Raw genomic sequence first — 57671 nt, 5'->3', positions numbered from 1 at the left:
CAGGGATTGCGGATGCTATGAGCGATAGCGTTCCCCTTTTGGTCTTTACAGGTCAGGTGGCGCGAGCTGGGATTGGGAAGGATGCCTTTCAGGAGGCAGACATCGTGGGAATTACCATGCCAATCACTAAGTACAATTACCAAGTTCGTGAGACAGCCGATATTCCGCGTATCATTACGGAAGCTGTCCATATTGCAACTACAGGTCGACCAGGCCCAGTAGTAATTGACCTACCTAAAGATGTATCTGCTTTGGAAACAGACTTCATTTATTCACCAGAAGTGAACCTACCAAGCTATCAACCGACTCTTGAGCCAAATGATATGCAAATTAAGAAAATCTTGAAGCAATTATCCAAGGCTAAAAAGCCAGTCTTGCTAGCTGGTGGTGGGATTAGTTATGCTGAAGCTGCTGCAGAATTAAATGAATTTGCAGAGCGCTATCAAATTCCAGTGGTAACCAGCCTTTTAGGGCAAGGTACGATTGCAACGAGTCATCCATTATTCCTTGGAATGGGGGGGATGCACGGATCATTTGCAGCTAATATTGCCATGACGGAAGCGGACTTTATGATTAGTATTGGTTGCCGTTTTGATGACCGCTTGACAGGAAATCCTAAGACCTTCGCTAAGAATGCCAAGGTTGCTCACATTGATATTGATCCAGCTGAGATTGGGAAGATTATCAGTGCAGATATTCCTGTAGTTGGAGATGCTAAGAAGGCCTTGCAAATGTTATTGACGGAACCAACAGTTCATAACAATACTGAGAAATGGATTGAGAAAGTTACTAAAGATAAGAACCGTGTTCGTTCTTATGATAAGAAAGAACGCGTGGTTCAACCTCAGGCCGTTATTGAACGCATCGGTGAGTTGACAAATGGTGATGCCATTGTGGTAACAGACGTTGGTCAACACCAAATGTGGACAGCCCAGTATTATCCCTATCAAAATGAACGTCAGTTAGTGACTTCAGGTGGTTTGGGAACGATGGGATTTGGAATTCCAGCTGCAATTGGTGCTAAAATTGCTAACCCAGATAAGGAAGTAGTCTTGTTTGTTGGGGATGGTGGTTTCCAAATGACCAACCAAGAATTGGCTATTTTGAATATTTACAAAGTGCCAATCAAGGTGGTTATGCTGAACAATCACTCACTTGGAATGGTTCGCCAGTGGCAGGAATCTTTCTATGAAGGTAGAACATCAGAGTCAGTCTTTGATACCCTTCCTGATTTCCAATTGATGGCACAGGCTTATGGCATTAAAAACTATAAGTTTGACAATCCTGATACCTTGGTTCAAGACCTTGAAGTGATCACTGAGGATGTTCCTATGCTAATCGAGGTAGATATTTCTCGTAAGGAACAGGTGTTACCAATGGTACCGGCTGGTAAGAGCAATCATGAGATGTTGGGGGTGAAGTTCCATGCGTAGAATGTTAACGGCAAAACTACAAAATCGTTCAGGAGTCCTCAATCGTTTTACAGGTGTCCTATCTCGTCGTCAGGTTAATATTGAAAGCATCTCTGTTGGAGCAACAGAAGATCCGAATGTATCGCGTATCACTATTATTATTGATGTTACTTCTCATGATGAAGTGGAGCAAATCATCAAGCAACTTAATCGTCAGATTGATGTGATTCGCATTCGTGATATTACAGACAAGCCTCATTTGGAGCGCGAGGTAATTTTGGTTAAGATGTCAGCGCCAGCTGAGAAGCGTGCTGAGATTCTAGCGATTATTCAACCTTTCCGTGCAACAGTGGTGGACGTAGCGCCAAGCTCGATTACCATTCAGATGACAGGCAATGCTGAAAAGAGTGAAGCTCTATTGCGAGTCATTCGACCATATGGCATTCGTAATATTGCTCGAACGGGTGCAACTGGATTTACCCGTGATTAAAAATCCAACTTAAATTTGTTAAACGAGCCTAAAAGGTAATAAATAATAGAAAAGAGAGAAAAAACTATGGCAGTTCAAATGGAATACGAAAAAGATGTTAAAGTAGCAGCACTTGATGGTAAAAAAATCGCCGTTATCGGTTATGGTTCGCAAGGACATGCGCATGCTCAGAACTTGCGTGATTCAGGTCATGATGTCATTATCGGTGTACGTCCAGGTAAATCTTTTGATAAAGCAAAAGAAGATGGATTTGACACTTACACAGTAGCAGAAGCAACTAAATTGGCTGATGTTATCATGATTTTGGCACCAGACGAAATCCAACAAGAATTGTACGAAGCAGAAATCGCTCCAAACTTGGAAGCTGGAAACGCAGTTGGATTTGCTCATGGTTTTAACATCCACTTTGAATTTATCAAAGTTCCTGCGGATGTAGATGTTTTCATGTGTGCACCTAAAGGACCAGGACACTTGGTACGCCGTACTTATGAAGAAGGATTTGGTGTACCAGCTCTTTACGCAGTATATCAAGATGCAACAGGAAATGCGAAAAACATTGCTATGGACTGGTGTAAAGGTGTTGGAGCAGCTCGTGTAGGTCTTCTTGAAACAACATACAAAGAAGAAACTGAAGAAGATTTGTTTGGTGAACAAGCTGTACTTTGTGGTGGTTTGACTGCCCTTATCGAAGCAGGTTTCGAAGTCTTGACAGAAGCAGGTTACGCTCCAGAATTGGCATATTTTGAAGTTCTTCACGAAATGAAATTGATCGTTGACTTGATCTATGAAGGTGGATTTAAGAAAATGCGTCAATCTATTTCAAATACTGCTGAGTACGGTGACTATGTATCAGGTCCACGTGTGATTACTGAGCAAGTTAAAGAAAATATGAAAGCTGTCTTGGCAGACATCCAAAATGGTAAATTTGCAAACGACTTTGTAAATGACTATAAAGCTGGACGTCCAAAATTGACTGCTTACCGTGAACAAGCAGCTAACCTTGAAATTGAAAAAGTTGGTGCAGAATTGCGTAAAGCAATGCCTTTCGTTGGTAAAAATGACGACGATGCATTCAAAATCTATAACTAATTGATAGAAATTAAGGTGAAGGCGAGTTGGGGGACTAACTCGCTTTTATAATCAATTCATCTCTTTTTTAAGAGGATGGATTGTGATAGTATGAAATAGTCTAGGAGAAAAAGATGTTAAGTTCAAAAGATATAATCAAGGCTCATAAGGTCTTGAACGGTGTGGTTGTGAATACCCCACTGGATTACGACCATTATTTATCGGAGAAGTATGGCGCTAAGATTTATTTGAAAAAGGAAAATGCCCAGCGTGTTCGTTCCTTTAAAATTCGTGGTGCCTATTATGCCATTTCGCAGCTCAGCAAGGAAGAGCGTGAGCGTGGGGTAGTCTGTGCTTCTGCGGGAAATCATGCGCAGGGAGTTGCCTATACTTGTAATGAGATGAAAATTCCTGCTACTATCTTTATGCCCATTACTACTCCGCAACAAAAGATTGGTCAAGTTCGCTTTTTTGGTGGGGACTTCGTGACTATTAAATTAGTTGGTGATACCTTTGATGCCTCAGCCAAAGCAGCTCAAGAATTTACAGTTTCTGAAAATCGTACCTTTATTGATCCTTTTGATGATGCCCATGTTCAGGCAGGTCAAGGAACAGTTGCTTATGAGATTTTAGAAGAAGCTCGAAAAGAATCGATTGATTTTGATGCTGTCTTGGTTCCTGTTGGTGGTGGCGGTCTCATTGCTGGGGTTTCTACCTATATCAAGGAAACAAGTCCAGAGATTGAAGTCATTGGGGTAGAGGCTAATGGAGCGCGTTCCATGAAGGCAGCCTTTGAAGCTGGTGGGCCTGTCAAACTCACAGAAATTGACAAATTTGCGGATGGGATTGCTGTACAAAAGGTAGGTCAATTGACCTATGAAGCAACTCGTCAACATGTTCAAACCTTAGTAGGTGTCGATGAGGGATTGATTTCTGAAACCTTGATTGACCTCTACTCTAAGCAAGGGATTGTTGCAGAACCTGCTGGAGCAGCTAGTATCGCTTCTTTAGAGGTTTTGGCTGAATATATCAAGGGGAAAACCATTTGTTGTATCATTTCTGGAGGAAATAATGATATTAACCGTATGCCGGAAATGGAAGAGCGTGCCTTGATTTATGATGGGATCAAGCATTACTTTGTAGTGAATTTTCCACAGCGTCCAGGAGCCTTGCGTGAGTTTGTAAATGATATATTGGGGCCAAATGATGATATAACACGTTTTGAGTATATCAAACGAGCTAGCAAGGGGACAGGCCCGGTATTGATTGGGATTGCCTTGGCAGATAAGCATGATTATGCAGGTTTGATTCGTCGGATGGAAGGTTTTGATCCATCTTATATTAACTTGAATGGTAATGAAACGCTCTATAATATGCTAGTCTGAGGAATAATAAAAAAATATCATATTATTTGCACAACTGATGTATAGGTGCTATAATGAGGGTGAAGAAAGGGGGCGATTCCTATGAACTTAGGAAAACTATCCTACTATTTCTATTACAACTTATTATAGTACCTATTATTTTTGTTTCAGTTTATAATAATAAAAAAGAATCACTTGCTATATATAAGGGTACTATTTAGAATACAATATTTTATATATAACTAATTTAAAAATCGTCTAAATATAATAGCAAATAGAGAAAATAATCAGTATTCATGAGACAGATTTGGTGATTTAATTGATAAAATTGATCTGATACTTGTAAAATGAGAGTAGTAGAAAAGTTTGTGACATTAGTAAGTCATATTCTAGATGTTGACTATGAGATGGTGTTTGAAAAGAATATGTAAAATTTGATGAAACAAGTTCATTGTACCAGTTGAAAAAGAAAATAAGATTTAAATAATGACAGGAAGGGACCTCAGACAAAGAGAAAGGAAAGAGATAGTTAAGAGATGATCAGAGGAAAATATTATCTTTGCTAGCTTTAATAATTTAAAAGGAATGTATAGAATTACTTGAATATGACTCCTGTCTATCCTATAGAGCAGCTGGTATGTGGTTTATATGAATATTATTACACATTATAGGTTTAATGATGCAATTATTTTTTAGGTGCTTACTAATGATTTATAGTAAGCAAAAACCTATATATTATCGGCTTTAATAAGATAGTAACAAAAAAACAAATCATTAATTTTATTGAATATATGTTTTTTTATTGACAAAACATATAAAAACGTATACAATTAAATATCGTAAAGAAGAAAATAGGAGAAGGACATGGCTAAGTCAAACTTTGAAAAAGTAGAATCAGTTGTTGGCTGGGTTCGTGATAAGAAAATCACAGGCTACCGTATCTCTAAAGAAACGAATGCGCGTGAAATGTCTATCATTGCTCTAGCGCAGGGTCGTGCAAAAGTAAAAAATATTTCATTTGAAACAGCTCTAGGTTTAATTGATTTCTATGAAAAAAATTATGAAAAATTTGAAGATTAATCTTTGGATAGTGGCGGATTCTTGAATAGGGTCTGCCTTTTCATTTTTAGGACAGCAAAAAGACTGCACGGTTGATGCAGCCTTTTCTTTTTATTTGAGATAACGTTGAAGGAATTCTTTTGTTCGGTCTTCTTTAGGATTGGTGAAGAGGTCTTCTGGTTTACCTTCTTCGGCAATCACACCCTTATCCATAAAGATAACACGGTGAGAGACATCACGAGCGAATTCCATCTCGTGAGTCACTACAATCATAGTCAAGCCTTCTTGGGCCAGTTCCTGCATGATTTTGAGGACTTCTCCAACCATTTCTGGATCGAGAGCTGATGTTGGTTCATCAAAGAGAATAGCGTCAGGATTCATGGAGAGGGCACGAGCGATGGCCACACGTTGTTTTTGACCCCCTGAGAGTTGTTTTGGTTTGGCTTGCCAGTAGCGTTCTCCCATGCCGACCTTTTCTAGGTTTTCTTTGGCAATCTTTTCAGCTTCTGTACGTTCGCGTTTAAGGACTGTTGTCTGAGCGACAATTGTGTTTTCAAGTACGTTAAGATTTTCAAAGAGGTTAAAGGATTGGAACACCATCCCCAACTTTTCACGGTATTGCGTTAGGTCATAGCCTTTTTCGAGGACGTTTTGTCCATGATAAAGAATTTGTCCATCAGTTGGCGTTTCAAGGAGGTTAATGGAGCGTAGGAAGGTTGATTTTCCGCTTCCAGAGCTTCCGATGATAGAGATAACTTCACCCTTGTGGACGGTGAGAGAAATGTCTTTTAACACTTCGTTTTGGCCATAGGATTTTTTGAGGTGTTTAATTTCAAGGATTGCTTGTGTCATTATTTCAAATCCTCCGTTTGCATTTGGTTAGCACCTGTAGTATAGGTATCCATATCCATTCGGCGTTCGATGAAGCGTAGGATACGTGTTACTGTGAAGGTGAGGACAAAGTAAATCACGGCGATGATTGTAAATGTCTGGAAGTATTGATAGGTTTGAGTTGCCACGGTATTTCCTGAGAAATAAAGTTCGACAACAGAGATAACGTTCAATACAGATGTATCTTTGATATTGATGACAAATTCATTACCAGTTGCTGGTAGGATGTTACGGACTACTTGAGGGAGGACAATCTTACGCATGGTTTGGTTATGAGTCATACCAAGAGCAGTCGCAGCTTCAAATTGTCCCTTGTCAACTGCCAGGATACCACCACGGACGATTTCAGTCATGTAGGCACCAGTGTTAATCGAAACGATGAAGATAGCAGCCAGTGTGCGGTCAAGGTTGATACCGAAAGCTTGGGCAGTTCCATAATAGATAACCATCGATTGAACAATCATTGGCGTACCACGGAAAATTTCAATATAGACATTGAGGATCCAGCCGATTAATTTTTGTAGGCTGTAAATGGCTTTATTCTCAGAGAGAGGAGCAGTACGGAAAACACCAATGGCAAGGCCGATAATGAGACCTGTGATGGTTCCGATGATAGAGATTAAAAGAGTGATACCAGCACCACGCAAGAGTTGTTGCCAGTTTTCAGAAAGAATTTTAGCAACTTGGCTAAAGAAACTACTGCTAGTCTCTTCAGATGTTGTAGCTTCGGCAGGTTGTTCCTTGATCATACGATCCATCAAGGCAACTTGATCGTCTTTTGAAATGGTTTCAATGCTGGCATTGATTTGGCTAATACGATTGTCATCTTTACGAAGTCCAATGGCAATAGCTGTATCTTCTTCTCCAGTTTTGAAACCTGGTTCTACTTGAACCATTTTAAACTTAGAGTTAGCGGCTTCGGCAGTCAGAGCTTCTGGACGTTCAGAAACATAAGCATCGATAACACCAGCCTCAAGAGCTTGGCGCATTTGAGCGAAGTCTCCCATGGCTGTTTCTTTTTTAGCACCCGGGATTTGTGCAATCAAGTCGTAGAGGTAGACACCTTGTTGAGAAGTGATTTTTGCACCGTTAAAGTCATCCAAAGATTTAGCACTTGCGTAGGCAGAATCTTTTTTGACTAGTAGAACTGGTTCGCTAGTGTAGTAACTGCTTGAAAAAGCAATTTCTTTTTTACGTTCAGCGGTTGGGCTCATACCTGCAATAATCATATCGATTTTTCCAGAAGTAAGAGCTGGGACGAGACCTTCCCATTTAGTTTTGACTACTAATGGTTCTTTCCCTAAATCTTTGGCAATTTTTTTTGCGATTTGAACATCGTAGCCGTTGGCATATTGGTTAGTTCCATCGATTTTGACAGCTCCATTGCTATCATCGTCCTGGGTCCAGTTAAAGGGAGCATATGCTGCTTCCATCCCGATGCGTAAATATTCATCGGCTTGAGCAACATTGACAAATCCTAGCATCAGCAAGAGACTTGTGAAAATAGATAAGTATATTTTTCTCATGATTTCTCCTATTTCTAATCTATTAAAAAATAACTGTCTCCTATTTTATCGAAAAAAACTCTATTTTTCAATATAGGTAAGCCCTTACTTATGAAAAAATGATATAATGATAGCAAAGATAAAAAGGGGGCTTAGTTGATGAAAAAAACTTTTTTCTTATTTGTTTTAGGCTTATTTTGCCTTCTGCCATTCTCTGTTTTTGCCATTGATTTCAAGATAAACTCTTATCAAGGGGATTTGTATATTCATGCAGACAATACAGCAGAATTTAGACAGAAGATAGTTTACCAGTTTGAGGAGGACTTTAAGGGCCAAATCGTGGGACTTGGACGTGCTGGCAAGATGCCTAGCGGATTTGACATTGATTCCCATCCAAAGGTTCAGGCCGCGAAAAATGGTGCTGAACTGACAGATGTTACTAGCGAAGTGACAGAAGAAGCAAATGGTTATACTGTGAAAGTCTACAATTCAGGTCAGGGGGGCGACATAGTTGAAGTTGACCTCACATGGAATTTAAAAAATTTGCTTTTTCTATATGATGACATCGCTGAATTAAATTGGCAACCTTTAACAGATAGTTCAGGGGCTATTGGAAAGTTTGAATTTCATGTAAGGGGAGAGAAGGGGGCTGAAAAACTCTTTTTCCATACAGGCAAACTTTTTAGAGAGGGAACGATTGAAAAGAGTAGCTTTGATTATACTATTCGTTTGGACAATCTTCCAGCTAAGCGTGGAGTTGAATTGCATGCCTACTGGCCTCGAAACGATTTTGCTAGTGCTAGGGATCAGGGCTTGAAAGGGAATCGTTTAGAAGAGTTTAATAAGATAGAAGACTCGATTGTTAAAGAAAAAGAGCAAAGTAAACAACTCCTTACTTGGGGCTTACCTTCCATACTTTCTATCTCCTTGTTATTGAGTATTTGCTTTTATTTTATTTATAGAAGAAAGACCACTCCTTCAGTCAAATATGCTAAAAATCATCGTCTCTACGAACCACCCATGGAATTAGAACCTATGGTTTTATCGGAGGCTGTCTACTCGACCTCCTTGGAGGAAGTGAGTCCTCTAACAAAAGGAGCAGGTAAATTTACCTTTGACCAACTTATTCAAGCTACCTTGTTAGATGTGATAGATCGTGGAAATGTCTCTATCATTTCAGAAGGAGATGCAGTTGGCTTGAGGCTGGTAAAAGAAGATGGTTTGTCAAGTTTTGAGAAAGACTGCCTAAATCTGGCCTTTTCAGGCAAAAAAGAAGAAACTCTTTCCAATTTGTTTGCGGATTACAAGGTATCTGATAGTCTTTATCGTGGGGCAAAAGTCTCTGATGAAAAACGGATTCAAGCAAGGGGGCTTCAGCTCAAATCTTCTTTCGAAGCAGTATTGAAAGAGATGCAAGAAGGAGTGAGAAATAGGGTTACCTTCTGGGGTCTCCCAGCTTACTATCGTCCTTTAACTGGTGGGGAAAAGGCCTTGCAAGTGGGGATGGGACTTTCTACTGTCCTGCCTCTATTTATTGGATTTGGTTTGTTCTTGTACAGTTTAGACGTTCATGGCTATCTTTACATCCCCTTGGCAATACTTGGTTTTCTAGGTTTGGTTTTGGCTGTTTTCTATTATTGGAAGCTTCGACTAGATAATCGTGATGGCGTCCTAAATGAAGCAGGGGCAGAAGTCTATTATCTCTGGACCAGTTTTGAAAATATGTTGCGTGAGATTGCACGATTGGATCAGGCTGAGCTGGAAAGTATTGTGGTCTGGAATCGCCTCTTGGTCTATGCGACCTTATTTGGCTATGCGGACAAGGTCAGTCATTTGATGAAGGTTCATCACATCCAAGTAGAAAATCCAGATATCAATCTTTATGTAGCTTATGGCTGGCATAGTATGTTTTATCATTCAAGCGCGCAAATGAGCCATTATGCTAGTGTCGCAAATACAGCAAGTACCTATTCCGTATCTTCTGGAAGTGGAAGTTCTGGAGGTGGCTTCTCTGGAGGCGGAGGTGGCGGCAGTATCGGAGCCTTTTAAAGAGAACTGCCATAGACTGAAAAAGTATGCTATAATGGAAGATAGAAAAAAGGAGTAATCTATGTATCTTATTGAAATTTTAAAATCTATCTTCTTTGGTATTGTCGAAGGAATTACGGAATGGTTGCCCATTTCCAGTACGGGTCACTTGATTTTAGCAGAGGAATTTATCCAATATCAAAATCAAAACGAAGCCTTTATGTCCATGTTTAATGTCGTGATTCAGCTGGGTGCTATTTTGGCGGTCATGGTTATTTACTTTAACAAGCTCAATCCTTTCAAACCGACTAAGGACAAGCAGGAAGTTCGTAAGACTTGGAGACTATGGTTGAAGGTCTTGATTGCTACGTTACCTTTGCTTGCCGTATTTAAGTTTGATGATTGGTTTGATACCCACTTCCATAATATGGTTTCTGTTGCTCTCATGTTGATTATCTATGGGATTGCCTTTATCTATTTGGAAAAGCGCAATAAAGCGCGTGCTATCGAGCCAAGTGTAACAGAGTTGGACAAGCTTCCTTATACGACAGCTTTCTATATCGGACTCTTCCAAGTTCTTGCCCTTTTACCAGGAACCAGCCGTTCTGGAGCCACAATCGTCGGTGGTTTGTTAAATGGAACCAGTCGTTCTGTTGTGACAGAATTTACCTTCTATCTTGGAATTCCTGTTATGTTTGGAGCTAGCGCATTAAAGATTTTCAAATTTGTAAAAGCAGGACAACTCTTGAACTTTGGGCAATTGTTCTTGCTCTTGGTTGCGATGGGAGTCGCTTTTGCAGTCAGCATGGTTGCTATTCGCTTCTTGACCAGCTATGTGAAAAAACACGACTTTACCCTTTTCGGTAAATACCGCATCGTGCTTGGTAGTGTTTTGCTACTTTACAGTTTTGTCCGTTTATTTGTATAAGAAAAAACCTTGAAGGGTCCACTCTTCAAGGTTTTAAAATCCAGTCACGGTAATCCCCAACAGGCGGACACCTCTTTCTTTCTCGCTTAACTCTTCATAGAGTTGCAGAGCTATTTGGCTTATCTGGCTAGCATCCTGTGTTTTTTGGGCCAGACTTTTTCGTTTAGTAAGAGTTGAAAAGTCCTCGTAGCGGATTTTCAAAATGACAATTTTTCCAGCTTTTTCTTGTTGACTGAGATTGAGAGCGACTCTTTCTGATAGAAGAGTCAGCTCTTTTTTGATGTCTTCCTCGGCACGGAGAATCTTTCCATAGGTTTTCTCCTTCCCGATGGATTTACGGATACGATTGGATTTGACTGGAGAGTTGTGAATGCCACGAGCCTTTCGATAAAGGTCATAACCCAGTCTACCAAAACGGTCTATCAGAGTCACTTCAGGAACTTCAAGTAGGTCAGCGCCAGTAAAAATACCCATTTGATGAAGTCGTTCCACCGTCTTTTTTCCTACTCCATGAAACTTGGAAATATCCATTTGTTTGAGAAAGTCCTCAGCCTGGTTAGGTAGAATCACTGTCAGACCATGTGGCTTTTGATAATCACTGGCCATTTTAGCTAAGAATTTGTTGTAGGAAACGCCAGCAGAAGCAGTCAGGTGCAGTTCTTGCCAGATATCTTTTTGAATGAGGCGAGCGATTTTGACAGCTGACTTGATACCGAGTTTATTTTCTGTTACATCCAAATAGGCTTCATCAATGCTCATGGGTTCTATCAAATCTGTATAACGTTTAAAGATTGCTCGAATCTGGAGGCCCACAGTCTTGTATTTCTCATAATTCCCTGAGATAAAGACGGCCTGGGGACAACGCTCATAGGCTTCCTTGGAACTCATAGCAGAATGGACACCAAAAGCTCGAGCCTCATAGCTACAAGTGGAAACGACACCACGCCCACCTGTTTGTCTGGGGTCACTTCCAATAATAACAGGTTTGCCCTTTAACTTGGGATTATCTCTGATTTCCACCGCAGCAAAAAAAGCATCCATGTCAATATGGATGATTTTTCTTGATAAATCATTCAATAAGGGGAAAATCAACATGCCTAGCACCTTTTTTACTGCTTATTTTCTTTTATTATACCCTTTTTTCTGAAAAAAAGAAAAAAGGACTTTGTTTTTTCAAAAATATAATACAGTTTGGGATAAAATATAGACTGTTTTAGAAAAGAAAGTGTAAAAATAGGGATTTTCCACTTGTTGAAATCGGTTACTGTGTGGTATACTTGTCTCATGAATGTAACAGATGGTTGTTACTAGAAAGAAAAAAGAGGACATTAACATGGTTGTTAAGACAGTTGTTGAAGCACAAGATATTTTTGACAAAGCTTGGGAAGGCTTCAAAGGCGTAGATTGGAAAGAGAAAGCAAGTGTATCACGCTTCGTACAAGCTAACTACACACCTTATGATGGAGACGAAAGCTTCCTTGCAGGACCAACAGAACGTTCACTTCACATCAAAAAAATTGTAGAAGAAACTAAAGCACACTACGAAGAAACTCGTTTCCCAATGGACACTCGTCCAACATCTATCGCTGATATCCCAGCAGGATTTATCGATAAAGAAAACGAAGTTATCTTCGGTATCCAAAACGATGAACTTTTCAAATTGAACTTCATGCCAAAAGGTGGTATCCGTATGGCTGAAACTACTTTGAAAGAAAATGGATACGAACCAGACCCAGCTGTTCACGAAATCTTTACCAAATACGTAACAACAGTTAACGACGGTATCTTCCGTGCCTATACTTCAAACATCCGTCGTGCTCGTCACGCACACACTGTAACTGGTCTTCCAGATGCATACTCACGCGGACGTATCATCGGTGTTTACGCACGTCTTGCTCTTTACGGTGCAGACTACTTGATGCAAGAAAAAGTAAACGACTGGAATGCAATCGAAGAAATCGATGAAGAAACAATCCGTCTTCGTGAAGAAATCAATCTTCAATACCAAGCATTGCAACAAGTTGTTCGCTTGGGTGATCTTTACGGAGTTGACGTTCGCAAACCAGCGATGAACGTTAAAGAAGCAATCCAATGGGTTAACATCGCCTTCATGGCTGTCTGCCGTGTTATCAACGGTGCTGCTACATCTCTAGGACGTGTGCCAATCGTATTGGACATCTTTGCAGAACGTGACCTTGCTCGTGGTACATTTACTGAATCAGAAATCCAAGAATTCGTTGATGATTTCGTTATGAAACTTCGTACAGTTAAATTTGCTCGTACAAAAGCTTACGACCAATTGTACTCAGGTGACCCAACTTTCATCACAACTTCTATGGCTGGTATGGGTAACGATGGTCGTCACCGTGTTACTAAAATGGACTACCGTTTCTTGAACACTCTTGACAACATCGGTAACTCTCCAGAACCAAACTTGACAGTTCTTTGGACTGATAAATTGCCATACAACTTCCGTCGCTACTGTATGCACATGAGCCACAAACACTCTTCTATCCAATACGAAGGTGTAACAACAATGGCTAAAGACGGATATGGTGAAATGAGCTGTATCTCATGCTGTGTGTCTCCACTTGACCCAGAAAATGAAGAACAACGCCATAATATACAGTACTTCGGCGCTCGCGTCAATGTTTTAAAAGCTTTACTCACAGGGCTTAATGGTGGTTACGACGATGTTCACAAAGACTACAAAGTATTTGACATCGAACCAATCCGTGACGAAGTTCTTGAATTCGAATCAGTTAAAGCTAACTTTGAGAAATCTCTTGACTGGTTGACTGACACTTATGTAGATGCTTTGAATATTATCCACTACATGACTGATAAGTACAACTATGAAGCTGTTCAAATGGCATTCTTGCCAACTAAACAACGTGCGAACATGGGATTCGGTATCTGTGGATTTGCTAACACTGTTGATACATTGTCAGCTATCAAATACGCTACAGTTAAACCAATCCGTGATGAAAATGGCTACATCTATGATTATGAAACAATCGGTGAATACCCACGTTGGGGTGAAGATGACCCACGTTCAAACGAATTGGCAGAATGGTTGATTGAAGCTTACACAACTCGTCTACGTAGCCACAAACTTTACAAAGACGCTGAAGCTACAGTATCACTTTTGACTATCACATCTAACGTTGCTTACTCTAAACAAACTGGTAACTCACCAGTCCACAAAGGTGTATACCTCAACGAAGATGGTTCTGTGAACTTGTCTAAACTTGAATTCTTCTCACCAGGTGCTAACCCATCTAACAAAGCTAAAGGTGGTTGGTTGCAAAACTTGAACTCACTTTCTAGCCTTGACTTTAGTTATGCAGCTGATGGTATCTCATTGACTACACAAGTATCACCTCGCGCTCTTGGTAAGACTCGTGACGAACAAGTTGATAACTTGGTAACAATCCTTGATGGTTACTTTGAAAACGGTGGACAACACGTTAACTTGAACGTTATGGACTTGAACGATGTTTACGAAAAGATCATGTCAGGTGAAGACGTTATCGTACGTATCTCTGGATACTGTGTAAACACTAAATACCTCACTCCAGAACAAAAAACTGAATTGACACAACGTGTCTTCCACGAAGTTCTTTCAATGGACGATGCCTTGGATGCGTTGAGCTAAGATTATATAAAATAATACAAAGAAGGACTAGTTAAAAGCTAGTTCTTCTTTTTGTAAAATTTATTGGTCAATTAAAGTCAAATTTCTTGACCTTTTTTGACTATTGTAGTATATTATGAACGTAAGGTAAATGAAAACCTTACTAGAACACTTATTTAAAGTAAAATAGAAAGAGGTGGGTCTATGTTTCATCTAGAAATCTTCAGAAGTAAAGATAGTCTACTCCTGCTTGAAAAAGAAAAACCAGAAATAGTACGTAGAGTAGCAATCTAGCTAGTCTAAATTTTTTGAAACAAAGGTCAAAGATAGTCAATATCAGTAATAATAAATAACAAAAAGAGGTAAAGAATATGAATAACAACTTTAATAATTTTAACAACATGGATGATTTATTTAACCAATTGATGGGTGGTATGCGAGGATATAGTTCTGAAAATCGCCGTTACTTGATTAATGGACGTGAAGTCACACCTGAGGAATTTGCTCACTATCGTGCAACTGGTCAATTGCCAGGAAATGCAGAAACTGATGGACAAATGAAACAACAGTCTTCAGGTATGAAACAAGATGGTGTCCTTGCTAAACTGGGTCGAAACTTGACTGCAGAAGCGCGTGAGGGCAAGTTGGATCCTGTCATCGGACGAAACAAGGAAATTCAAGAAACATCTGAAATCCTTTCACGCCGTACCAAGAATAATCCTGTTTTAGTAGGAGACGCAGGCGTTGGTAAGACAGCCGTTGTCGAAGGTCTAGCACAGGCGATTGTAAACGGTGATGTTCCAGCTGCCATCAAAAATAAGGAAATTATTTCCATTGATATCTCTGGTCTTGAGGCTGGTACTCAATACCGTGGTAGTTTTGAAGAAAACGTTCAAAACCTAGTAAATGAAGTGAAAGAAGCAGGGAATATTATCCTCTTCTTTGATGAAATTCACCAAATACTTGGTGCTGGTAGCACTGGTGGAGATAGTGCTTCTAAAGGGCTTGCGGATATTCTCAAGCCGGCCCTCTCTCGTGGGGAATTGACCGTTATTGGAGCGACAACTCAAGACGAATATCGTAACACTATTTTGAAGAATGCTGCTCTTGCTCGTCGTTTCAACGAAGTCAAGGTAAATGCTCCTTCAGCAGAAGATACCTTTAAAATCCTTCAAGGAATTCGTGATCTCTATCAACAACACCACAATGTCATCTTGCCAGATGAAGTCTTGAAAGCAGCAGTGGATTATTCTGTTCAGTATATTCCTCAACGTAGCTTGCCAGATAAGGCTATCGACCTTGTCGATGTTACGGCAGCTCACTTGGCAGCACAACATCCAGTAACAGATGTTCATGCTGTTGAACGTGAAATTGAGGCAGAAAAAGACAAGCAAGAAAAAGCAGTTGAGGCAGAAGATTTTGAAGCAGCTCTAAACTATAAAACACGCATCGCAGAATTGGAAAAGAAAATCGAAAACCACACAGAAGATATGAAAGTGACTGCAAGTGTCAACGATGTGGCTGAGTCTGTAGAACGAATGACCGGTATTCCAGTATCACAAATGGGAGCATCAGACATCGAACGTCTGAAAGATATGGCTCATCGCTTGCAAGATAAGGTAATCGGTCAAGATAAGGCAGTAGAAGCAGTGGCCCGTGCTATCCGTCGTAACCGTGCTGGTTTTGATGAAGGTAATCGCCCAATTGGTAGCTTCCTCTTTGTAGGTCCAACTGGGGTTGGTAAGACGGAGCTTGCTAAGCAATTGGCGCTAGATATGTTTGGAACCAAGGATGCTATCATCCGTTTGGACATGTCAGAATACAGCGACCGCACAGCCGTATCTAAATTGATTGGTACAACTGCAGGTTATGTTGGTTACGATGACAACAACAATACCTTGACAGAACGCGTCCGTCGCAATCCATACTCAATCGTCCTTCTCGACGAAATTGAAAAGGCTGACCCTCAAGTCATCACCCTTCTCCTTCAAGTTTTGGACGATGGTCGTTTGACAGATGGTCAAGGTAACACTGTCAATTTCAAGAATACTGTCATTATTGCGACCTCAAATGCTGGATTTGGCTATGAAGCCAACTTGACAGAAGATGCGGATAAACCAGAATTGATGGACCGTTTGAAACCTTACTTCCGTCCAGAATTCCTTAACCGTTTCAATGCTGTCATCGAATTCTCACACTTGACTAAGGAAGACCTTTCTAAGATTGTGGACCTTATGTTGGTTGAAGTTAACAAGACGCTTTCTAAGAAAGACATTGACTTGGCAGTGAGCGAAGCTGCTAAAGAATACATGACTGAGGAAGGCTACGATGAAGTCATGGGTGTCCGTCCACTCCGTCGTGTGGTTGAACAACAAATCCGTGACAAAGTCACAGACTTCCACTTGGATAACCTTGATGCTAAACACCTAGAAGCTGACATGGAAGATGGTGTTTTGGTCATTCGTGAAAAAGCCTAAATCAAGATTTTGAAAATAAAAAAGGAACCAGCTGAAAAAAACTGGTTCCTTTTTTGTGTTTAGATGACATGGCGTTCAAAGGCATCGTCTGAAATCCCTTGTTCAAGGATGAGTTTTGCCCATTCTTTAGCAGAAAAGAGGCTGTGATCCTTGTAGTTGCCGCAAGATTCGATGGTTGTTCCAGGGACGTCTTCCCAAGTAGTAGTCTCAGCGATTTCCTTGAGCGAATCCTTGATAACAGCCGCGATTTCAGCACTGGTGTGGCGCCCCCACATAATCATATGGAAGCCTGTACGGCAACCAAATGGTGAACAGTCAATCATACCGTCAATGCGGGTACGGATGAGTTTTGCCAAGAGGTGCTCGATAGTGTGAAGGCCAGCAGTAGGGATAGAGTCTTCATTGGGTTGCACTAAACGAATATCATAATTGGAGATGACATCTCCCTTTGGCCCTGTTTCTTCCCCGATCAAGCGAACATAAGGTGCTTTAACAATAGTGTGGTCAAGTTCAAAACTTTCAACAATAACTTCTTTTGACATGGTAAATCCTTTCAGTTTTCTTCTTTACATTATAACATAAAGCCGGCTCCTGAGGCAGAGAGAAAACCTCTCCGAGGGTGGAGAGGTTGAAATCTTTATTTACGATACAAGCGGTCGTATTGGTAGTATGGGTCAAAGGTTACGTTGATACCCAATTTACGAAGGACATTTTTGTCTTCATCTGTCAAGATGATGGTTGAGTGGGCTTCGCTTCCTTTGAGGTTGCCAAGTTCTTCCATAGCACGAGCAGCATCAGGATTTTCTGTAGCTGTGATGGCAAGTGCAATTAGGATTTCATTTGAATGAAGGCGTGGATTGCGGCTACCCAGATGATCGATTTTAAGACCTTGGATTGGCTTAACAACTTCAGGCTCGATTAGTTTCACTTCTTTAGCAATGTCAGCTGATTTCTTGATAGCGTTAATCAAGGCAGCGGCAGTTGGGCCAAAGAGTTCTGAGTTCTTACCTGTGACGATTTCCCCATTTGGCAATTCAAGGGCTAGGGCGGGTCCACCAGTTTCTTCTGCTTTTTGGCGCGCAACGACAGCAACCTTGCGGTCTGTAGGTGTGATACCGAGGTCGTTCATAAGCAACTCAATTTTCTTGACAGCAGATTCGCCCACTTTTTCGGCTTTGAAATCAAGAACAGTCTGATAGTAGCGACGGATGATTTCTTGTTTAGAGGCTTCGATAGCAGCCTCATTATCTGTAATAGCGAAACCAACCATGTTGACACCCATATCTGTCGGAGAAGCGTATGGAGACTCTCCAAGAATGCGTTCCAACATGCGCTTGAGTACTGGGAAGATCTCGATATCACGATTGTAGTTGACAGTGGTCTCTCCGTAAGTTTGGAGATGGAAGGGGTCGATCATGTTGACATCGTCAAGGTCTGCTGTGGCAGCCTCGTAGGCCAAATTAACTGGATGATGAAGGGGAAGATTCCAAACTGGGAAGGTTTCAAATTTAGCGTAGCCAGACTTGATGCCATTGATTTGGTCGTGGTACATGTTGGACATACAGGTTGCCAATTTTCCAGAACCAGGTCCAGGAGCAGTTACGACGATCAAGTTGCGACTGGTTTTGATGTAGTCATTTTTTCCCATACCTTCTGGAGAAATGATGTGATCCATATCTGTTGGATATCCTTTGATTGGATAATGAAGATAAGAATCAATTCCGTTTTTCTCGAGTTGGTTGCGGAAGGCATCTGCAGCTGGTTGGCCAGCGTACTGTGTAATGACAACGGAGCCGACAAAAATCCCTAATTCATTGAATTTATCAATCAAGCGAAGAACTTCTTGGTCATAAGAAATGCCCAAGTCACCACGTGCTTTAGAGTGCTCGATATTGCTTGCGTTAATGGCAATCACAACCTCAACTTGCTCTTTCAACTCTTGCAAGAGCTTGATTTTGTTGTCAGGCTCATAGCCAGGAAGAACACGAGCAGCGTGGAAATCTTCTAGCATTTTGCCACCAAACTCCAAGTAGAGCTTGCCGTCAAATTGGTTGATGCGCTCCAAAATGTGGTCGCGTTGTAGATTCAAATATTGTTCAGAACTAAAAGCTTGTTTTTTCATTTTTTTACCTCTGACCTCTATTATAATAAAAAATTGGCAGTTAGGAAACTATGGAGTTAAAAAAGGAATCAAAAAGATTAGGCAAACGCTTGCACAAAATTCTGAAAAGCGCTATCATAAACTATAGATTATTAAAATAATGAGGTAAGAAGATGCAAGAAAAATGGTGGCACAATGCCGTAGTCTATCAAGTTTATCCTAAGAGCTTTATGGATAGCAACGGAGATGGAATTGGCGATTTGCCAGGTATTACCAGTAAGTTAGACTATCTAGCTAAGTTAGGAATCACAGCGATTTGGCTTTCTCCAGTTTATGACAGTCCTATGGATGATAATGGCTATGATATCGCTGATTATCAAGCGATTGCGGCTATTTTCGGAACTATGGAGGATATGGATCAACTGATCGCGGAAGCTAAGAAGCGTGATATTCGTATCATCATGGACTTGGTGGTTAATCATACCTCAGATGAACATGCTTGGTTTGTCGATGCCTGTGAAAATCCTGATAGCCCTGAGCGAGACTACTATATCTGGCGGGATGAACCTAACGATTTAGATTCTATCTTTAGTGGTTCTGCTTGGGAATATGATGAAAAGTCGGGTCAGTACTATCTCCACTTTTTCAGTAAGAAACAGCCGGATCTCAACTGGGAAAATGAAAAACTTCGTCAGAAAATTTATGAGATGATGAACTTTTGGATTGATAAAGGCATTGGTGGTTTCCGCATGGATGTCATTGACATGATTGGGAAAATTCCTGACGAGAAAGTAGTCAATAATGGTCCTATGCTCCACCCTTATCTCAAGGAGATGAATCAGGCGACCTTTGGAGATAAGAATCTCTTAACAGTAGGGGAAACATGGGGAGCAACGCCAGAAATTGCCAAGCTCTATTCGGATCCAAAGGGGCAAGAATTGTCTATGGTCTTCCATTTTGAACATATCGGTCTTCAGTATCAGGAAGGTCAGCCTAAATGGCATTATCAAAAAGAGCTGAATATCGCTAAGTTAAAAGAAATTTTTAACAAATGGCAGACAGAATTAGGAGTTGAGGACGGTTGGAATTCGCTCTTCTGGAACAATCATGACCTCCCTCGTATTGTCTCAATCTGGGGAAATGATCAAGAATACCGCGAAAAATCTGCCAAAGCCTTTGCAATATTGCTTCATCTCATGAGAGGAACTCCTTATATCTACCAAGGTGAGGAAATAGGGATGACCAACTATCCCTTTGAAACACTGGATCAAGTAGAAGATATTGAATCTCTCAACTATGCGCGTGAGGCTCTTGAAAAAGGTGTTCCGATAGAAGAAATCATGGACAGTATCCGTGTCATTGGACGTGATAATGCCCGTACCCCTATGCAATGGGATGAGAGCAAAAACGCTGGGTTCTCGACAGGTCAGCCTTGGTTAGCAGTCAATCCAAACTATCAAGCAATCAACGTTCAAGAAGCACTGGCAAATCCAGATTCTATTTTTTATACTTATCAGAAGTTAGTCCAAATTCGTAAGGAAAACAGCTGGCTGATTCGAGCTGACTTTGAACTCTTGGAAACAACTGACAAGGTCTTTGCCTATATCCGTAAAGATGGGGACCGTCGCTTCCTAGTTGTGGCTAACTTGTCCAATGAAGAGCAAGACTTGACCGTAGAAGGAAACGTCAAATCTGTTTTGATTGAAAACACCCTAGCTCAAGAAGTCTTTGAAAAACAAATCTTGGCTCCATGGGATGCTTTCTGTGTGGAATTGACTGACTAAAAAGTGAGGACCTCAAGCTTATAGAGTTTGAGGTTTTTTGCTAAAAGTTTTTCAGAGAATTCTTTTAAAAATATTTGTTAGAATTTTCTAAAAAATTTCTCGAAAGCTCTTGCATTTATAGAAAAATAGGTTATAATGGTGAAAAACCTATCTTAAAGGAGATTGCCTATGAAATCGAAAAAATGGCTCTTAGGAGCGGGAGTAACCTTGAGTGCAGCCCTTCTTTTGGCAGCTTGTGGTAAAAGCGAAAAGAATGCGGACGCTCCTAAAACATTTTCTTATGTCTACGCTATGGATCCATCATCTTTGGACTACAGCGTGACGAGCAAGAGCTCAACTTCTGACGTTATAGCAAACGTTGTCGATGGCCTTTTGGAAAATGATAAGTATGGAAACTTAATTCCATCGCTTGCAGAGGATTGGTCGGTTTCTAAAGATGGTTTGACTTATACCTACAAACTTCGTAAAGGTGTAAAATGGTATACTTCTGAGGGTGAAGAGTATGCCGAAGTTAAGGCTCAAGACTTTGTTACAGGTTTGAAACATGCAGCTGATGGTAAATCAGACGGTCTCTCTCTCCTTCAAGATTCAATTAAAGGATTGGCTGCCTATATCAGTGGTGAAAGTAATGATTTTTCTACTGTAGGAGTTAAGGCTGTTGATGATTATACGGTAGAATATACGCTCAACAAACCAGAAAGTTTCTGGAATTCTAAAGTCACAACTGCAACCATGCTTCCAGTAAATGAAGAATTTTTGAATTCTAAAGGAAAAGACTACGGAACTCCTACTCCGTCAAGTATTCTATATAATGGACCTTATTTACTGAAATCATTGACCTCAAAATCTGCTATCGAATATGAGAAAAATCCGAACTACTGGGATAAGGACAACGTTAAGATTGACAGCATTAAACTAACCTTCTATGATGGATCAGACCAAGAATCCTTGATTCGTAGCTTTACACAAGGTGCCTATACAACAGCTCGTCTCTTCCCAACAAGCTCAAACTTTGAGTCAACTAAGAAAGAATACGGAGATAAGATTGTCTACAGTCCACAAGAAGCGACAAGCTACTATCTCACTGTTAACGTAAATCGCCAGTCTTACAATAAAACGGCTAAAACAGACGAAGCTCAAAAAACTTCAACAAAAGAAGCTCTCCTTAACAAGAACTTCCGTCAGGCATTGAACTTTGCCCTTGACCGTCACTCTTACACGGCTCAGTTAAATGGTGAAGAAGGTGCGGATAAGATTATTCGTAATAGCTTAGTGCCTCATGACTATGTCCAAGTTGGTGAAAAGACCTTTGGAGAGTTGGCACAGGCAGAGCTCGTCTCATATGGAGACCAGTGGAAAGATGTAGCTTTGACAGATGGTAAGGATACGATTTATAATCCAGAAAAAGCTAAGGCTGCCTTTGCAAAAGCAAAGACAGAATTGCAAGCAAAGGGGGTGACATTCCCAATTCGTTTGGATATTCCGGTTGAACAAACAGATGTGATTGCTGTCCAGCAAACTAACTCACTTAAGCAATCTATCGAATCAACGCTTGGTACTGATAATGTCATTATCGATGTCCTTCAAATGACTGATAATGAAAAAATGAGCATCACGTCTCAAGCTAAGGTTCCAGCACAAAAAGACTATGACTTGAATGGAACTGGTTGGGGACCAGACTATCAAGACCCAGCTACCTACCTAAACATTCTCGATGCTAAGAAGGGTTCTGCTCTTAAACACTTGGGGATCACTCGTGGAAAAGATCCAGAAGTGATGGCTCAAGTTGGACTGGACGAATATAAGAAACTCTTGGACGATGCTGCAGCTGAAACAAGTGACCTCAATAAGCGTTATGAAAAATACGCTAAAGCTCAAGCTTGGGTATCGGATAGCTCACTTTTAATTCCAGTTGCTTCTTCAGGTGGTTCTCCAACTGTTAGCCGTACTGTACCATTCACAAAAGCATACTCTCAAGTCGGAATCAAGGGAGATCCATTTGTATTCAAAGGTTTGGAGTTGCAAAAGGATGTTGTGACGACAAAAGAATATGAAGAAGCTCTCAAGAAATGGCAGAAAGAAAAAATCGAAACAAATGCCAAATACCAAAAAGAGCTTGAAAAACACATTAAATAGTCTATAGCAAGACAAGGAAGTTGCAGAGAATCTGTGCTTCCTTTTTTGGTTATGGGATGTTAGTAGCTTAGAAACTAGTAACTTTACATTTCTGAATAAATTTGATAAAATACGGTTATGTTATAAAAAGTGACATAAAGGAGTAGGTGATGATAATGAAAAAAAGACTCATCGGAACTGGTCTTGTCCTAGCTACAGGGATTTTACTCTCAGCTTGTGGGCAATCTAACACAGATACAAAGACGTATTCGTCAACTTTTAGTGGAAATCCAACAACTTTTAATTATCTTTTAGATTATTATGCAGATAATACATCTATAATTACTAATCTTGTGGATGGTTTGCTAGAAAATGATAGCTATGGTAATCTGACACCAGCTCTAGCTGAGGATTGGTCTGTTTCAGCAGATGGTTTGACTTATACCTATAAACTCAGAAAAGATGCCAAGTGGTATACGGCTGATGGAGAAGAATATGCTCCAGTAAAAGCACAGGACTTTGTTACTGGGATCAAATATGCTTCGGATAACAAGGGGCAAGCGATGGATCTCATTCAAAATTCAATTAAGGGATTGAATGACTATGTGACTGGTGTGACAAATGATTTCTCTACCGTTGGTGTCAAAGTCTTGGATGATTATACGGTTGAGTATACTTTGACACGACCAGAACCTTATTGGAACTCTAAGACGACTAATAGTATCCTCTTCCCTGTCAATGAAGAGTTTTTGAAGTCAAAGGAAAAAGAATTTGGTACCTTGACGCCAAGTAGTATCCTTTACAACGGGCCTTACTTGTTAAAAGATTTCACATCAAAATCTTCGATCGAGTATGTGAAGAATCCACACTATTATGATCATGATAAAGTAACCATTGAAAAAGTTAAACTGGCTTATTTTGATGGTTCTGATCAAGAGATGACTATTCGAAATTTTGAAAGTGGGGCCTATTCTCTGGCAGGAGTTTATCCAAACAGCTCTAACTATGCCAAGACAAAAGAAAAATATCAAGACAATATTGTTTATAGCTTACAAGACAAGACATCTTGGTACTTTAACTTTAATGTTAACCGTAAAGCTTATAACCATACGGCTAAAACAACAGATGAACAAAAGAAATCAACTCAAATAGCGATTTTAAATAAAAATTTCCGTCAAGCAATCAATTTTGCTATCGATCGTACGGCTTATTCTGCCCAATCTAATGGTCAAGAAGCAGCAAGCAAGACCCTCCGTAACACCCTTGTTCCTCCTACTTTTGTACAAGTGGGAGATAAGAGTTTCGGAGATGTGGTTTCTTCTAAACTTGTTCAGTACGGAACAGAATGGTCAGGCATTAACTTGGCGGATGCCCAAGACGGATACTTCAACAAGGAAAAGGCCCAAGCAAAATTTGCGGAAGCTAAAAAGGAATTGGAATCAAAAGGGGTGAGCTTCCCTATTCATCTGGATGTTCCTGTTGATCAAACCAATAAAAACGCGGTTTCTGGTATGAATTCGGTTAAACAGACCTTGGAGACCGTATTTGGGGATGACAATATTGTGGTTGATGTGCAACAATTATCTACGGATGATTTCAGCAATGTTGCATTTCTTGCTCCGAATCCGGCGTCTCGTGATTACGACTTGAACTTTGATGGTTGGGTGGGTGATTACCAAGATCCGTCAACTTATCTTGATCCATTTAATGCAGAAGATGGTTTCTATCTCAAGATTTTTGGTTTGGATGCTAAGGAAGATCAAGAACTGATTAAGAGTTTAGGTCTTGATACCTATACGAAACTTTTAAAAGAGGCAGATGCGGAAAACAAAGATGTTGCTAAGCGTTATGAAAAATATGCTGAAGCACAAGCTTGGATGATTGATCATTCTCTAATCATGTCTACGATGTCAAGTGGTGGTACAGCCTCTGTCACCAAAGTAACTCCCTTTACACGTGCTTACTCTCTAGTGGGCATCAAAGGTGATGGAAATAACTACAAGTACATGAAACTTCAAAAAGACCCTGTTACCAAGAAACAATTTGATGAAGCTAAGGCTAAGTGGGAAGAAGAAAGTAAGAAGGCTATTGAAAAAAGCCAAAAAGAATTTGAAAATCATATCAAATAAAAAATAAGAACGAGGATACTTTACCATCAGTATCCTTGTTTTTTGTATAAGAGGCCAATTTACAAAATAGGTATAATTTTCAGCTGATTTTAGTAAAGAAAAAGCGATGAAAACGCTGATAAAAAAAGGAATAAATGGAAATTATTTCATGATTGTGATATAATAATTCTGATAATCAACATATAGGGGAAAACTATGAATAAACGTTCAAAAAGAGCCCGTTCGGGGAAAGTTAAGCGGAGTGTTAATATAGCTTTATTAACCATTTATGTATTATTGGGTGGTTTTTTGCTGTTTTTGATTTTTAGACATAATATATTGGCGTTTAGATACCTGAATGTTATAACGGCAGCCGTAGTGATTTTGGTCGCTTTAGCGAGTCTGCTTTTGATCATTTATAGAAAAGCAGAAAAATTTACGATTTTCTTTTTAACACTAGCTATTTTAGTGAGTTCAGTTTCTTTCTTTGCACTGCAACAATTTGTCGGCTTTACTAGTCATATCAATTCTACGTCGAATTACTCAGAATACTCAATGAGTGTTGTTGTTCTGAAAGAAAGTGACGTTCATAATGTTACACAACTAGATAGTGTTACAGGGCCTACGGATACAGATAATGAGAATATTCAAAAATTGATAGCTGATATCAAAACTAGTCAGAGCAAAGAATTGACGGTTGAACAAAGCACTTCATATCTTGCAGCTTATACGAGTTTGGTATCGGGTGAAGCAAAAGCGATTGTCTTAAATAGCGTCTTTGAAAATATTATAGAATCTGAGTACCCTGATTACGCATCAAAAATTAGGAAAATCTACACTAAAAATATCACCAAGGAAGTAGCTGCTCCTAAAGTTTCTAAGAATAAGTCCTTTAATGTCTATGTGAGTGGTATTGACACTTACGGCCCAATTAGTTCGGTTTCTCGTTCAGATGTCAATATTTTGATGACTGTTAATCGAGATTCTAAAAAAATTCTATTGACAACAACCCCTCGAGATTCCTATGTTCCGATTGCAGACGGAGGGAATAATCAAAAAGATAAATTGACTCATGCAGGTATTTATGGAGTAGACTCCTCTATTCATACTTTGGAAAATCTTTATGGAGTTGATATTAACTACTATGTTCGCTTGAACTTTACTTCGTTCCTGAAGTTGATTGACCTTTTAGGCGGTGTAGATGTGTACAATGATCAGGAGTTTACATCTCGTCACGGGAAGTTCCATTTCCCAGTAGGAAATGTTCATTTAGATTCTGAACAAGCTCTTGGGTTTGTTCGTGAACGTTACTCTTTAGCTGATGGGGATCGTGACCGTGGTCGTAATCAACAAAAGGTCATCGTCGCAATCATTCAGAAATTAACTTCTACCGAAGCATTGAAAAATTATAGTGACATTATTCAAGGCTTGCAAGATTCCCTCCAAACAAATATGCCAATCGAAACGATGATGGATTTGGTTAATGCTCAATTGGAGAGTGGTGGTAGTTATAAAGTCAACTCTCAAGATCTCAAAGGTACAGGCCAAATGGGACTTCCTTCTTATGCTATGCCAGATAGTAATCTCTATATGATGGAAATCGATGATAGTAGTCTAGCAGCTGCTAAAAGTGCGATACAAGATGTGATGGAGGGAAGATGATATGATTGATATCCACTCTCACATTGTCTTTGATGTAGATGATGGGCCAAAGTCTATAGAAGATAGTAAAGCCCTTTTAAGAGAAGCATATAATCAAGGGGTTAGGATGATTGTTTCGACTTCCCATCGTCGAAAAGGGATGTTTGAGACTCCAGAAGAAAAAATAGCGACGAATTTTTTAAAGGTTCGTGAGATTGCTAAAGAAGTGGCAGATGATTTGGTCATTGCTTACGGAGCAGAGATATACTATACTCCAGATGTTCTAGAAAAACTTGAAAACAAGCGTATTCCTACTCTTAATGATAGTCGTTATGCTTTGATTGAATTTAGTATGAATACACCCTATCGCGATATTCATAGAGGGTTAAGCAATATTTTGATGTTAGGGATTACCCCGGTGATTGCTCATATTGAACGTTATGATGCGTTGGAAAACAATGAAAAGCGTGTTAGGGAACTGATTGATATGGGCTGCTATACGCAAGTAAATAGTTCTCATGTTCTAAAACCTAAGCTCTTTGGTGAAACCTATAAATTTATGAAAAAGAGAGCCCAATATTTTTTGGAGAAAGACTTGGTTCATGTCATTGCAAGTGATATGCATAACTTAGATAGTAGACCCCCCTATATGGAGGAGGCTTATCAGATTATTTCGAAAAAGTATGGTAGAGCCAAGGCGGAAGAGCTATTTGTAGAGAACCCTAGGAAAATTATAATGGATCAAATAATTTAGGAGAAAATATGAAAGAACAAAATACTATGGAAATCGATGTATTTCACCTATTTAAAATTCTTTGGAAAAGAAAAATTCTAGTTGCATTGGTAGCAATTGTAGCTGGAGCTTTAGCTTTTGCTTATAGTGCTTTTATCGTTAAACCGGAGTTCACTAGTACTACACGGATTTATGTAGTCAACCGTAATCAGGGAGATAAGCCTGGTTTGACAAATCAAGACTTGCAAGCTGGATCATACTTGGTTAAAGACTATCGTGAAATTATTTTGTCTCAAGATGTTTTAGAAAAAGTTACATCTGATTTGAAATTAGATCTGTCACCAAAAGCTTTGGCTAGTAAAGTCAAGGTAACTGTACCAGTCGATACCCGTATCGTTTCTATTTCAGTTAATGATAGAGTCCCTGAGGAAGCTAGTCGTATCGCTAACTCCTTGAGAGAAGTAGCTGCTGAAAAGATTATCAGTATCACACGCGTTTCTGATGTCACAACACTTGAAGAAGCTCGTCCCGCTATAGCACCATCTTCTCCAAATATTCGTAGAAATACAATTATAGGTCTACTTGGAGGAACAGTCTTTACGGTTATCGCTGTTCTTATCGTTGAACTGGTTGATACACGAGTGAAACGTCCAGAGGATATTGAAGATGTTATGCAAATCGCATTATTGGGAGTTGTTCCAAATTTGGATAAATTGAAATAGGAGAGAGATATGCCGACATTAGAAATAGCACAGAAAAAATTAGATCTGGCCAAAAAAGCGGAAGAATACTATAATGCCTTGCGTACGAATATACAATTGAGTGGAAATAATTTACAAGTGATTTCTATCACCTCTGTAAAACCAGGTGAAGGAAAGTCAACGACTTCTACAAATATTGCTTGGGCATTCGCGCGTGCAGGTTATAAGACCTTGTTAGTAGATGCTGATATTCGGAATTCTGTCATGTCAGGTGTCTTCAAATCGCGTGAAAAAATTACGGGGTTGACAGAATTTTTATCTGGAACAACAGATCTATCTCATGGTCTATGTGATACCAATGTTGAAAATCTATTTGTGGTTCAAGCTGGGTCTATCTCACCAAACCCAACTGCTTTATTGCAAAGTGAGAACTTTAGTACTATGATTGATACACTTCGCAAATATTTTGATTATATTATTGTTGACACAGCGCCTATTGGTATCGTTATCGACGCAGCTATTATCACACAGAAATGTGATGCATCTGTTTTAGTTACTGCTGCAGGAGAGGCTAACAGAAAAGATGTTCAGAAGGCTAAAGGTCAATTGGAACAAACGAATAAACCATTCTTAGGAGTTGTATTAAATAAATTCAATACTTCAGCTGAGAAATATGGTTCTTACGGTGAGTATGGTTCTTACGGTAAAAAATAAGGGATAGACTAAGGAAGTAGTTATGGAAGAGAAAGGGATAAAAATATCTTTGGCAGTAATTCAGAGTTTTATAGTAGTGTTACTAGGGTATTCTCTTAGTTTTGTTAAAGAGACAGATATTCTTTCAACAACAATGATTGTCCTATATATTCTCCACTACATAGTATTTTATTTTAGCGATTACGGTCAAGATTTTTTTAGACGAGGAAATTTGATTGAATTTGTTCGCTTGGCAAAATATATCATTTTCTTTGCGTTGGCGATTAGTCTTTCTAATTTCTTTTTAGAAGAACGCTTTAGTATCTCTAGACGAGGTATGGTGTATTTCTTAACCTTACACTCGATTCTAATGTATCTAGTCAATATTTGTATCAAGTATTATTCGAAACGGATATTTCCTAATTTGAAATGGAGTAAAAAACTATTCTTGATTACAGCAACATCTAGAGTTGAGAAAGTGATGGATAAATTACTTGATGCTGGTGATTTCTTTGGAGAACTGGTGGCAGTTAGTGTATTAGATAAACCTAATTTCCAACATGATACTATTACAGTCGTACCGGTCGAAGATATTTTAAATTTTGCAACTCATGAAGTTGTGGATGAAGTGTTTATAAATCTTCCTAGTGAAGAATACGATATTGGTGAATTTATTTCTCGTTTTGAAACGATGGGAATTGATGTAACGGTTAATCTAAATGCTTTTGACCATAATCTAGGGCGTGATAAGAAAATCCGTGGGATGGCTGGTCTAAATGTCATTACTTTTTCGACGAAATTTTATAAGAATAGTCATGTCATTGCTAAGCGTGTCATAGATATTATTGGTTCTATTTTTGGTTTAATGATTTGTGGCTTAGTCAGTATAGTTCTAGTACCAGCTATTCGAAAAGATGGTGGACCTGCTATTTTTGCCCAGACTCGTATAGGAAAAAACGGCCGACATTTTACGTTTTATAAATTTAGATCAATGTGTATTGATGCTGAGGATAAAAAGAGAGAATTGTTGGAGAAAAATACTATGCAGGGTGGTATGTTTAAGATGGACAATGATCCTCGCATTACAAAAATTGGTCGCTTTATCCGTAAAACTAGCTTGGATGAACTTCCTCAGTTTTGGAATGTTTTGAAAGGAGATATGAGTCTAGTTGGAACAAGACCGCCAACAGTTGATGAATATGAGACATACACACCTGAACAAAAACGTCGATTGAGTTTTAAACCGGGTATCACTGGACTTTGGCAAGTTAGTGGTAGAAGTGAGATTAAGAATTTTGATGAAGTTGTTAAATTAGATGTCGCTTATATAGACGATTGGACAATTTGGAAAGATATTGAAATTCTACTAAAAACAGTTAAAGTTGTATTTATGAGAGATGGAGCGAAGTGAATTTATGAATAAAGTGAGGGAAATTCAACTAGGAGAATTATCTTTATTGAAAAGTTTTATTGCTATTTGTAGTAAATATAACTTAAGATATTATGCTTTGGGAGGAACATTGCTAGGAGCAATTCGTCATAAAGGATTTATTCCTTGGGATGATGATATGGATTTAGGAATGCCTCGAAAAGATTATGAAACATTTTTGTCTATTTGCAACAAGGAACTTCCAGAACATGTTGTTTTGAGACTTCATGATGATAATTTAGGTAATACCTCTATTATGGATACATCCTTACAAATTCCATTTGGAGATGAACTATGTAGTCCATTCATAGATATTTTCCCTTTGGATGGTTATCCAGATGATCGTTTTCATTATTTTATTCATACAAACAAAATTAAATTCTATCGTGCACTTTCTAAAATTTCGGTAATCGATCGTCTACATGACAGAGATCGGGGAAGTTTTGAAAATGCAATTGTGAGTATATCAAAAGTTTTGAAATTAAATAAACTTCTAAAAACAGCCACTATTAATAACAAATTACAAAATCTAATTAAACAATATGATTTTGAAACTAGTTCAATAGTAGGGAATGTACTAGGTTCATACAGAGAACGTGAACTTGCTAGAAAAGAAGTATTCGGTGAACCACAATTACTAGAGTTTGAGAACTTAGAAATAAGTTGCCATGCAAACCCAGGTGAATATTTAACAAAAATATACGGTGATTACATGAAGTTACCAAAAGAAGCCGAGCGTAAGGGTCATTTCGAGTCTACATGGGGAGATTAATTTGAATAGTTTTGATTTAATGGGGGTCAGGATTGACCCTTTAACAATGGATGAAACAGTACAAGCGGTTGAAAAATTTGTCATTGAACAACGTCCTCTTCATTTAATGGGCGTAAACGCTGATAAGATTAACCAATGTCAATCAGATGAAGCCATTAAGAAGATAGTTAACGAGTCTGAAATCATCAATGCAGATGGTGCATCAGTAGTTCTAGCTTCTCGATTTTTGGGCTACCAAGTTCCAGAGCGAGTTGCTGGAATTGATTTAATGCAAAGATTATTAAAATTAGCTGATGAAAAATCTTATTCAGTATATTTCTTTGGTGCTAAAGAAGAAGTTTTGCAAGATATGTTACAAAATTTTAAAGAAGAGTATCCAAATCTACGAGTTGTTGGACATCGTAATGGTTATTTTTCTGAGGAAGATGAGCAAGATATTCAGGAAGATATTCGTGAAAAGAATCCCGACTTTGTATTTGTTGGAATTACTTCACCTAAAAAAGAATACATCATCCAAAAATTTATGGATAATGGAGTGAATTCTATTTTTATGGGTGTAGGTGGTAGTTTTGATGTATTGTCTGGTCATATTCAGCGTGCCCCACTTTGGATGCAGAAATCAAACTTGGAGTGGTTGTTCCGAGTTGCTAATGAACCAAAGCGTCTCTTTAAACGATACTTTGTAGGGAATGTTACCTTTATTAAGCGAGTTTTAGATGAGAAACGAAAAACGAAAAAATAATATTTTACATATTTCACGAACGATGGATATTGGTGGTGCTGAGAGAATCGTGTACCAGTTGAGTTCTGATTTGAAAGATGAGTTTGATAGTGTCCATGTTGCTTCTACAGGAGGCCTTTGGGAACCAGAATTAGAGACCCAAGGAATTATCCATCATAAAATTCAAGATATAGACAGCAAAAATCCTCTTACTGTGTTGAAATTGCTTCTTGAAATTTATCAAATTATTAAGACAAATGATATTACTCTGGTTCATACGCATCATCGAATGGCAGCTTTTTATATTCGTGTATTAAAACTGATTAATCCTAAGCTAGTCCACGTTTACACTGCTCATAATGTCTTTAAAGATAAGTTGTCTTTATATAGATTTTCACTGAAAAATGCCTATAGTATTGCAGTTGGTCAAGCAGTTAATCAAAATTTGAAAGATGATGTGGGAGTTGCAAATAGCACTGTTATCTATAACGGAGTGATCTTGAAACAGTCAGATAGACAAGTTGACGAGATTATGAAGTTTGATGGAATCAAGCTAGGCTGTATTGCAAGATTATCTGAACAAAAAGGTTTGACCTATTTGATTGATGCTATTTCTTTGATTTCAGATGAAAAACTTCGTTTATTTATCGTTGGGGATGGAGAGCTTAGAGCCGAATTAGAAAACAAGGTTAAAGAACTAAATCTGGAAGATAAAGTATCTTTTTTAGGGTATAGACAGGATATAGTGGAATGCATTAATAGTTTTGATTTCCTAGTGTCTTCGTCATTGTTTGAGGGTTTGGCTCTAAATGTTATTGAGGCATTTATGAATGGAAAAACCATGGTTGCGACAGATATCCCTGGCATTAATGAAGTTGTTACAAAAGAAAATGGGATCTTGATTCCTGCTAAAGATGCTAGGGCCTTAGCTTCTGCTATTGAGAGTCTGGCGACTGACTCAACTCTTAGAACTAGGTTAGCTCATCAAGCTAAAAAAGATTATGAAGAGAAGTTTAGTTATCCTTTATTTTTAGAGAATTATCGTAAATTGTATCAAAAACTAATGGGAGATTCAAAATGAAAAAAGTAATGTTAGTTTTTGGGACGCGTCCAGAAGCAATAAAAATGTGTCCCTTAGTGAATGAACTGAAGAAAAATGATTCAATCAAAACACTTGTGTGTGTAACTGGCCAACATAAAGAAATGTTAGAGCAAGTTTTAGATGTCTTTAAAGTTGTTCCTGATTATGATTTAGGAATTATGAAGGCAAATCAAACACTATTTACAATCACGACAAGTATTTTAGATAAAATTCAAGCAGTTTTAGAGCAGGAAAAACCAGATATTGTTCTTGTTCATGGGGATACTACAACCACTTTTGCGACAGCTTTAGCTGCATTTTATATGGGGATTAAAGTTGGACATGTAGAGGCAGGATTGAGAACTTATAATCTTCAAAGCCCATTTCCTGAAGAATTCAATCGTCAAACTACTTCAATTATTGCGGATTTCAATTTTGCTCCGACAGAAGTGGCTAAAGAGAATCTTCTAAAAGAGGGAAGAGAGAATATCTATGTTACTGGAAATACTGTCATCGACGCCTTGAAGACAACTGTTCAAGATCATTATGATCATCCTATTTTAGAGTGGGCTAAGGACAGTAAACTAATCATGCTGACAGCCCATAGACGTGAAAATCTTGGTCAACCCATGGAAAATATGTTTAATGCAGTTAATCGTATCCTGAATGAGTTTGAAGATGTTAAAGTCGTATATCCTATTCACAAGAATCCTAAAGTTCGTGAGTTAGCAAGTAAAGTGTTTGGTGATAATGAACGTATGCAAATCATTGAACCTCTAGAAGTCATTGATTTCCATAATTTTATGAATCAAAGCTACATGATTTTAACAGATTCGGGTGGTGTACAAGAAGAAGCACCTTCTTTAGGTAAACCAGTATTGGTAATGCGTGATACAACAGAACGTCCAGAGGGGATTGCTGCAGGAACCTTGAAATTAGTAGGAACAGAAGAAGAAAATATTTATACTAATTTCAAACTGCTTCTAGAAGATGAAACAGAGTACAGCAAGATGAGTAAAGCAAGTAATCCATATGGAGATGGAAAAGCTTGTGAGCGTATTGTTGATATCATTTTGGAAGGATTATCATAATGGATAATGTTTCTATTGTTATACCAGTGTACAATGTCGAGAACTATCTTCAATATAGTGTAGGCAGTTTAAGAAAGCAGACCTATGAGAATATCGAGATTATTCTGGTAGACGATGGTTCGACGGATAGTTCTGGAGAAATTTGTGACCAATATGCTCGAGAAGATGACAGAATTAAAGTTTTCCATATTGAAAATGGCGGACAATCTAGGGCTAGAAATATAGGAGTGAAAGAGGCTTCCTCTGACTGGATTATGTTTCTAGACTCAGACGACTATTATGATTTAAGAGCGGTTGAATATTTAGTTGATTTAAGAGACAAATATGACGTCGATTTGGTTGTGACCTCAATTGTTGAAGTAAGAGATCATAAAATAAATAGTATAGGCGAGAGTTTTTCATTAGAAAATAGTAAGAAACTAGATAAAGATGAAGCTCTTGTTCAAATGTTTTACGGGAATAGTATAGGCACGTCTCCTGGGGGAAAACTTTATAAGAAAGATATTTTATTAAAATATCCTTATCCAGAGGGAATGATATATGAAGATTTATCGATTGCCTATGAACATATTGCAGCAGGTAGAGAGATTGCGGTAGGATTCATTCATCTATATAAATATTATCGGAGACCAGGAAGTACCGTGAATGCTGCATATAGTACAAAACTTCTAGACTTTTACAAGGCAATGGATTGCAATAGGAGTTATGTAGAACGAGACTATTCAACCAACCAAGAAATGCGTAGAGCCTTAAATGTACGGTATGTTTTTAATGGTTTTCACATTGTCCATGCATTACTAGGTTCCAAGATGTATCACGAAGTTAATAAGGTACGCAAAGAATACATTCAATATTTCAAAGATGTTGTTCCGAATCCAAATGTTACAAGGAAAAATAAATTGAAATATATATTGTTTCTAGTATCTGCAAAATTGTATAACACTATTCGAAATAAGATTGGATAATTTAAACAAACTTAGGTAAATATATGAAAATAAAAATAAAATTATCAGAGTTATTATATTTTTCAGCTTTCTTTATTTGGTTGCTTTTTAATTTTATAGCTCAAACAAACTTAGTCTATAAATACCCTGAAATTTATCGTTTTCGAATAGTTGCTATGATAGTGTCTATTGTCATACTTCTGTTTAAACTACTATTAGAGAGACACTCAAGTAAGTTTCTGATATTCTTCTTTTCAACTTTCTGCTTGGCTATCATTATCGGGATTACAACACATAAACTTTTTGATGCTCTCACAATAATCTCAACAATCCTATTTGTTATTTCTATAAGCAATGTGAATTTTAGAAAAGTATTGATTCTCTGGACAGTCTCGATTGTTCTCTTAATGATTTCCATATATGGTCTATTAAAGTTAGGCATAATTGAAAATACGCTGAGAGTCCAATTAGGAGGACGATTCCGTTTTAGCCAAGGATATCAATATGTTAGTCTCGGTGCTAATTATTTATTTCATCTGACTTTAGTATATCTATATTTAAGAAAAAGTAAAATCAGATTATCAGAAATTCTAATGCTTGGAATACTGAATTATTATTTTTACGTGAATACTGATACGAAATCAGCTTTCTTTCTTTCAATTCTAGCATTAGTATTGGTGTACATATTCAAAAATAAAGTAGTTAGTCAAAAAATCCTGAATGCCATTGGTAAAATTACGTTGACTGCAGGGGTTCTTATTCCTATCATTTTGACTTATTTTTATAACGCAAACAGTAAATTATTTCAAATTTTAAACGTAGCTTTGACGGGAAGACTTAGTTTAGGACATAAGACATTATCATTATATGGTGTACATATGTTTGGTCAAAGAATTGATTGGGAATTACAACAAAGGGCTACGTCTGTTTTTGATAATTATTTATACGTTGATTCATCTTTTGTAAATATTTTGTTGCATTATGGAGTGATTCTACTAGTTGTTATTTGGTATAGTTTTTACCAACTAAATAAAAGAGGATACTTTAATACAGTTGAGATGCTTGTTTTTATTGTATTGATACTTCACTCAATGTTTGATCCACAATTTTTTGAATTAATGTACAATCCATTATTATTATTGATGGGTATTTCTTGGAGCAAGTATAGGTATAATTATCAAGATGTTTAAAGTTCTTGTGTTATATGTATCCTTAGCTCTAAGTAGAGGCTAGTTAAGTTATTTATGTGTCAAAAAGGTTTAATATATTTCACATAATCATTTTTGGACAGATTAATTTTCGCCGTTTATAATAGTAGTTAAGTGAGGAATATGCCCCCCTATGAAGGTTCTTAAAAATTATGCATACAATCTTTCATATCAATTATTAGTAATTATTTTACCGATTATTACGACTCCATATGTTACCAGAGTATTTAGTTCTGATGATTTAGGAACTTATGGTTATTATAATTCTATTGTTACCTACTTTATCCTGTTGGCTACCTTAGGGGTAGCCAATTATGGTACAAAGGAAATTTCTGGTAATCGAAAAACAATTCGTAAAAATTTCTGGGGAATTTATACTTTACAACTTGGAGCAACCATCTTATCACTGACTCTCTATATTTTGCTTTGTCTCACTTTTTCGTTAATGCAAAACCCGGTAGCTTATATTTTAGGATTAAGTTTACTTTCTAAAGGTTTAGATATTTCTTGGCTATTCCAAGGTTTAGAGGATTTTCGAAAAATTACAGTCAGAAATATTACAGTGAAACTAGTTGGCGTCATTGCTATTTTTCTATTTATAAAATCAGCTAGCGACCTATATTTATATGTATTTTTGCTTACCATTTTTGAATTGTTGGGACAATTAAGTATGTGGTTGCCGGCAAGAGAGTTTATTGGGAAACCGCACTTTGATTGGGAATATGCTAAGCAGCATTTGAAGCCAGTTATCTTATTGTTTTTACCTCAGATTGCCATATCGCTCTATGTTACTTTGGATCGTACAATGCTAGGTGCTTTGGCTTCAACAAAAGATGTAGGAATCTATGATCAAGCATTGAAACTTGTCAATATTTTATTGACCCTGGTAACTTCATTGGGAAGTGTCATGTTACCACGAGTTTCAAATCTTTTATCATCAGGAAATCATAAAGCAGTTAATAAAATGCATGAGATGTCATTTCTGATTTATAATTTGGTTATTTTCCCCATTATGGCAGGTACGTTAATTATAAACGATGATTTTGTTAACTTTTTTCTGGGAAAAGATTTTCAAGATGCACGCTATGCAATAGCTATTATGATTCTAAGAATGTTCTTTATTGGTTGGACAAATATTATGGGGATTCAAATTTTGATTCCCCATAATAAAAATAGAGAGTTCATGCTTTCAACAACAATTCCTGCTATTATTAGTGTCGGATTAAATCTTCTCTTTCTTCCCAAATTGGGCTATATAGGGGCAGCAATTGTATCTGTTTTAACAGAGTCTCTGGTTTGGGCTATACAGTTATTCTTTACTCGCTCTTATCTAAGAGATGTTCCGATTATAGGAACTATGATAAAAATTATGATTTCATCAGGATTGATGTATGGAATTCTGTTTTTTGTAAAAAACTTATTGAATTTACCGTCCATGTTAAATGTAGGACTTTCTGCTATTTTGGGGGCAATAATTTATATCAGTTTGATTTTGATTTTTAAAGTTATAAATCTACGAGATATAAAACAACAGTTATTCAGAAATAAAGGGGTGTAATATGTATGATTATCTAATCGTTGGTGCTGGTTTGTCTGGAGCAATTTTTGCTTATGAAGCAACAAAGCGTGGAAAAAAAGTAAAAGTTATTGATAAACGTGACCACATTGGTGGGAATATCTATTGTGAGAATGTAGAAGGTGTTAATGTTCATAAGTATGGTGCTCATATCTTCCATACTTCTAATAAGAAAGTTTGGGATTATGTTAATCAATTTGCTGAGTTTAACAACTACATCAATTCGCCTGTAGCTAATTACAAGGGTAGCCTTTATAATCTACCTTTCAATATGAATACTTTCTATGCTATGTGGGGGACAAAAACTCCTCAAGAGGTCAAAAATAAGATTGCTGAGCAAACGGCTCACATGAAAGACGTTGAACCGAAAAACTTGGAAGAACAGGCTATCAAGTTGATCGGTCCAGATATTTATGAAAAGTTGATTAAAGGATATACTGAAAAGCAATGGGGACGTTCCGCGACTGACCTTCCACCGTTTATCATCAAACGTCTACCAGTTCGTTTGACTTTTGATAATAACTACTTCAATGACCGTTACCAAGGTATTCCAATTGGGGGGTATAACGTTATCATCGAAAATATGCTGAAAGATGTTGAAGTAGAACTTGGAGTTGACTTTTTTGCCAATCGTCAGGAATTAGAAGCTTCTGCTGAAAAAGTTGTCTTTACAGGGATGATTGACCAATACTTTGACTATAAACATGGTGAGTTAGAATACCGTAGTCTTCGTTTTGAGCATGAAGTTCTAGATGAAGAAAACTATCAAGGAAATGCTGTTGTAAACTACACAGAACGTGAAATTCCTTATACTCGTATTATTGAGCATAAACACTTTGAATACGGAACACAAGAGAAGACGGTTATTACTCGTGAATACCCAGCTGATTGGAAACGTGGTGATGAACCTTATTATCCAATCAATGATGAGAGAAACAATGCTATGTTTGCTAAATATCAAGAAGAAGCAGTGCAGAATGATAAGGTAATTTTCTGTGGACGTTTAGCTGATTACAAATACTACGACATGCATGTGGTCATTGAACGTGCCCTAAATGTTGTAGAGGAAGAGTTTAAATAAGATAATGAAGGATAAAATTGATAGATGAAATATTATCTAAAAGAAGAATTTCTGAAGGATTCTGGTGCTCGAAATGCGGGAAATAAAGCTCGAAATGATGTTGAAGAAATAGTAGTTCGTGAGGGCTATAGTCCTTTGTTATTAATGGTAGATGATTGGTATCAAATGGGGACTATTAGAGCCCAACGACACAAGGCTAAAGCACTATCCAAAGCTATCTCTAAGTTAAAGGACGGGGATCAGCTACTGATTCAATTTCCTATGCTTCATCATAGTTTCTTTACGACTCATTTAGTCAAAAGAATGCAACGTAAAGGAGTGAAGGTTCACTTTATTATCCATGATTTAGAAGTTTTGCGCTATGCTAATTTGGATACAGTACCCTTGAAGCATAAGATTCGTGTTCATCTTCAAGAGTCAAGTCTTTTGAAACAAGCTGATGGTCTTATTGCTCATAATCCAGTTATGAAATCAGTGCTTGTTGATAAGGGAATTTCTGAGAAAAAAATAGTTAGTTTAGGCATTTTTGACTATCTGATCCCGAATTATCAGGATAAAGAAGATTTATCGAAGGAAGGGGCTATTATTGTAGCTGGAAATTTAGCTCAAGAAAAAGCAGGTTACCTGTATGAGTTGCCTGCAAGACCAGCATATAACCTCTATGGTGTTGGTTTTGATGAGGCTAGAAAACTATCCAATGAAACTTATTTTGGTTCATTCCTTCCAGATGAACTTCCTTCAGCATTAGAAGGAAGCTTTGGTTTAGTCTGGGATGGTGATAGTTCTAAAACCTGTAGCGGAGTCTTTGGTGAGTATTTGAGATACAATAATTCCCACAAGGCATCCCTTTATTTGGCTTCTGGTTTTCCTATTATTGTTTGGAGGCAATCTGCTTTGGCTAATTTCGTCTTAGAAAAAGAGTGTGGAATTAGTGTTGAGAGTTTACTTGATTTAGAAGAAGTATTGGAACATTTGTCTCAAGAAAAGTATCAAGATTTGGTCAAAAATGCTAAGTCTGTAGGTCAAAAAATTCGTGAGGGTTCATATCTTCTTTCCGCATTGCAAGCTTTAAATGAATGAATCTAAAAATTTCTTAAATAGATAGATGGGGGAATTACTGGATTCCCTCTTTTCTTATATCAAGAGAGATTTAAGTGGAGAATGAAAGAACTATATTATGAAATCTATCATCCGTGTAATTCATTTTAAGACTATTTTTCAGAATATATCAAATTAATTCAAAGATTCTGAAAATTCTGTTGACATGTTTGTGAAAAGAGGCTATAATGGATAGAAAGTTTTCAAAGGAGAAAAATAATGAAAAGTTCAAAATTTCTTGCCCTTACGGGTGTTACTTTATTGGCAACTGGTGTTTTAGCTGCTTGCTCTGGCTCAGGTTCAGGTGCTAAAGGTGAGAAGACATTCTCATACATTTATGAAACGGATCCTGATAACTTAAACTATTTGACAACTAATAAGGCGGCGACAGCAAATATCACTAGCAACGTAGTGGATGGTTTGTTAGAAAATGATCGTTACGGTAATTTTGTACCATCAATGGCCGAAGACTGGTCAGTATCAAAAGATGGTTTAACTTATACCTATACTATTCGTAAGGACGCAAAATGGTATACATCTGAAGGTGAAGAATACGCAGCAGTTAAAGCGCAAGACTTTGTTACGGGTCTAAAATATGCAGCAGATAAAAAATCAGATGGACTTTACCTTGTGCAAGATTCAATCAAAGGATTGGATGCTTATGTGAAAGGTGAAATCAAAGATTTCTCACAAGTCGGTATTAAGGCTCTTGATGATCAAACAATTCAGTACACTTTGAATAAACCAGAAAGTTTCTGGAATTCTAAGACAACAATGGGAGTAATGGCTCCAGTTAATGAAGAGTTCTTAAATTCTAAGGGAGATGATTTTGCCAAAGGAACAGATCCAAGTAGCATTCTCTACAATGGTCCATTCTTGCTCAAATCTATTGTAGCTAAATCTTCTGTTGAATTTGCGAAAAATCCAAACTACTGGGATAAGGATAATGTCCATATTGATAAGGTCAAATTATCATTCTGGGATGGACAAGATACCAACAAACCGACTGAAGCCTTCAAGGATGGAAGCTTCACCATGGCCCGTCTCTTCCCAACGAGTGCTAGCTATCCAGAGACTGAGAAATCATTTAAAGATAATATTGTTTATACCCAACAGGATTCAACTACTTACCTGGTAGGTACTAACATTGATCGTCAGTCATATAAATTTACATCTAAGACTACAGATGAACAGAAGACATCAACTAAGAAAGCACTTCTTAACAAAGACTTCCGTCAAGCACTTGCATTTGGTTTTGACAGAACAGCCTATGCTTCACAGGTCAATGGTGCGAGTGGGGCAACTAAACTTCTTCGTAACTTGTTTGTACCTCCTACATTTGTACAAGCAGATGGAAAAAACTTTGGTGAGTTAGTCAAAGAAAAATTGGTAACTTACGGAGATGAGTGGAGTAATGTTAACTTAGCAGATGCTCAAGACGGTCTGTACAATCCTGAAAAAGCTAAAGCAGAATTTGCTAAGGCTAAGACTGCTCTTCAGGCAGAAGGAGTACAGTTCCCAATTCATTTGGACATGCCTGTTGATCAAACTAACACAACAAAAGTTCAACGTGTTCAATCTTTCAAACAATCAGTTGAAGCAACTTTGGGAACAGAAAATGTTGTTGTGGATATTCAACAACTTCAAAAAGACGATGTCTTCAACATTACTTACTTTGCTGAAACAGCTGCTGGCGAAGATTGGGATATCTCAGATAACGTTGGTTGGTCTCCAGACTTTGCAGACCCATCTACTTACCTTGATATCATCAAGCCATCTGTTGGAGAAAATACTAAGACTTATCTAGGATTTGATTCTGGAACTAACAATGCTGCTGCTAAGAAAGTTGGTTTGGAAGATTATGAAAAGATGGTTGTAGAAGCTGGTGAAGAAGTTAGCAACGTTTCAAAACGTTATGAAAAATATGCTGCTGCCCAAGCTTGGTTGACAGATAGTGCCTTGATTATTCCAACAACATCACAGACAGGTCGTCCAATGTTGTCTAAGATGGTACCATTCACACTTCCATTTGCTTATTCTGGAAACAAAGGAACAAGTGAAGCTCTCTTGTACAAATATCTAGAAATTCAGGATAAAGCTGTGACAGTTGATGAGTATCAAAAAGCTCAAGAAAAATGGATGAAAGAAAAAGAAGAGTCTAACAAAAAAGCTCAAGAAGAACTCGCAAAACATGTGAAGTAGATTTTAAACATCTATAGAAACAGAGTGATAGAGGATTTGGCATTCGATAGGAATGCTAAATCCTTTTTATTCTATGATAACTCCTTCTAAATGGCAGAGTATTATTTTGCAAGAATAAAGAAAAAATTAGCAATTTTCCTAGCTTTTCTATTGCTTTATCTGTCAATATTTGTTATATTAAAAGTGCAATTATTTTTTTTATAAACGTTAAACATTGCACTTTTCAGATGGAAAGGAGTATTTTTCGAACAAGAAATGTAAACGCTTACGAAAGTCGATGAAAGGAATTAGGGGTTAATGGATAAACGATTTTTTGAAAAACGCTGTACATACAGTATTCGTAAATTTGCACTAGGTGCTGCTTCAGTTATGATTGGGGCTAGTTTTTTTGCTACTGCTCCAGTAATGGCTAACACACCAACAGTTGGCTCAACAGATAATTTGCCAAGTGAGTTGGCTGATTTGGATAAAAAAGCGAGCGATAATGGACGAGAGTTCGATAAGGAAGCTGCAGCAGCAAATCCAGGTTCTGCTGAAACAACAGATGGACCAAAAACTGAAGAAGAGTTATTAGCTCTTGAAAAGAAAAACAAAGAAACTACTGACAAGTTGCCGAAAGAATTGGAAGGCAAAGTTGAAAAAGCTACTGATAATGGTAAAGAGGTAAATAAAGACCAATTAGCACAAGATACTGGTAGTCTAGTTCCTGAAGATGTTGCCAAAACAAAAAATGGAGAATTGAACTATGGCGCTACTGTTAAGATTAAGACTCCATCAGGAGAAGGTAGTGGTATTGTCATTGGTAAGGACCTTGTTTTGACTGTTTCTCACAACTTTATCAAGGATCAACAAGATGGAAATATTCGTAAGGTTGTGGATAATGATAAAGGGGATGGCGATATTTTTAGTATATCCTACCCTGGTTTAGAAGATGTAAAATTTAGTAAAAAAGATGTGATTCACTGGGATCGGGATGGCTATCTAAAGGGTTATAAGAACGATTTGGCTCTTGTAAGATTGCGTACAGTTCTTGAAAATGCTCCTGTAGAAGTTACTGAAAAGCCAGTTGTTAAGAAAGTTGGGGATAAAGTCAATATGTTTGGCTATCCTGCTGGTAAGTTGGCACCAGTTATTAATAGTGCTGTGGATTTTGCTGAATCTTATGGTGAAGGTGTTCAAGGAGTTGGCTATCAAGGTGGACAACCAGGTGCTAGCGGTGGCGGTATCTTTGATACGGATGGTAAATTGATTGGGGTTCATCAAAATGGTGTGGTTGGAGTCCGTAGTGGAGGCATCCTTTTCTCTCCAGCTCAATTAAAATGGATTCAAGATCATATTAAGGGAATCTCTAGTTCAAAACCAGCGAATTTAGAGGAAACTGAAAAACCAGTTGAAGAAAAGCCAAAAGAAGATAAGCCGAAAGAAGAAAAACCAGCGACAGCTAAGCCAGAGACACCAAAGGAAGTCACTCCTGAATGGCAAACTGTAGCAAGAAAAGAACAACAAGGGACTGTAGCCATTCGTGAGGAAAATGGTGTTCGATACAATAAGTTGTCTTCAACAGATCAAAATGACAATGCCAGCAAACCAGCCTTGTTTGAAAAACAAGGATTGACTGTGGATGCGAATGGGAATGCGAATGTAGATCTCACTTTCAAAGAAGAATCTGAAACAGGCAAATCACGTTTTGGTGTTTTCTTGAAATTTAAAGATACAAACAATAATGTCTTTGTTGGATATGATAAATCAGGTTGGTTCTGGGAATACAAGACACCAGGTAATAGCACATGGTATCAGGGTGGTCGTGTTGCAGCTCCAGTAAATGGCTCAGTGAATCATCTGACTATTAGCTTAAAATCAGATGGTCAGCTGAATGCAACAAATAATGATGTAAAACTTTTTGATACAGTTACTTTACCAGCTGCTGTTAATGAAAATCTTAAAAATGAAAAGAAAATCCTACTTAAAGCTGGTACATATGGTACTGAAAAGACAGTTGTGAATATTAAGACTGACAATCAGGATGGAGTTCAAACTACTGAAGCCACTGCTGAAAAAGAAACTGGTGCGGTGGTAGATGATAGTAAAGTGACTTATGATACCATCCAATCTAAAGTCCTAAAAGCAGTGATTGACCAAGCTTTTCCACGTGTCAAGGAATATACGCTGAATGGCCATACTTTACCTGGACAGGTTCAACAACTTAAGAAAATCTTAGTAAACAATCACGAAATTACACCTGAAGTCACCTATAAGAAGATCAATGATACTACTGCAGAGTACTTGATGAAGCTTCGTGATGAGAAGAATTTCATCAATTCAGATATGACCGTACGTTTGCAAGTTGTGGACAATCAATTGCACTTTGATGTAACCAAGATTGTCAACCACAACCAAGTTACTCCGGGTCAGAAGATTGATGATGAAAGAAAACTTCTCTCCTCTATCAATTTCTTAGGGAACTCACTTGTGTCGGTTTCAAGCGATCAAGCTGGAGCTAAGTTTGATGGGGCAACTATGTCAAATAACACGCATGTCAGTGGAGATGACCATATTGCCGTAACCAATCCAATGAAGGACTTGGCTAAGGGGTATATGTACGGTTTTGTTTCTACAGATAAGCTTGCTGCAGGTGTCTGGAGCAACTCTCAAAACAGCTACGGTGGTGGTTCGAATGACTGGACTCGTTTGACAGCATTCAAACAAACTGTTGGAAATACAAACTATGTAGGGATCCAAAGTTCCGAATGGCAATGGGAAAAAGCATATAAGGGCATTGTCTTCCCAGAATATACCAAAGAACTTCCAAGTGCCAAGGTTGTGATTACTGAAGACGCCAATGCGGATAAGAAAGTGGACTGGCAAGATGGTGCCATTGCTTATCGTAGTATTATGAACAACCCTCAAGGTTGGGAAAAAGTCAAGGATATCACAGCATACCGTATTGCGATGAACTTTGGTTCTCAAGCACAAAACCCATTCCTTATGACCTTAGATGGTATCAAGAAAATCAATCTCCATACAGATGGTCTTGGACAAGGTGTTCTCCTTAAAGGGTATGGTAGTGAAGGTCATGACTCAGGCCACTTGAACTATGCTGATATTGGTAAACGTATTGGTGGTGTCGAAGACTTCAAGGCTTTGATTGAGAAAGCGAAGAAATATGGAGCTCATCTAGGTATCCATGTTAACGCTTCTGAAACTTATCCTGAGTCTAAATACTTTAACGAAAATATTCTTCGTAAGAATTCAGATGGCAGCTACAGCTATGGTTGGAACTGGCTAGATCAAGGTATTAACATTGATGCTGCTTATGACTTGGCGCATGGTCGCTTAGCTCGCTGGGAAGAATTGAAAAACAAACTTGGTGAAGGTCTTGACTTTATCTATGTGGACGTTTGGGGCAATGGGCAATCAGGTGATAATGGTGCCTGGGCTACCCACGTTCTTGCTAAAGAAATTAACAAACAAGGCTGGCGCTTTGCGATCGAGTGGGGTCATGGTGGTGAATACGACTCTACCTTCCAACACTGGGCAGCTGACTTGACCTATGGTGGCTACACTAATAAAGGTATCAACAGTGCTATCACGCGCTTTATCCGCAACCACCAAAAAGATTCTTGGGTTGGGGATTACAGAAGTTACGGTGGAGCAGCTAACTATCCACTTCTAGGTGGTTACAGCATGAAAGACTTTGAAGGTTGGCAAGGAAGAAGTGACTACAATGGCTATGTAACCAACTTGTTTGCTCATGATGTCATGACCAAGTACTTCCAACACTTCACTGTAAGCAAGTGGGAAAATGGTACACCAGTCACTATGTCTGATAACGGTAGCACCTATAAATGGACTCCAGAAATGCGAGTGGAATTGGTAGATGCTGATAATAACAAAGTTGTTGTGACTCGTAAGTCAAATGATGTCAATAGCCCGCAATACCGTGAACGTACAGTGACTCTCAATGGACGTGTCATCCAAGATGGTTCAGCTTACTTGACTCCTTGGAACTGGGATGCAAATGGTAAAAAACTTCCTGCTGATAAGGAAAAAATGTACTACTTCAATACGCAAGCTGGTGCAACAACTTGGACACTTCCGAACGATTGGGCAAAGAACAAGGTTTACCTTTATAAATTAACTGACCAAGGTAAGACTGAAGAACAGGAAGTAGCTGTGAAAGATGGCAAGATTACCCTTGATCTTACTGCAAATCAACCATATGTTCTCTACCGTTCAAAACAAGCCAATCCTGAAATGTCATGGAGTGAAGGTATGCATATCTATGACCAAGGATTTAACAGTGGAACTTTGAAACACTGGACTATTTCTGGAGATGCTTCTAAGGCAGAAATTGTCAAATCACAAGGCGCAAATGAAATGCTTCGTATCCAAGGCAACAAGAGCACAGTTAGCCTTACTCAGAAACTGACTGGCTTGAAACCAAATACTAAGTATGCCGTTTATGTTGGTGTTGATAACCGTAGTAATGCTAAGGCAAGTATCACAGTGAATACTGGTGAAAAAGAAGTAACTAGCTATACCAATAAGTCACTAGCTCTTAACTATGTTAAGGCCTATGCCCATAATACTCGTCGTGATAATGCTACAGTTGACGATACAAGTTACTTCCAAAACATGTATGCCTTCTTTACAACAGGTTCAGATGTATCAAATGTCACTCTTACTTTGAGTCGTGAAGCTGGTGATGAAGCAACTTACTTTGATGAAATTCGTACCTTTGAAAACAATTCAAGTATGTACGGAGATAATCATGATACAGCTAAAGGAACATTTAAACAAGACTTTGAAAATGTCGCTCAAGGTATTTTCCCATTTGTAATTGGTGGTATCGAAGGAGTTGAGGATAATCGTACTCACTTATCTGAAAAACATGATCCATATACACAACGCGATTGGAATGGTAAGAAAGTCGATGATGTCATCGAAGGAAATTGGTCATTGAAGACAAATGGACTAGTTAGCCGTCGTAACTTGGTTTACCAAACAATTCCTCAAAACTTCCGTTTTGAAGCTGGTAAGACTTATCGTGTAACCTTTGAATATGAAGCAGGCTCTGACAATACCTACGCCTTTGTAGTCGGTAAGGGAGAATTCCAATCAGGACGTCGCGGTAATCAAGCAAGCAATTTAGAAATGCATGAATTGCCAAATACTTGGACAGATTCTAAGAAAGCTAAGAAGGTAACCTTCCTCGTAACAGGTGCAGAAACAGGCGATACCTGGGTTGGTATCTACTCAACTGGTAACGCAAGCAATACTCGTGGAGATTCTGGTGGAAATGCTAACTTCCGTGGTTACAACGACTTCATCATGGATAAACTTCAAATCGAGGAAATCACTCTAACTGGTAAGATGTTGACAGAAAATGCTCTGAAGAACTACTTGCCAACGGTTGCTATGACCAACTATACTAAGGAATCTATGGATGCCTTGAAGGAAGCTGTCTCTAACCTCAGTCAAGCAGATGATGATATTAGCGTGGAAGAAGCGCGTGCTGAAATTGCTAAAATTGATGCTCTGAAGAATGCCTTGGTACAAAAGAAAACAGCCTTGGTAGCAGAAGACTTTGAAAGTCTAAATGCTCCAGCGCAAGCGGGAGAAGATTTAGCAAATGCCTTTGATGGTAACTTGTCAAGTCTATGGCATACGTCTTGGAGTGGTGGAGATGTTGGCAAACCTGCAACTATGGTCTTGAAAGAAGCGACAGAAATCACTGGCTTCCGTTATGTGCCACGTGGATCAGGATCAAATGGTAACTTGCGTGATGTGAAACTGGTTGTGACAGATGAGTCTGGTAAAGAACATACTTTCACTGCAACTGATTGGCCAGATAACAATAAACCAAAAGATATTGATTTTGGTAAGACAATCAAGGCTAAGAAAATTGTTTTGACAAGTACTAAGACTTATGGAGACGGTGGTGATAAATATCAAGCTGCTGCTGAGTTAATCTTTAGTCGTCCACAGGTTGCAGAAACAGCTCTTGATTTGTCAGGTTATGAAACAGCTTTAGCGAAAGCTCAAAAATTGACCAGCAAAGAAAATCAAGAGGAGGTAGCAAGTGTAGTAGCTAGCATGAAATATGCTACGGATAACCATCTCTTGACTGAAAGAATGGTTGCCTACTTTGCAGAATATCTTAACCAACTACAAGATCAGACTGCTAAACCAGATGCTCCTACAAGTAGCAAAGGTGAAGAGGTGGCACCGATTCTTGAAGTGCCTGAGTATAAAGGCTCGCTTGGAACAGCAGGTGAAGAAGTACCACCAATTCTTGAGTTACCTGAGTATAAAGGCCCAGTTGGAACAGAAGGTGAAGAAGCAGTTGTTAATGAAGTTCCAGAATACAAAGGCGGCGTCAATGCGACAGAAGCAGCTGTCAATGAAGTTCCAGAATACAAAGATGGAGTCAATGCAGTAGAAGCAGCTGTCAATGAAGTTCTAGAATACAAAGGCGGTGCGAATGCAGTAGAAGCAGCTGTCAATGAAGTTCCAGAACACAAAGATGGTGCGAATGTAGCAGAAGTATTGGTTCATGAATTGCCAGAATATAAAGGTGGCGCTAATGCAGTAGAAGCCTTAGTTCATGAATTGCCAGAATATAGAGGTGGCGCTAATGCAGTAGAAGCTTTGGTAAACGAAAAGCCAGCCTACACAGGACTATTGGCTACGGCAGGCGATCAAGCAACACCAACTGTTGAAAAACCTGAGTATCAGATTAGTCAATTGGGCCAAGGAAAATTTGCAGAATCTAAAACTTCAGTTTCAACAGAAGAGCAGAAGAGATTGCCAGAAACAGGAGAAAGCCAATCTGATACAGCTATCTTCCTAGCTGGCGTCAGTCTTGCCTTATCTGCTGCTGTCCTTGCAACAAAACGTAAAGAAAATTAAAGAAGACTGGATTTTAGAGTTTAAAGGAACTAGAATTCAGACAGAAATAACTTAGTTGGAGAGAACCTCTAGGTTCTCTCCATTTTTAAATGGGAAATGAGACCGCTTACTCTAATAAGTGGATGAAAGGAATAGGAGAAAAATGGATAGACATTTTTTTGAAAGACGCTGTCACTATAGTATTCGAAAATTTGCAATTGGTGCAGCCTCTGTAATGATCGGTGCCAGTATCTTTGGTGCAAATGTAGTGCAAGCTGCAGAGACAGGTGGAACTCCTGAGAAAGAAGGAACAATCACACAAGCTCAGCCCCTAGATAAGTTGCCAGACGATTTAGCAGCTGTTTTAAAGAAAGCTGAATCAGAAGCAACGGCAGATGCAGGACATGAAGAAAATCATGGAAATACTGTAGGAACAAGTCCTACAGCAACTGAAGAAACAAGCTCAGCAACAAGTTCAACAGCTCCCAAACCAGCTGAGACTCTGAAGCCATCTGAAACACCAAAAGCAGATTCTAAACCTGTAGAACCAGCTACACCTACACTCAAACCAGTTGAAAAGCAGATTGAGGATAGGGAAGACCGTAACCATTTAGAAGGTGCTACAGCCCAAGCTAATAACTATGAAACTGGTACTCCGTATACAGCTGACAAGGCAGTGGACGGTAATCCGGATACTCGCTGGGCAACTAATCAAAATATTGAAAAGCCAACCTTTGAATTAACGCTGCCAAAAACAACATTAATTAGACATGTGGAAATTGATTGGGATCGTCGCGTTCGCAATGGTCAAAATGATCCAAATATCAAATCTTGGAGCCTCTACTATGCAGGTCAAGATGATGTAAATGCTAGTGGAGAAAAACAATGGAAGCTAGCTCATACCAAGACTGGAGAACCTGTTTTAGATGAGAAAGTTGACTTAGCTAATAGTATTCAAGCTAAATATCTCAAGTTAGAAATCAATGACTATCAAGCGGGCACAATGGGCTGGAGAAACGTTGGTATTCAAGAAATTCGAGCTTATTCGAATATTCCTGATACAAGTAAGGTAACGGATATCCGTCAGGTTACAGAATTGACTGTAGCTAAAGATGGACAGTCTCTTGTCTTGCCAACTCTACCAGGAAAAGTCAGTCTTATCGGTAGCAACAAACAAGGTGTGATTGACCTTCAAAATCATATTTATAAACCTTTGACTGATCAACGCGTTAAGGTTATGGTAGAGCAAATTAAAGATTCACATACCTTTACTAAAGAATTTGAAGTAGTCATCAAGGGGCTACATCAGGACGAAGGTGTAGGTGTCAAACCAAAAGTAGCACCAGCTGTTCAACAATGGTATGGAAAAGAAGGTCAATCTTCTATCACTTCAGATACAGTTCTTGCGACAGGAGATTCAGGCTTTGATCAGGCTGCAACCTTCTACCAGTCAGACCTTGCAAGCCGTGGATTGGAACTTGCGACAGGTGACAAGCAGGCTCAAAAACGAATTGAATTTAAAAAAGTTGAAAATAAGGGTTATGGTAAGGAAGGCTATGGCCTCACTATCCAAGATGGTGTCATTACTATCGAAGCTGCAACGAACACAGGGGCCTTCTATGCTACTCGTACTCTTCTTCAAATGGGGGAAAGCAATCTCCAAAATGGAGAAATTCGTGATTTCCCAAGCTTTAGTCACCGTGGCTTTATGCTAGATACAGGTCGTAAATTTATTCCTTATGATACCCTTGTAGACATCATGCTCAACATGGCTTACTACAAGATGAACGACTTGCAGTTGCACCTCAACGATAACTATATCTTTCTAAAGGAACACTTGGCAGGTAAGAACCTAACACAAGAAGAAGAGCTTAAGTATGTTCTAGAACATGCTAAGACAGGTTTCCGTGTAGAGACAGATATTGTCGGTAAGAATGGTCAAAAATTAACATCAGATGAGCACTATACTAAAGAAGAGATGCAAAATCTGATTAAACTTGCTAAGGCCTTGCATATCAATCTAGTTCCAGAAATTGACACACCAGGTCATGCTCTGTCATTTGTCAAAGTTCGCCCTGACCTCATGTATCAAGGTAGCCTGAGCGATTACAGAGGTAAACATAACGTAGAGCGCGTAGCTATGCTCGATCTAGATAATAAATACGATGAAACGCTGACTTTTGTCAAATCAGTTTATGACAAACTTCTTGATGGTCCAGATGCACCACTTCATGGGGTATCTACTGTTCATATCGGAACGGATGAATACTACGGAAGTAGAGAAAGCTATCGTCGTTATGTCAATGACCTTATTAAATACATTAAAGGGAAAGGCTATACACCTCGTATTTGGGGATCGCTCAGTGCGAAACGAGGTAAAACAGCTGTTGATTGGAAAGATGTAGAAGTTGATATCTGGAGTATTGGCTGGCAGCAACCAAAAGAAGCTATTGCTCAGGGAGCTAAGATTATTAATATCACAGATATCCCAACATATAGCGTTCCGAATGGAGATAATCGTCAAGCTGCTTATGGTGATTATGCTAACTATGAAACTCAATATAATGGTTGGACACCAAACGATTTCCGAACAGGTCATGGTCCACTTCTAGAAGCATCAAATCCAAATATAATTGGTGGTGGCCACGCAGTTTGGAATGACAATATCGACCTTCATGAGACAGGTTTGACATCTTATGATATCTTTAAACGCTTCTTCAAGAGCATGCAAACAACTGCAGAACGCACTTGGGGATCTGACCGTGCGGCAGCGACATTTGCAGAACGTATCCTACCAGCGAGCCCTTATGCGCCACAGTCAAATCCTGACAGAGCGATTAATCAAAGTGATTTGTTTACTATCAATCCTGAAACTGTGAAGAATTATGCAAGTAAGAAGGTGAAGACAAGCGATCAGGGATTGGCTTTTGAGAAAGATAGCAGTATCGAAGGCCTGGCAGGTGACGTCGGTCCAAGTCATGTCTTGAAGTTTGATGTAACTGTCACTGGAGACGGTGAACAAACCTTCTCAACAAGTGGAGATAACCGTATCTATCTAGCTGATAAAGACGGCTATCTTGCTTATCAATTTGAACAGTTCCATATCCAGTTCAAGAAAAAACTTGAAAAGAACAAACGTTATCAAATCTCTATTGTGACTAAACCACAATCAACGGAATTCTATGTGGATGGTGAGAAGATTGAACGTATCGCAAATCCAGCTCACCCTCGCTTTGCCCACAATAGCTTGGTTCTACCGCTTGAAAGTATCGGTGGTTTCAAAGGAATCTTACATAGTGCAGAGTTGTCAGATAAACCATTTGTAAATCCTCGTTTGATTCCAACAGATCATTTCACAGTTTCTGCAACTAGTCAAGAAACACCAGGAACAGCGACTGAAGGCACTGTTGAAAAAGCCTTTGACAATGATCCAAACACCTTCTGGCATACTAAATGGACTGGTGATACTGCTCCGTACACTCTTTCTATGACTTTGAAAGAAGCAGAAAAAGTCAATGGTTTGACTTATCTCCCACGTCCAGGTGGTGGAAATGGAGTCGTGACTCGCTACGAGATCTATGCACAAAAAGATGGCCAAATGGTCAAGGTTTCAGAAGGAAACTGGGACAACAATACCCAAGAAAAAACAGTCAACTTTGCTCCTGTTCAGACTAACAAGGTTGAGTTGAAAGTTCTAGCAGGTGTTGGGGGCTTTGCAAGTGCAGCTGAAGTTCATCTATTGAAACCTATCAAAGAGGGACAAGAAACACCAGCACAACCATCTACACCTGAAACTCCAAAGGTAGAGCAAACAGGTGATGGAACAGTTGAACTACCGGATCAATTTACTGCAAGCAAACCAGCTAGCGAAGATAGCATTGCGGCTGCCAGCAAGAGCGCAGATTATCTCAAGAAAGAGTACAAGGTCTTTCCAACTCCACAAAAAGTGACTTATGGAGAAGGAGTAACAGCTCTTCGTAAGCAGGTCAATCTGGTAATGGGAGATCAACTCGATGTCTATACTCGTAATCGCTTGAAGAGTGTCTTGCAGGACAATCAAGTATCCTACACTACTAGTAAATCAGCAGTTGCTGGCGCAACGAATATCTATCTTGGAGTACATGGACGAGGAACACAAGCAGAACAAAACTTGTCTAATGTTTCAGCGGGTCTCTTTGACAAAATTGATGCTTATGCTCTGACCATCAAGGACAACTCAATTTCCATCGTCGGAAAAGACACAGATGCGGTCTTCTATGGTTTGACAACCTTGAAACACATGCTCAAGGAAAGTCAAGTTCCAGTTCTTCGCAATGTGACAGTGGAAGATTACGCTGAAATCAAGAACCGTGGTTTCATCGAAGGTTACTATGGAAATCCATGGTCTAATGCAGATCGTGCTGAACTCATGCGTTTTGGTGGCGATTTGAAATTGACCCAATACTTCTTCGCACCAAAAGATGATCCATACCACAACAAGAAATGGCGTGAACTTTACCCAGAAGAAAAACTAGCTGAAATTCGTGAACTTGCTCGCGTCGGAAATCAAAGTAAAACTCGCTATGTCTGGACCATCCATCCATTCATGAACAACCGTATCCGCTTTGGTAATGAAGCGCATTACCAAGAAGACTTGGCAACCATCAAGGCTAAATTTACCCAGTTGATGAAAGTGGGTGTCCGTGAATTTGGTATTCTAGCCGATGATGCACCAAGCCCAGTTGGAGGCTACAATAGCTACAACCGCTTGATGCAGGATATGACCAACTGGTTGACAGAAATGCAAGGAACTTATAGCGGTCTTCGCAAAGAAATGATCTTTGTACCTGGTCAGTATTGGGGTAATGGGCGTGAAGCAGAGTTGAAATCTCTAAATGAAAATCTTCCAAGTTCAACCTCTATGACTTTGACGGGTGGTAAGATTTGGGGTGAAGTTTCTGAAGGTTTCTTATCAACTCTCAAGAACAATCTAACTGCAGGTGGTAAAACTTATCGTCCAGTATCACTTTGGGTGAACTGGCCAGTTACAGATAACTCTAAACAACACTTGATTCTAGGTGGTGGTGAAAAATTCCTTCATCCAAATGTAGATCCAAGCTTGCTGTCTGGTATCATGTTGAATCCAATGCAACAATCTGAACCATCTAAGATTGCCCTCTTTGCTGGAGCTCAATATACATGGAAACAGTGGAAATCAGAAGAAGAAGCTAAGAAACTCAATGACATTGCCTTCAACTTTGTTGAAAATGGTCATTTTGAAGATAGCAAGGTATCAGCAGCCTTCCGCGAACTCGGTAAGCACATGATCAACCAAAACATGGACGGTCGTGTCGTTAAACTAGAAGAATCAGTTGAATTAGCTCCAAAATTGACAGACTTCATGACTAAGCTCAAAGCGGGTCAGGATGTAACTGCAGAGCGTGTAGCCTTGCGTGCAGAATTTGCCAAGATTAAAGAAGCAGCTGAACTTTATAAAGCATCAGGTGATCAAAAAATGGTTGCACAAATCCACTATTGGTTGGATAATGCAATCGACCAAATGAATGCCCTTGATGCCTTCCTAACAGGAACAGAGGCTATGACTACAAATGATGCAGCCAAACTTTGGGACAGCTACTATAAAGGTTTGAAATTGTATGAACAGTCTCAAACTCATACCTTCCATTATGTAGACCATCTTGAAAAGGCTGAATTGGGTGTTCAACATATCCGTCCATTTATCCTATCTTTGAAAGAAGTTCTAGCGTCTGAAGTTCAAAAAGTCTTGCACCCTGACAAAATCATCAGCACCTTTATTACCAATCGAACAGGTGTAGAAGGTGGTTTGGCAGAAGTAACGGATGGTGACTTGGCAACTCATGCCTTGATTAAATCACCAAGTAGTATCAAGACAGGTGATTATATCGGTATGAAATTCAACAAACCGGTAGATATCCAAACCTTGACCTTTGCTATGGGAACTCAGGCAAATCCACATGATACCTTTAGCAAGGCTGAAGTGCAGTATTTGGATGAAAATGATAACTGGGTAACCTTGAAAGAGCCAAGCTATGTCGGAAATGAATCTATTCTTAAATTTGAGAATCTCTATATTAAGGCTAAGGCAGTTCGTATGGTTGCGACAGAAGAACGTGAAAATACCTGGTTTGCGGTTCAGGAAATTGCAGTCAACCGTCCAGTTGAAAAAGCACGTGGTCAACAAGCGACGACAGTTAGTCTTAGCTCAAACTTAGTTTACAAACTAAATACCTCAGCCCGTCAAATCACTGATGGCAAGGACAATACAGAAGCCATGATGGCAAATGCTGACGGTAGCAATACGACTCCAGTAGATGCCTGGGCACAGCTTGACCTCGGTGAAATCAAGTCAGTGACTAAAGTTCGTCTTCGCCAAGGAACTGATGATAAACTTGCCACAGGTGTACTTGAGTACTCTACAGATGGAATTGCATGGCAAGAATTAGATCGTTTGGCAGGAGAACAAACTAAGGAAGTGACTAGAGCTATCAATGCTCGTTACATCCGAGTGCGAAATACCAAGGCAAGTGACATTTGGTGGCGTATCCAAGACTTCTCTGTTGAGACACGTTCTGGAAATAGCGACTTAACAGACACCAATGTGGATGGCTTGAAAGAAACGCCAGTAGTGGATAGCTTGGGACGTTATGAACTTCAAATTCCAGCTGGAACTAAACTTCCTGCGAATAGCTATCTAGGTATGAAGCTTGATCGTATCCATCAAGTCAATAGCATCCAGCTCCAAGGCCAGGCTAACCAAGCACTTAGCCTAGAGTACTCTGTAAATGCGCAAGAATGGACACCAGCTAGCCAGTTGACAGACAGATCTGTCGCAACCCACTTGGTACGTTACGTTCGTCTTGTGAATAAAACAGACCAAGAGCAGGCTGTTCCATCTACCTCACTCCTAGTAACTACCAAAGAAGTCCAACCAACCAAACTAGAATCTACAACTATGGGCATTCATCCAACATACGGAAGAAATGATGTTCGTAAGATTAATAACCTAGATCAATTGTTTGATGGTGTCTACAACAACTTCGTTGAGTTTTCAGACTATGCCCATAAAGATGGCCATGTAACCTTGAAACTTGGTAGCGAACGCACTATCAAGAAGATCAGAGCTTACATCCAAGACGGAACTCAAAACTATCTTCGTGATGGTAAAATCCAAGTCAGCCAAGACGGTAAAACTTGGACGGATGTTGTGACAGTGGGAGATGGTGTAGCCAATAGTACACACGATGATTCATTGACAGATGGTTGGACACATGATTCTAAGATGCCAGGAAATCGCTATATCGAGGGTGAATTGACGACACCAGTCAAAGCAAACTATCTTCGTGTCCTCTATACAGCTGACTATGATGCTCGTTTTGTAGGATTTACAGAATTGGTGATTAATGATGGCGAATTTGTCAAACCAATTAATGATCCAACTGTAGAAGGAAACGGTGGCGAAAGCCGAGGCAACTTCTATACTAATCTCGTAGACGGAAAAGTTTTGACTAGCTACAAGGCGGAAAATGATAAGGGTGAATTGGTTTACCACTTGTCTGAACCAACCAATGCTAACCATCTTCGTCTCGTTTCAAGCCTTCCTGAAGGAGCGAAAGCACGAGTTCAAGCGAGAACACTTAAGGATGGACAAGAAAGTTGGGCAGATCTTGGTGCCATTACATCTAGTCTCCAAACCTTTGCTATCCGAAATGGTGGTTCTCTTCTAGATGTTAAACTGGTCTGGGAAGGTGGCAAGGCTGAGTTTTATGAATTGGCGAGCTTCTATCAAGAATTGACAGAAGAACCTGTTCAATCAAGCAAGGGTGAAGAACCAGCACCAGTGCTTGAGGTACCTGAATTTACAGGTGGTGTGAATGCAGTTGAAGCCTTGGTAGATGAACTTCCAGCCTACACAGGCCCAGTATCAACCGTAGGCGATCAAGCCGCTCCAACAGTAGAGCAACCAGAGTTCCAGAGCGGTGTGAATGCAGTTGAAGCTTTGGTCAATGAGCTACCAGTCTACACAGGTCCAGTAGCAACCGTAGGCGATCAAGTTGCACCGACAGTAGAAAAACCAGAGTTCCAAGGTGGAGTCAACTCCGTTATGGCCTTGAAACATGAATTACCAGAGTACACAGGTCAGGTATCAACCGTAGGAGACCAACCAACTCCGACGGTAGAGAAACCAGAGTTCAAGGGTGGAGTCAACTCCGTTATGGCCTTGAAACATGAACTACCAGAGTACACAGGCCCATTGTCAACCGTAGGCGACCAAGCCGCTCCAACAGTAGAGAAACCAGAGTTCCAAGGTGGAGTCAACTCCGTTATGGCCTTGAAACATGAGCTTCCAGAGTACACAGGTCCATTATCAACCGTAGGAGACCAACCAGCACCGACAGTAGAAAAACCAGAGTTTAAACTAAGTTCGTTAGAAAGAGCTCAGACTCCAGAAGCACCAGTTCAAGTTGCCAAGGAAGACAAGAGATTGCCAGAAACTGGTGAAAAACAGTCAGAAACAGCTATTTTCTTAGCAAGTGTTGGACTAGCCTTATCTGCTATCTTTGTAGCAAAAAGTAAAAAAGATTAGTTGTGTATGACAATTAAACTCTTTCTTAATAGTATTCTAAATCAGTGGAGTGTATAGAACAAAAAACCTGAGAAGTAAAATTGGCCTTCTCAGGTTTTTCTTATCTAATTAGGCTCTTTGTCAACTGTAGTGGGTTGAAGAAAAGCTAAGCTCGAGAAAGGACAGATTTAGTCCTTTCTTTTTTGATATTCAGAGCAATAAAAATCCGTTTTTTGAAGTTTTCGAAGTTCCGAAAAC

The 57671-nt window shown here is 38.9% G+C and carries 34 protein-coding genes (1 of these 34 running past the window's edge); 29 read left to right on the top strand and 5 right to left on the bottom strand.

Annotated elements, in window-relative coordinates; translation table 11 throughout:
- The 5 genes from FBF73_RS00170 to FBF73_RS00150 form a co-directional block, all read left to right on the top strand.
- Positions 1–1433, top strand: partial view of an acetolactate synthase large subunit gene (locus FBF73_RS00170; protein WP_136936615.1) — the 3' portion only. Its footprint begins 268 nt before the window's first position; 1433 of the gene's 1701 nt are visible here — the last part of the coding sequence; its start codon lies beyond the left edge, outside the window; the stop codon is at positions 1431–1433.
- Positions 1426–1902 carry an acetolactate synthase small subunit gene (gene ilvN, locus FBF73_RS00165; protein WP_124787567.1) on the top strand — a complete coding sequence of 159 codons (477 nt, stop codon included), beginning with the start codon at positions 1426–1428 and terminating at the stop codon, positions 1900–1902. Before FBF73_RS00170 ends, ilvN begins: the two co-directional genes overlap by 8 nt.
- 66 nt (positions 1903–1968) lie before the next feature.
- Complete coding sequence (gene ilvC / locus FBF73_RS00160; protein WP_136936614.1) at positions 1969–2991, top strand: ketol-acid reductoisomerase; 1023 nt, start codon at positions 1969–1971, stop codon at positions 2989–2991.
- A gap of 113 nt (positions 2992–3104) precedes the next feature.
- Complete coding sequence (gene ilvA / locus FBF73_RS00155; protein ID WP_136936613.1) at positions 3105–4355, top strand: threonine ammonia-lyase IlvA; 1251 nt, start codon at positions 3105–3107, stop codon at positions 4353–4355.
- Positions 4356–5198: 843 nt separating this feature from the next.
- Positions 5199–5414 (top strand): hypothetical protein, encoded by a 216-nt coding sequence (locus FBF73_RS00150; RefSeq protein WP_001130038.1) that lies wholly within the window; start codon positions 5199–5201, stop codon positions 5412–5414.
- 90 nt (positions 5415–5504) lie between these two features.
- On the opposite strand, the gene FBF73_RS00145 is transcribed toward FBF73_RS00150, so the two are convergent.
- Together FBF73_RS00145 and FBF73_RS00140 are read right to left on the bottom strand one after the other, a co-directional pair.
- On the bottom strand, positions 5505–6245 hold the full coding sequence (locus FBF73_RS00145; RefSeq protein ID WP_033680755.1) for an amino acid ABC transporter ATP-binding protein: 741 nt from the start codon (positions 6243–6245) through the stop codon (positions 5505–5507).
- On the bottom strand, positions 6245–7810 hold the full coding sequence (locus FBF73_RS00140; protein ID WP_136936612.1) for an ABC transporter substrate-binding protein/permease: 1566 nt from the start codon (positions 7808–7810) through the stop codon (positions 6245–6247). The genes FBF73_RS00145 and FBF73_RS00140 overlap by 1 nt, the downstream gene beginning before the upstream one ends.
- A 138-nt stretch (positions 7811–7948) precedes the next feature.
- On the opposite strand from FBF73_RS00140, the gene FBF73_RS00135 reads away from it, so the two are divergent.
- Both FBF73_RS00135 and FBF73_RS00130 read left to right on the top strand, forming a co-directional pair.
- Positions 7949–9838, top strand: a complete 1890-nt coding sequence (locus FBF73_RS00135) for a DUF2207 domain-containing protein (RefSeq protein WP_136936611.1) — start codon at positions 7949–7951, stop codon at positions 9836–9838.
- A 61-nt stretch (positions 9839–9899) separates the two neighbouring features.
- Positions 9900–10745: an undecaprenyl-diphosphate phosphatase gene (locus FBF73_RS00130; RefSeq protein WP_136936610.1), complete on the top strand. Its 846-nt coding sequence runs from the start codon at positions 9900–9902 to the stop codon at positions 10743–10745.
- Between the two features lie 33 nt (positions 10746–10778).
- Here FBF73_RS00130 and dinB read toward each other — a convergent pair whose 3' ends face one another.
- Positions 10779–11840: a DNA polymerase IV gene (gene dinB / locus FBF73_RS00125; RefSeq protein ID WP_136936609.1), complete on the bottom strand. Its 1062-nt coding sequence runs from the start codon at positions 11838–11840 to the stop codon at positions 10779–10781.
- 238 nt (positions 11841–12078) lie between these two features.
- On the opposite strand from dinB, the gene pflB reads away from it, so the two are divergent.
- Together pflB and FBF73_RS00115 are read left to right on the top strand one after the other, a co-directional pair.
- Positions 12079–14403, top strand: coding sequence for a formate C-acetyltransferase (gene pflB / locus FBF73_RS00120; protein WP_000260628.1), 2325 nt, complete (start codon positions 12079–12081; stop codon positions 14401–14403).
- Positions 14404–14753: 350 nt separating this feature from the next.
- Entirely contained in the window at positions 14754–16859 is a 2106-nt protein-coding gene (locus FBF73_RS00115) for an ATP-dependent Clp protease ATP-binding subunit (RefSeq protein ID WP_136936608.1), read from the top strand.
- Positions 16860–16918: 59 nt separating this feature from the next.
- On the opposite strand, the gene FBF73_RS00110 is transcribed toward FBF73_RS00115, so the two are convergent.
- Together FBF73_RS00110 and FBF73_RS00105 are read right to left on the bottom strand one after the other, a co-directional pair.
- Complete coding sequence (locus FBF73_RS00110; RefSeq protein WP_000032562.1) at positions 16919–17401, bottom strand: S-ribosylhomocysteine lyase; 483 nt, start codon at positions 17399–17401, stop codon at positions 16919–16921.
- A gap of 95 nt (positions 17402–17496) precedes the next feature.
- Entirely contained in the window at positions 17497–18981 is a 1485-nt protein-coding gene (locus FBF73_RS00105; protein WP_136936607.1) for a DUF1846 domain-containing protein, read from the bottom strand.
- 152 nt (positions 18982–19133) lie between these two features.
- Between FBF73_RS00105 and FBF73_RS00100 the strand changes: the two genes are divergently transcribed.
- The 20 genes from FBF73_RS00100 (at position 19134) to FBF73_RS00005 (ending at position 57434) form a co-directional block, all read left to right on the top strand.
- On the top strand, positions 19134–20744 hold the full coding sequence (locus FBF73_RS00100) for a glycoside hydrolase family 13 protein (protein ID WP_136936606.1): 1611 nt from the start codon (positions 19134–19136) through the stop codon (positions 20742–20744).
- Between the two features lie 168 nt (positions 20745–20912).
- The gene (locus FBF73_RS00095) at positions 20913–22880 is read left to right on the top strand and encodes a peptide ABC transporter substrate-binding protein (protein WP_136936605.1); all 1968 of its coding nucleotides are present in this window, start codon (positions 20913–20915) and stop codon (positions 22878–22880) included.
- A 146-nt stretch (positions 22881–23026) separates the two neighbouring features.
- Entirely contained in the window at positions 23027–24988 is a 1962-nt protein-coding gene (locus FBF73_RS00090; RefSeq protein ID WP_136936604.1) for a peptide ABC transporter substrate-binding protein, read from the top strand.
- A 195-nt stretch (positions 24989–25183) separates the two neighbouring features.
- On the top strand, positions 25184–26629 hold the full coding sequence (locus tag FBF73_RS00085) for an LCP family protein (protein ID WP_136936603.1): 1446 nt from the start codon (positions 25184–25186) through the stop codon (positions 26627–26629).
- Between the two features lies 1 nt (position 26630).
- Entirely contained in the window at positions 26631–27362 is a 732-nt protein-coding gene (gene cps4B, locus FBF73_RS00080; protein WP_124787555.1) for a capsular polysaccharide biosynthesis protein Cps4B, read from the top strand.
- A gap of 8 nt (positions 27363–27370) precedes the next feature.
- The gene (gene cpsC / locus FBF73_RS00075) at positions 27371–28063 is read left to right on the top strand and encodes a capsular polysaccharide biosynthesis protein CpsC (RefSeq protein ID WP_124787554.1); all 693 of its coding nucleotides are present in this window, start codon (positions 27371–27373) and stop codon (positions 28061–28063) included.
- A 9-nt stretch (positions 28064–28072) separates the two neighbouring features.
- On the top strand, positions 28073–28756 hold the full coding sequence (locus tag FBF73_RS00070; RefSeq protein WP_020901549.1) for a tyrosine-protein kinase: 684 nt from the start codon (positions 28073–28075) through the stop codon (positions 28754–28756).
- Between the two features lie 22 nt (positions 28757–28778).
- Positions 28779–30146, top strand: coding sequence for a sugar transferase (locus FBF73_RS00065; RefSeq protein ID WP_136936602.1), 1368 nt, complete (start codon positions 28779–28781; stop codon positions 30144–30146).
- 4 nt (positions 30147–30150) lie between these two features.
- Positions 30151–30936, top strand: a complete 786-nt coding sequence (locus tag FBF73_RS00060) for a LicD family protein (RefSeq protein WP_136936760.1) — start codon at positions 30151–30153, stop codon at positions 30934–30936.
- A gap of 19 nt (positions 30937–30955) precedes the next feature.
- On the top strand, positions 30956–31678 hold the full coding sequence (locus FBF73_RS00055) for a WecB/TagA/CpsF family glycosyltransferase (protein WP_124787599.1): 723 nt from the start codon (positions 30956–30958) through the stop codon (positions 31676–31678).
- Positions 31653–32738, top strand: a complete 1086-nt coding sequence (locus tag FBF73_RS00050; RefSeq protein ID WP_136936601.1) for a glycosyltransferase family 4 protein — start codon at positions 31653–31655, stop codon at positions 32736–32738. Before FBF73_RS00055 ends, FBF73_RS00050 begins: the two co-directional genes overlap by 26 nt.
- Positions 32735–33829 (top strand): non-hydrolyzing UDP-N-acetylglucosamine 2-epimerase, encoded by a 1095-nt coding sequence (wecB, locus tag FBF73_RS00045; RefSeq protein ID WP_124787551.1) that lies wholly within the window; start codon positions 32735–32737, stop codon positions 33827–33829. Before FBF73_RS00050 ends, wecB begins: the two co-directional genes overlap by 4 nt.
- Entirely contained in the window at positions 33829–34794 is a 966-nt protein-coding gene (locus tag FBF73_RS00040) for a glycosyltransferase family 2 protein (RefSeq protein ID WP_136936600.1), read from the top strand. Before wecB ends, FBF73_RS00040 begins: the two co-directional genes overlap by 1 nt.
- Positions 34795–34817: 23 nt before the next feature.
- Positions 34818–35963, top strand: coding sequence for a polymerase (locus FBF73_RS00035; protein WP_136936599.1), 1146 nt, complete (start codon positions 34818–34820; stop codon positions 35961–35963).
- Between the two features lie 151 nt (positions 35964–36114).
- Positions 36115–37539 carry a flippase gene (locus tag FBF73_RS00030; RefSeq protein WP_136936598.1) on the top strand — a complete coding sequence of 475 codons (1425 nt, stop codon included), beginning with the start codon at positions 36115–36117 and terminating at the stop codon, positions 37537–37539.
- Between the two features lies 1 nt (position 37540).
- The gene (gene glf / locus FBF73_RS00025; RefSeq protein ID WP_136936597.1) at positions 37541–38638 is read left to right on the top strand and encodes a UDP-galactopyranose mutase; all 1098 of its coding nucleotides are present in this window, start codon (positions 37541–37543) and stop codon (positions 38636–38638) included.
- A 24-nt stretch (positions 38639–38662) separates the two neighbouring features.
- A complete protein-coding gene (locus tag FBF73_RS00020) occupies positions 38663–39718 on the top strand; it encodes a sugar transferase (RefSeq protein ID WP_136936596.1) in 1056 nt (351 codons plus the stop codon).
- A 237-nt stretch (positions 39719–39955) separates the two neighbouring features.
- Positions 39956–41938 carry a peptide ABC transporter substrate-binding protein gene (locus FBF73_RS00015; protein ID WP_136936595.1) on the top strand — a complete coding sequence of 661 codons (1983 nt, stop codon included), beginning with the start codon at positions 39956–39958 and terminating at the stop codon, positions 41936–41938.
- Positions 41939–42235: 297 nt separating this feature from the next.
- Entirely contained in the window at positions 42236–48850 is a 6615-nt protein-coding gene (locus tag FBF73_RS00010; protein ID WP_136936594.1) for a SpGH101 family endo-alpha-N-acetylgalactosaminidase, read from the top strand.
- Between the two features lie 142 nt (positions 48851–48992).
- Positions 48993–57434, top strand: coding sequence for an SIALI-17 repeat-containing surface protein (locus tag FBF73_RS00005; protein ID WP_136936593.1), 8442 nt, complete (start codon positions 48993–48995; stop codon positions 57432–57434).
- The last annotated feature ends 237 nt before the right edge of the window (positions 57435–57671 follow it).

The sequence above is a fragment of the Streptococcus mitis genome (assembly GCF_005144795.1).
Taxonomy (GTDB): Bacteria; Bacillota; Bacilli; order Lactobacillales; family Streptococcaceae; genus Streptococcus; species Streptococcus mitis_BB.
The sequence above is the reverse complement of the archived record's forward strand: the minus strand, read 5'-3'. Positions and strand labels throughout refer to the sequence as shown.

Coding starts and splice junctions, on each gene's coding strand:
- ilvN (WP_124787567.1), top strand. CDS start 1,426: ATGCGTAGAATGTTAACGGCAAAACTACAAAATCGTTCAGGAGTCCTC.
- ilvC (WP_136936614.1), top strand. CDS start 1,969: ATGGCAGTTCAAATGGAATACGAAAAAGATGTTAAAGTAGCAGCACTT.
- ilvA (WP_136936613.1), top strand. CDS start 3,105: ATGTTAAGTTCAAAAGATATAATCAAGGCTCATAAGGTCTTGAACGGT.
- FBF73_RS00150 (WP_001130038.1), top strand. CDS start 5,199: ATGGCTAAGTCAAACTTTGAAAAAGTAGAATCAGTTGTTGGCTGGGTT.
- FBF73_RS00145 (WP_033680755.1), bottom strand. CDS start 6,245: ATGACACAAGCAATCCTTGAAATTAAACACCTCAAAAAATCCTATGGC.
- FBF73_RS00140 (WP_136936612.1), bottom strand. CDS start 7,810: ATGAGAAAAATATACTTATCTATTTTCACAAGTCTCTTGCTGATGCTA.
- FBF73_RS00135 (WP_136936611.1), top strand. CDS start 7,949: ATGAAAAAAACTTTTTTCTTATTTGTTTTAGGCTTATTTTGCCTTCTG.
- FBF73_RS00130 (WP_136936610.1), top strand. CDS start 9,900: ATGTATCTTATTGAAATTTTAAAATCTATCTTCTTTGGTATTGTCGAA.
- dinB (WP_136936609.1), bottom strand. CDS start 11,840: ATGTTGATTTTCCCCTTATTGAATGATTTATCAAGAAAAATCATCCAT.
- pflB (WP_000260628.1), top strand. CDS start 12,079: ATGGTTGTTAAGACAGTTGTTGAAGCACAAGATATTTTTGACAAAGCT.
- FBF73_RS00115 (WP_136936608.1), top strand. CDS start 14,754: ATGAATAACAACTTTAATAATTTTAACAACATGGATGATTTATTTAAC.
- FBF73_RS00110 (WP_000032562.1), bottom strand. CDS start 17,401: ATGTCAAAAGAAGTTATTGTTGAAAGTTTTGAACTTGACCACACTATT.
- FBF73_RS00105 (WP_136936607.1), bottom strand. CDS start 18,981: ATGAAAAAACAAGCTTTTAGTTCTGAACAATATTTGAATCTACAACGC.
- FBF73_RS00100 (WP_136936606.1), top strand. CDS start 19,134: ATGCAAGAAAAATGGTGGCACAATGCCGTAGTCTATCAAGTTTATCCT.
- FBF73_RS00095 (WP_136936605.1), top strand. CDS start 20,913: ATGAAATCGAAAAAATGGCTCTTAGGAGCGGGAGTAACCTTGAGTGCA.
- FBF73_RS00085 (WP_136936603.1), top strand. CDS start 25,184: ATGAATAAACGTTCAAAAAGAGCCCGTTCGGGGAAAGTTAAGCGGAGT.
- cps4B (WP_124787555.1), top strand. CDS start 26,631: ATGATTGATATCCACTCTCACATTGTCTTTGATGTAGATGATGGGCCA.
- cpsC (WP_124787554.1), top strand. CDS start 27,371: ATGAAAGAACAAAATACTATGGAAATCGATGTATTTCACCTATTTAAA.
- FBF73_RS00070 (WP_020901549.1), top strand. CDS start 28,073: ATGCCGACATTAGAAATAGCACAGAAAAAATTAGATCTGGCCAAAAAA.
- FBF73_RS00065 (WP_136936602.1), top strand. CDS start 28,779: ATGGAAGAGAAAGGGATAAAAATATCTTTGGCAGTAATTCAGAGTTTT.
- FBF73_RS00060 (WP_136936760.1), top strand. CDS start 30,151: ATGAATAAAGTGAGGGAAATTCAACTAGGAGAATTATCTTTATTGAAA.
- FBF73_RS00055 (WP_124787599.1), top strand. CDS start 30,956: ATGGGGGTCAGGATTGACCCTTTAACAATGGATGAAACAGTACAAGCG.
- FBF73_RS00050 (WP_136936601.1), top strand. CDS start 31,653: ATGAGAAACGAAAAACGAAAAAATAATATTTTACATATTTCACGAACG.
- wecB (WP_124787551.1), top strand. CDS start 32,735: ATGAAAAAAGTAATGTTAGTTTTTGGGACGCGTCCAGAAGCAATAAAA.
- FBF73_RS00040 (WP_136936600.1), top strand. CDS start 33,829: ATGGATAATGTTTCTATTGTTATACCAGTGTACAATGTCGAGAACTAT.
- FBF73_RS00035 (WP_136936599.1), top strand. CDS start 34,818: ATGAAAATAAAAATAAAATTATCAGAGTTATTATATTTTTCAGCTTTC.
- FBF73_RS00030 (WP_136936598.1), top strand. CDS start 36,115: ATGAAGGTTCTTAAAAATTATGCATACAATCTTTCATATCAATTATTA.
- glf (WP_136936597.1), top strand. CDS start 37,541: ATGTATGATTATCTAATCGTTGGTGCTGGTTTGTCTGGAGCAATTTTT.
- FBF73_RS00020 (WP_136936596.1), top strand. CDS start 38,663: ATGAAATATTATCTAAAAGAAGAATTTCTGAAGGATTCTGGTGCTCGA.
- FBF73_RS00015 (WP_136936595.1), top strand. CDS start 39,956: ATGAAAAGTTCAAAATTTCTTGCCCTTACGGGTGTTACTTTATTGGCA.
- FBF73_RS00010 (WP_136936594.1), top strand. CDS start 42,236: ATGGATAAACGATTTTTTGAAAAACGCTGTACATACAGTATTCGTAAA.
- FBF73_RS00005 (WP_136936593.1), top strand. CDS start 48,993: ATGGATAGACATTTTTTTGAAAGACGCTGTCACTATAGTATTCGAAAA.